The 56989-nt window shown below is 64.3% G+C and carries 53 protein-coding genes (2 of these 53 only partly in view); 20 read left to right on the plus strand and 33 right to left on the minus strand.

The genetic code is table 11. The features are described from left to right. The 9 genes from yjfF to ACM42_RS01325 form a co-directional block, all read right to left on the minus strand. A protein-coding gene (gene yjfF / locus ACM42_RS01285; RefSeq protein ID WP_271526317.1) for a galactofuranose ABC transporter, permease protein YjfF crosses the window boundary here: on the minus strand, positions 1–963 show its 5' portion. 18 nt of this gene lie to the left of the window's left edge; 963 of the gene's 981 nt are visible here — the first part of the coding sequence; it begins with the start codon at positions 961–963; the stop codon falls past the left edge of the window. Continuing rightward, the gene (locus tag ACM42_RS01290) at positions 960–1952 is read right to left on the minus strand and encodes an ABC transporter permease (RefSeq protein ID WP_271526318.1); all 993 of its coding nucleotides are present in this window, start codon (positions 1950–1952) and stop codon (positions 960–962) included. The genes yjfF and ACM42_RS01290 overlap by 4 nt, the downstream gene beginning before the upstream one ends. After that, the gene (locus tag ACM42_RS01295; protein WP_271526319.1) at positions 1949–3493 is read right to left on the minus strand and encodes a sugar ABC transporter ATP-binding protein; all 1545 of its coding nucleotides are present in this window, start codon (positions 3491–3493) and stop codon (positions 1949–1951) included. The genes ACM42_RS01290 and ACM42_RS01295 overlap by 4 nt, the downstream gene beginning before the upstream one ends. Before the next feature lie 121 nt (positions 3494–3614). Beyond that, complete coding sequence (gene ytfQ / locus ACM42_RS01300; protein WP_271526320.1) at positions 3615–4580, minus strand: galactofuranose ABC transporter, galactofuranose-binding protein YtfQ; 966 nt, start codon at positions 4578–4580, stop codon at positions 3615–3617. Positions 4581–4983: 403 nt separating this feature from the next. Continuing rightward, positions 4984–6156 (minus strand): fumarylacetoacetate hydrolase family protein, encoded by a 1173-nt coding sequence (locus ACM42_RS01305; protein ID WP_271526321.1) that lies wholly within the window; start codon positions 6154–6156, stop codon positions 4984–4986. Positions 6157–6266: 110 nt separating this feature from the next. After that, the gene (locus tag ACM42_RS01310; RefSeq protein ID WP_271526322.1) at positions 6267–7244 is read right to left on the minus strand and encodes a HEAT repeat domain-containing protein; all 978 of its coding nucleotides are present in this window, start codon (positions 7242–7244) and stop codon (positions 6267–6269) included. A gap of 2 nt (positions 7245–7246) precedes the next feature. Next, positions 7247–7480, minus strand: a complete 234-nt coding sequence (locus ACM42_RS01315) for a 4Fe-4S dicluster domain-containing protein (RefSeq protein ID WP_007593252.1) — start codon at positions 7478–7480, stop codon at positions 7247–7249. A 28-nt stretch (positions 7481–7508) separates the two neighbouring features. Continuing rightward, on the minus strand, positions 7509–9251 hold the full coding sequence (locus ACM42_RS01320; RefSeq protein WP_271526323.1) for a fumarate reductase/succinate dehydrogenase flavoprotein subunit: 1743 nt from the start codon (positions 9249–9251) through the stop codon (positions 7509–7511). Positions 9252–9353: 102 nt separating this feature from the next. After that, a complete protein-coding gene (locus ACM42_RS01325) occupies positions 9354–10127 on the minus strand; it encodes a ferredoxin--NADP reductase (protein ID WP_271526324.1) in 774 nt (257 codons plus the stop codon). Positions 10128–10332: 205 nt separating this feature from the next. Here ACM42_RS01325 and ACM42_RS01330 point away from each other — a divergent pair, with 205 nt between their 5' ends. The 5 genes from ACM42_RS01330 (at position 10333) to ACM42_RS01350 (ending at position 15006) form a co-directional block, all read left to right on the plus strand. Beyond that, on the plus strand, positions 10333–10629 hold the full coding sequence (locus tag ACM42_RS01330) for a gamma-butyrobetaine hydroxylase-like domain-containing protein (protein WP_271526388.1): 297 nt from the start codon (positions 10333–10335) through the stop codon (positions 10627–10629). 223 nt (positions 10630–10852) lie between these two features. Then, on the plus strand, positions 10853–11629 hold the full coding sequence (locus tag ACM42_RS01335; RefSeq protein ID WP_271526325.1) for a Crp/Fnr family transcriptional regulator: 777 nt from the start codon (positions 10853–10855) through the stop codon (positions 11627–11629). Positions 11630–11810: 181 nt separating this feature from the next. After that, entirely contained in the window at positions 11811–13232 is a 1422-nt protein-coding gene (locus ACM42_RS01340; protein ID WP_271526326.1) for an ABC transporter substrate-binding protein, read from the plus strand. Beyond that, complete coding sequence (locus tag ACM42_RS01345) at positions 13229–14137, plus strand: ABC transporter permease (protein WP_271526327.1); 909 nt, start codon at positions 13229–13231, stop codon at positions 14135–14137. The genes ACM42_RS01340 and ACM42_RS01345 overlap by 4 nt, the downstream gene beginning before the upstream one ends. Further along, positions 14134–15006: an ABC transporter ATP-binding protein gene (locus ACM42_RS01350; protein ID WP_271526328.1), complete on the plus strand. Its 873-nt coding sequence runs from the start codon at positions 14134–14136 to the stop codon at positions 15004–15006. Before ACM42_RS01345 ends, ACM42_RS01350 begins: the two co-directional genes overlap by 4 nt. A 131-nt stretch (positions 15007–15137) precedes the next feature. Here ACM42_RS01350 and ACM42_RS01355 read toward each other — a convergent pair whose 3' ends face one another. The 7 genes from ACM42_RS01355 to ACM42_RS01385 all read right to left on the minus strand — a co-directional run bounded on the left by ACM42_RS01355 (position 15138) and on the right by ACM42_RS01385 (position 21425). After that, a complete protein-coding gene (locus ACM42_RS01355; protein ID WP_271526329.1) occupies positions 15138–16196 on the minus strand; it encodes a YeiH family protein in 1059 nt (352 codons plus the stop codon). Between the two features lie 110 nt (positions 16197–16306). Next, positions 16307–16525, minus strand: coding sequence for a hypothetical protein (locus ACM42_RS01360; RefSeq protein WP_194388310.1), 219 nt, complete (start codon positions 16523–16525; stop codon positions 16307–16309). A 166-nt stretch (positions 16526–16691) separates the two neighbouring features. Then, entirely contained in the window at positions 16692–17405 is a 714-nt protein-coding gene (locus ACM42_RS01365) for an ABC transporter ATP-binding protein (RefSeq protein ID WP_271526330.1), read from the minus strand. Then, positions 17402–18157: an ABC transporter ATP-binding protein gene (locus ACM42_RS01370; RefSeq protein ID WP_271526331.1), complete on the minus strand. Its 756-nt coding sequence runs from the start codon at positions 18155–18157 to the stop codon at positions 17402–17404. Before ACM42_RS01370 ends, ACM42_RS01365 begins: the two co-directional genes overlap by 4 nt. Positions 18158–18159: 2 nt before the next feature. Next, complete coding sequence (locus ACM42_RS01375) at positions 18160–19179, minus strand: branched-chain amino acid ABC transporter permease (protein WP_271526332.1); 1020 nt, start codon at positions 19177–19179, stop codon at positions 18160–18162. After that, positions 19176–20078 carry a branched-chain amino acid ABC transporter permease gene (locus ACM42_RS01380; protein ID WP_061883279.1) on the minus strand — a complete coding sequence of 301 codons (903 nt, stop codon included), beginning with the start codon at positions 20076–20078 and terminating at the stop codon, positions 19176–19178. The genes ACM42_RS01375 and ACM42_RS01380 overlap by 4 nt, the downstream gene beginning before the upstream one ends. Positions 20079–20165: 87 nt before the next feature. Next, complete coding sequence (locus tag ACM42_RS01385) at positions 20166–21425, minus strand: ABC transporter substrate-binding protein (protein ID WP_271526333.1); 1260 nt, start codon at positions 21423–21425, stop codon at positions 20166–20168. A 173-nt stretch (positions 21426–21598) separates the two neighbouring features. Between ACM42_RS01385 and ACM42_RS01390 the strand changes: the two genes are divergently transcribed. Genes ACM42_RS01390 through ACM42_RS01400 form a run of 3 tightly spaced genes read left to right on the plus strand, consistent with a single transcriptional unit; the run spans position 21599 to position 25637 of the window. Further along, positions 21599–23092, plus strand: coding sequence for an AMP-binding protein (locus tag ACM42_RS01390; protein WP_271526334.1), 1494 nt, complete (start codon positions 21599–21601; stop codon positions 23090–23092). Beyond that, entirely contained in the window at positions 23089–23730 is a 642-nt protein-coding gene (locus ACM42_RS01395; protein ID WP_271526335.1) for a TetR/AcrR family transcriptional regulator, read from the plus strand. The genes ACM42_RS01390 and ACM42_RS01395 overlap by 4 nt, the downstream gene beginning before the upstream one ends. Next, a complete protein-coding gene (locus tag ACM42_RS01400; RefSeq protein WP_271526336.1) occupies positions 23727–25637 on the plus strand; it encodes a flavin-containing monooxygenase in 1911 nt (636 codons plus the stop codon). Before ACM42_RS01395 ends, ACM42_RS01400 begins: the two co-directional genes overlap by 4 nt. 74 nt (positions 25638–25711) lie before the next feature. On the opposite strand, the gene ald is transcribed toward ACM42_RS01400, so the two are convergent. After that, positions 25712–26827 carry an alanine dehydrogenase gene (ald, locus tag ACM42_RS01405; protein ID WP_271526337.1) on the minus strand — a complete coding sequence of 372 codons (1116 nt, stop codon included), beginning with the start codon at positions 26825–26827 and terminating at the stop codon, positions 25712–25714. 144 nt (positions 26828–26971) lie between these two features. On the opposite strand from ald, the gene ACM42_RS01410 reads away from it, so the two are divergent. The 4 genes from ACM42_RS01410 (at position 26972) to ACM42_RS01430 (ending at position 31127) form a co-directional block, all read left to right on the plus strand. Further along, the gene (locus ACM42_RS01410; protein WP_271526338.1) at positions 26972–27451 is read left to right on the plus strand and encodes an Lrp/AsnC family transcriptional regulator; all 480 of its coding nucleotides are present in this window, start codon (positions 26972–26974) and stop codon (positions 27449–27451) included. 139 nt (positions 27452–27590) lie between these two features. Further along, positions 27591–28088, plus strand: a complete 498-nt coding sequence (locus ACM42_RS38565) for a 2Fe-2S iron-sulfur cluster-binding protein (RefSeq protein ID WP_442868879.1) — start codon at positions 27591–27593, stop codon at positions 28086–28088. A gap of 100 nt (positions 28089–28188) precedes the next feature. Then, positions 28189–30546 carry an Orn/Lys/Arg decarboxylase N-terminal domain-containing protein gene (locus ACM42_RS01425; RefSeq protein ID WP_271526339.1) on the plus strand — a complete coding sequence of 786 codons (2358 nt, stop codon included), beginning with the start codon at positions 28189–28191 and terminating at the stop codon, positions 30544–30546. Between the two features lie 5 nt (positions 30547–30551). Then, positions 30552–31127 (plus strand): GNAT family N-acetyltransferase, encoded by a 576-nt coding sequence (locus ACM42_RS01430; RefSeq protein ID WP_271526340.1) that lies wholly within the window; start codon positions 30552–30554, stop codon positions 31125–31127. A gap of 3 nt (positions 31128–31130) precedes the next feature. On the opposite strand, the gene ACM42_RS01435 is transcribed toward ACM42_RS01430, so the two are convergent. Then, positions 31131–31343 carry a hypothetical protein gene (locus tag ACM42_RS01435; protein WP_271526341.1) on the minus strand — a complete coding sequence of 71 codons (213 nt, stop codon included), beginning with the start codon at positions 31341–31343 and terminating at the stop codon, positions 31131–31133. Positions 31344–31498: 155 nt separating this feature from the next. Here ACM42_RS01435 and ACM42_RS01440 point away from each other — a divergent pair, with 155 nt between their 5' ends. Then, positions 31499–32440: an ornithine cyclodeaminase family protein gene (locus tag ACM42_RS01440; protein ID WP_271526342.1), complete on the plus strand. Its 942-nt coding sequence runs from the start codon at positions 31499–31501 to the stop codon at positions 32438–32440. Between the two features lie 71 nt (positions 32441–32511). Here the strand turns inward: ACM42_RS01440 and ACM42_RS01445 are convergent, their stop codons facing one another. Both ACM42_RS01445 and ACM42_RS01450 read right to left on the minus strand, forming a co-directional pair. Continuing rightward, positions 32512–32961, minus strand: coding sequence for a flagellar basal body rod protein FlgC (locus tag ACM42_RS01445; protein ID WP_271526343.1), 450 nt, complete (start codon positions 32959–32961; stop codon positions 32512–32514). Positions 32962–33084: 123 nt separating this feature from the next. Next, entirely contained in the window at positions 33085–34134 is a 1050-nt protein-coding gene (locus ACM42_RS01450; RefSeq protein ID WP_271526344.1) for a hydroxyacid dehydrogenase, read from the minus strand. 244 nt (positions 34135–34378) lie between these two features. Between ACM42_RS01450 and ACM42_RS01455 the strand changes: the two genes are divergently transcribed. From ACM42_RS01455 to ACM42_RS01465, 3 genes are all read left to right on the plus strand, one after another. After that, a complete protein-coding gene (locus tag ACM42_RS01455; RefSeq protein ID WP_271526345.1) occupies positions 34379–34945 on the plus strand; it encodes a thiamine pyrophosphate-binding protein in 567 nt (188 codons plus the stop codon). An 8-nt stretch (positions 34946–34953) separates the two neighbouring features. Further along, positions 34954–35550, plus strand: a complete 597-nt coding sequence (locus tag ACM42_RS01460; RefSeq protein WP_271526346.1) for a thiamine pyrophosphate-dependent enzyme — start codon at positions 34954–34956, stop codon at positions 35548–35550. A gap of 76 nt (positions 35551–35626) precedes the next feature. Next, positions 35627–36004: a VanZ family protein gene (locus ACM42_RS01465; RefSeq protein ID WP_271526347.1), complete on the plus strand. Its 378-nt coding sequence runs from the start codon at positions 35627–35629 to the stop codon at positions 36002–36004. 41 nt (positions 36005–36045) lie between these two features. Here ACM42_RS01465 and ACM42_RS01470 read toward each other — a convergent pair whose 3' ends face one another. The 11 genes from ACM42_RS01470 to ACM42_RS01520 form a co-directional block, all read right to left on the minus strand. Then, positions 36046–36429: a DUF1236 domain-containing protein gene (locus tag ACM42_RS01470; RefSeq protein WP_028177189.1), complete on the minus strand. Its 384-nt coding sequence runs from the start codon at positions 36427–36429 to the stop codon at positions 36046–36048. A 114-nt stretch (positions 36430–36543) separates the two neighbouring features. Further along, complete coding sequence (locus ACM42_RS01475; RefSeq protein ID WP_271526348.1) at positions 36544–37431, minus strand: 2-hydroxy-3-oxopropionate reductase; 888 nt, start codon at positions 37429–37431, stop codon at positions 36544–36546. 211 nt (positions 37432–37642) lie between these two features. Next, positions 37643–38428, minus strand: a complete 786-nt coding sequence (hyi, locus tag ACM42_RS01480) for a hydroxypyruvate isomerase (protein ID WP_271526349.1) — start codon at positions 38426–38428, stop codon at positions 37643–37645. An 11-nt stretch (positions 38429–38439) separates the two neighbouring features. Beyond that, positions 38440–40230 carry a glyoxylate carboligase gene (gene gcl / locus ACM42_RS01485; protein WP_271526350.1) on the minus strand — a complete coding sequence of 597 codons (1791 nt, stop codon included), beginning with the start codon at positions 40228–40230 and terminating at the stop codon, positions 38440–38442. A gap of 152 nt (positions 40231–40382) precedes the next feature. Further along, positions 40383–42185: an adenine deaminase C-terminal domain-containing protein gene (locus tag ACM42_RS01490; RefSeq protein ID WP_271526351.1), complete on the minus strand. Its 1803-nt coding sequence runs from the start codon at positions 42183–42185 to the stop codon at positions 40383–40385. An 84-nt stretch (positions 42186–42269) separates the two neighbouring features. Next, the gene (locus ACM42_RS01495; protein ID WP_271526352.1) at positions 42270–43070 is read right to left on the minus strand and encodes an NYN domain-containing protein; all 801 of its coding nucleotides are present in this window, start codon (positions 43068–43070) and stop codon (positions 42270–42272) included. Positions 43071–43123: 53 nt separating this feature from the next. Beyond that, positions 43124–44623, minus strand: coding sequence for a tripartite tricarboxylate transporter permease (locus ACM42_RS01500; protein ID WP_271526353.1), 1500 nt, complete (start codon positions 44621–44623; stop codon positions 43124–43126). Further along, positions 44623–45108, minus strand: coding sequence for a tripartite tricarboxylate transporter TctB family protein (locus tag ACM42_RS01505; RefSeq protein WP_271526354.1), 486 nt, complete (start codon positions 45106–45108; stop codon positions 44623–44625). The genes ACM42_RS01500 and ACM42_RS01505 overlap by 1 nt, the downstream gene beginning before the upstream one ends. Further along, positions 45105–46073: a Bug family tripartite tricarboxylate transporter substrate binding protein gene (locus ACM42_RS01510; RefSeq protein ID WP_271526355.1), complete on the minus strand. Its 969-nt coding sequence runs from the start codon at positions 46071–46073 to the stop codon at positions 45105–45107. The genes ACM42_RS01505 and ACM42_RS01510 overlap by 4 nt, the downstream gene beginning before the upstream one ends. A 108-nt stretch (positions 46074–46181) precedes the next feature. Beyond that, positions 46182–47024 carry an IclR family transcriptional regulator gene (locus tag ACM42_RS01515; protein ID WP_271526390.1) on the minus strand — a complete coding sequence of 281 codons (843 nt, stop codon included), beginning with the start codon at positions 47022–47024 and terminating at the stop codon, positions 46182–46184. A 193-nt stretch (positions 47025–47217) separates the two neighbouring features. Further along, positions 47218–49347 (minus strand): acetate--CoA ligase family protein, encoded by a 2130-nt coding sequence (locus ACM42_RS01520; RefSeq protein ID WP_271526356.1) that lies wholly within the window; start codon positions 49345–49347, stop codon positions 47218–47220. A 351-nt stretch (positions 49348–49698) separates the two neighbouring features. Here ACM42_RS01520 and ACM42_RS01525 point away from each other — a divergent pair, with 351 nt between their 5' ends. From ACM42_RS01525 to frc, 3 genes are all read left to right on the plus strand, one after another. After that, positions 49699–50394 (plus strand): GntR family transcriptional regulator, encoded by a 696-nt coding sequence (locus ACM42_RS01525; RefSeq protein ID WP_162250091.1) that lies wholly within the window; start codon positions 49699–49701, stop codon positions 50392–50394. A gap of 73 nt (positions 50395–50467) precedes the next feature. Beyond that, complete coding sequence (oxc, locus tag ACM42_RS01530) at positions 50468–52201, plus strand: oxalyl-CoA decarboxylase (RefSeq protein WP_271526357.1); 1734 nt, start codon at positions 50468–50470, stop codon at positions 52199–52201. A gap of 65 nt (positions 52202–52266) precedes the next feature. After that, complete coding sequence (frc, locus tag ACM42_RS01535; protein ID WP_271526358.1) at positions 52267–53544, plus strand: formyl-CoA transferase; 1278 nt, start codon at positions 52267–52269, stop codon at positions 53542–53544. A 309-nt stretch (positions 53545–53853) separates the two neighbouring features. Here the strand turns inward: frc and ACM42_RS01540 are convergent, their stop codons facing one another. Then, positions 53854–54816, minus strand: a complete 963-nt coding sequence (locus ACM42_RS01540; RefSeq protein WP_271526359.1) for an alpha/beta hydrolase family protein — start codon at positions 54814–54816, stop codon at positions 53854–53856. Positions 54817–54947: 131 nt separating this feature from the next. On the opposite strand from ACM42_RS01540, the gene ACM42_RS01545 reads away from it, so the two are divergent. Continuing rightward, on the plus strand, positions 54948–55637 hold the full coding sequence (locus ACM42_RS01545; RefSeq protein ID WP_271526360.1) for a hypothetical protein: 690 nt from the start codon (positions 54948–54950) through the stop codon (positions 55635–55637). Positions 55638–55709: 72 nt separating this feature from the next. Here the strand turns inward: ACM42_RS01545 and ACM42_RS01550 are convergent, their stop codons facing one another. Then, a protein-coding gene (locus ACM42_RS01550; RefSeq protein ID WP_271526361.1) for a multiheme c-type cytochrome crosses the window boundary here: on the minus strand, positions 55710–56989 show its 3' portion. 1126 nt of this gene lie beyond the right edge of the window; 1280 of the gene's 2406 nt are visible here — the last part of the coding sequence; the start codon falls outside the window, past its right edge; its stop codon occupies positions 55710–55712.

Below are 56989 nucleotides of genomic sequence, written 5' to 3' on the forward strand. Positions count from 1 at the left end.
GCTCTTGACCACCGGCCGGCGCGCCAGCGCGACCAGTCCCTGCTGCAAGGCGATGAACACGAACAGTAGCACGCCGGTCGCGATCTTGGTCCACCAGCTCGACAAGGTGCCATCGAAATTGATGTAGGTCTGGATCAGGCCCTGGATCAGCACGCCGAGGAAGGTGCCGATCACCGAGCCCTGGCCGCCCGTGAGCAGCGTGCCGCCGATCACGACGGCGGCGATGGTGTCGAGCTCGACACCGACGGCGGAGAGCGAATAGCCGGCGCTGGTGTAGAAGGAGAAGACGATGCCGGCGATGCCAGCGAGCAGGCTCGACAGCATGTAGATCTTGATCGTCATCTTGCCGACGGCAACGCCCATCAGGCTCGCGGTGGTCCGGTTGCCGCCGAGTGCATAGACGTTGGCCCCGAACCGGGTGAGATGCAGAAGCAAGGCGCCGCCGATCACGATCACGAGCATGATGATCGCGATCGCGGTCAGTCGTCCCCCGCCGGGCATCCGCAGCGCGAAGTCCGACACGGTAGAATAAACCGGCGCAGTGATCGGCACCGATTCGGTCGAGAGCAGGAAGCTCGCGCCGCGCGCCAGGAACATGCCGGCCAGCGTGACGATGAAGGGCGGCAGGTCGAAGACATGAATCACGGCGCCCATCGCCGCGCCAAAGGCTGCCGAGAGCGCCAGAATCGCGACGAAGGCGACCAGCGGCGGCGCGCCCCAGCGCTCGATCGCCAGCGCAACGAACACGGTGGTGAAGCCGATTACCGATCCGACCGAAAGATCTATGCCGCCGGAGATGATCACAAGGGTCATGCCCGTCGCGACGATGCCGAGGAAGGCGTTGTCGGTGAGGAGGTTTCCGATCACGCGCGTCGAGGCGATATTCGGAAACTGCACCGCGCAGAGCGCGAAGCCCGCAACGAGCACGATGGCCGTGATGAGGACGGGCGGCAGGCCTTTCATGCTTTGGTCCTCCGCAGCCGCATGGCAATGCCGGCGAGCCCCGTCAGTTTCGGCGATTGCAGCAGCAACACCGCGAGCACCACCACCGCCTTGACCAGCAGATTGAACTCCGGCGGATAGCCCGACAGCAAGATGCCGGTGTTCATGGTCTGGATGATGAGCGCCCCCAACACGGCGAGCACGAGGCTGAAGCGGCCACCGAACAGCGAGGTGCCACCGATCACGACCGCGAGGATGGCATCGAGCTCGAGCCAGAGTCCGGCATTGTTGGCATCGGCGCCCATGATGTCGGCCGCGGCGATCACGCCGGCGAGCGCGGCGCAGATGCCGCACCAGACATAGACCGCCAAAATCATTGCGCGGGTGCCGACGCCGGCAAGCTCGCTCGCCCGCGCGTTGCCGCCGGTCGCCTCGATCAGGAGGCCGAGCGCCGAGCCGCGCACCACTGCGGCGGTGAGGATCAGCATGCCCAAGGCAATCACGACCGGCACCGGCAGGCCGAGTACCGAGCCATTACCGAGCCAGACCAGGTCCGGTGAGGAAAAGGTGACGATGCGCCCCTCGGTGATCAGCTGGGCGACGCCGCGTCCCGCCACCATCAGGATCAGCGTCGCCACGATCGGCTGCATGCCCAGCACGGCGACGAGGAAGCCGTTCCAGAGACCGCAGACGAGGCCGGCGCCAAGCGCGGCCGCCAGCACGACCGGGAGACCGTGACTGTCAGCGAGGCTCGCTGCGATTGCGCCCGAGATCGCCATCACCGCGCCGACGGAGAGATCGATGCCGCGTGTCGCGATCACCAGCACCATGCCGAGCGAAAGCAGCGCCACAGGCGTGCCCCGATTGAGCACGTCGATCAGGCTGCCGAAGAGACGGCCATCCTGAAGCCGCAGGTCGAAGAATTGCGGGGATACCATGCGATCGACCGCGAGAACGACGATCAGCGCGAGGATCTGGGCAAGGCCGCGGCGCGGCAACAGCGCGGTCATGCCCGGCCCTCATGCGCGGTCGCGGCGCCATCGGCGGCGATCGCCGCGAGAATGTTGCCAACGTCGATCGCCTCTCCAGCGAGCTCCTCGACATGGGCGCGGTCACGTAGCACCACCACGCGATCCGAATAGGTCACGATCTCATCGAGCTCGGAGGAGATCACCAGCAGCGCCAGGCCGTCGTCGCAGAGTTCGCGGATCAGGCGGATGATCTCGGCATGCGCGCCGACGTCAATGCCGCGGGTCGGCTCGTCCAGCACGAGGAGCCGCGGCGAGGTCGCGAGCCAGCGCGCCAGCAAGACTTTCTGCTGATTGCCGCCGGACAGCAGACCGACGGGCCGCTCGGGATCGGCCGGGCGGATGTCCAGCATCTTGACGTAGCGGCGCGCGATCTCGTCCTGCTCGCGCCGCGACAGCGGCAGATAGAGGCCGCGCTTGGCCTGGAGCGCGAGCACGATGTTCTCGCGCACGCTGAGCTCGGCAATAATGCCGTCGGTCTTTCGCTCCTCCGGGCAATAGCCAAAACCGTGGCGCACGCCGTCGCGCGGCGACTGCAGCCGCACCGGCGCGCCTTCCACCCTCGCCTGCCCGCGATCGGCGCGCTCGGCGCCGAACACCAGCCGTGCCGTCTCGGTCCGGCCCGAGCCGAGCAGTCCGGCAAGGCCGACGACCTCGCCATGGCGCAGCTCGAGATTGAACGGCGCGACGTAACCGGCCTTGCCGTAACCTTCGAAGCTCGCGCAGATCTCGCGTGCCTTATGCTCGGTGGCAGAAGCCCGCGCGCTGGTGGTCTCCGCAAGCTCGCGACCGAGCATCATGCGGATCAGCTCGAGGCGCGGCAGCGAGGCGGTCTCACGCTCGCCGACCAGGCGGCCGTTGCGCAGCACGGTGATGCGGTCGGAGATTTCGTAGACCTGGTCGAGGAAGTGGCTGACGAAGATGATGCCGATGCCACGTCGCGCGAGCTGACGCATGATGCCGAAGAGAATCTCGACCTCATGGCGGTCGAGGCTGGCGGTCGGCTCGTCCAGGATCAGCACGCGCGCGGAGAGATCGACGGCGCGCGCGATCGCGGTGACGTGCTGGATGGCCACCGAATAGTTGCCGAGAGGCGCGGCGACATCGATATCGAGACCGAAATCTGCAAGCAGCGCCTTGGCGCGGCGGCGCATCTCGCCATCGCGCACGATGCCGAAGCGCATCGGCTGGCGATCGAGAAACAGGTTCTGCGCCACCGACAGGTTCGGCAGCAGGTTGACCTCCTGGTAGACGGTGGCGATGCCGGCCCCAAGCGCGGCCTTGGCCGAGCGTGGCGCGACCTCTTCACCACTGATCCTGACAATGCCGGCATCTCGCGGAAAAACGCCGGTGACGACCTTGATCAGCGTGGACTTGCCGGCGCCGTTCTCGCCGAGCAGCGCATGGATCTCGCCGGCGCGCAGCGTGAAGTCGACCTCCTGCAGGGCACGCACGGCGCCGAAACTCTTGCTGATCCCGCGCACCTCAAGGAGCGGCGGAGCAGGATCGGGGCTGTTTTCCATCGCAACGTCACTCCCGCCGGCGTCCGCTTATGATGCGGATGCCCAGCCTATTCGTTCGCGCAGCGGTTTCGAAAGGGGGGACCGCCAGGCCGCAAGAAGCAGCCCGGCGAGGCGCGCCACCTCAGTAACCGAGGCCCTTCTTGCTGTCGTAGATCTTCTGCGGATCGTCCGCCGCGGTATAGAGCTTGGACTCGGTCTGGATCCATTTCGGCGGAACGGTGCCCTTCTCCTTGAAGGCCGCGATGGCATCGAGCGCGGGGCCGGCCATGTTCGGCGTCAGCTCGACCGTGGCATTGGCCTCGCCCGCGGCCATCGCCTTGAAGATATCGGGCACGGCGTCGATCGAGACCGTGAGGATATCCTTGCCGGGCTTGAGGCCGGCTTCCTTCATGGCCTGGATCGCGCCGACCATCATATCGTCGTTGTGGGCATAGACCGCGCAGATCGACTTGCCGCCGCCTTCGGCCTTGATGAAGCTTTCCATCACTTCCTTGCCCTTGGCACGGGTAAAGTCGCCGGTCTGGCTGCGCACCACCTTCAGGTTTGCGTGCTTGGCGATGGCGGTGTCAAAACCCTTCTTGCGATTGGCTGCGACGCTGGCGCCGACCGTGCCCTGCAACTCGACGATGTTGCAGGCCTTCGTGCCGACGGTCTTGGCGAGCCAGTCGCCGGCGACGGCGCCTTCATGCACGCTGTCGGATGTCACGGCGGTGAGATAGAGGTCCTTGCCTGAGGGGTCGATGTCGCGGTCGAGCAGCACGACCGGAATCTTCGCCTCCTTGGCTTCCTTCAGCACCGAATCCCAGCCGGTCGAGACGACGGGCGCGAGGAAGATCGCATCAACGTTCTGCGCGATGAAGGAGCGGATCGCCTTGATCTGGTTCTCTTGCTTCTGCTGCGCGTCGGCGATCTTGAGATTGACCTTCCGCTTGGCAGCTTCCTGCTTGGAGACCGAGGTCTCGGCCGCGCGCCAGCCGGATTCCGATCCGATCTGCGAGAAGCCGATGGTGAGCTGGCCGGCACTGGCGGGCGCCGTGAGCAGCAAGGCGGCCATGGCGCTGGCCGCAAGGAGGGCTTTAGGGGTCATCAGGCGTGTCTCCCAAGATGTTATCCGGGGGCACCGATTGGTAGCATGGCACCCGCAGGCCGGCCTTTGAGGCGGCGGAAGGCACTATTTCACGGAAGCTTGGTTCCGACTAGTCATATTATTTTACTATTTAGCGGAGAACGCGGCTTGGCGAAGCGGCCCGTTTATGACACGCGCAGAGCGATTTTGTTCCGCAGACACAACGCAGGGATGAAAGAGATTATGGGAGCTGCTGCGACAGCCACGGTCGCTGCCCCGCCCCGTTCTTAAGGGCCGCGACGAGCTTCGCTCGCGCTGAAAGGGGTAGGCTCAGGGGCTCTCTCCACGCAAACGGTGAAAGACACCCCACACCTCTCGTCCGCACCGTGGTCCCCTCACCCGCATGCGGGGAGAGGCGCAGAAACTAGATCAGATTCCGTTGCGCCAGGTTCTTCATCAGCGCGCCGATGCCAAACGTCCACGGCTCGCACTCGTCGCTGGTGCGCATACGGTTGACGAGCTTGCCGAGCTGGGGCGCGGAGATCGTGACGATGTCGTCGCGCTTGTGGGTGAACCCCTGCCCCGGCGCATCGCGATCCTTGACCGGTGCGAACATCGTTCCCAGAAACAGCACGAACCCATCAGGGTATTGATGGATCTTGCCGATGGTCTGCGCGACCAGATCGGTCGGATCGCGGCTGATCTTGCTGATCGAGGAATGACCGTCGAGGACGAAGCCGTCCGTGCCCGTGACATTCAGTCTGATGTCCAGCCTGCGCGCGTCGTCGAGCGTAAAACTGTCGTCGAACAGGCGCAGCAGCGGACCGATTGCGCAGGACGCGTTGTTGTCCTTGGCCTTCGACAGCAGCAGCGCCGAACGGCCCTCGAAATCGCGCAGATTCACGTCGTTGCCGAGCGCCCCGCCGACGATCTTGCCACGGCTGGAGACGAACAGCACCAGTTCGGGCTCCGGATTGTTCCAGGTCGATTTCGGATGCAGGCCGGCATCCATGCCGGTGCCGACCGACGACAGCGTCGGCGCCTTGGTGAAGACTTCGGCGTCGGGGCCGATGCCGACCTCGAGATACTGGCTCCAGGCGTTCTGATCGATCAGCACCTGCTTCAAGTGCATCGCCTGGTCCGAGCCCGGCTTGAGCTTGGACAGATCGTCGCCGATCAGCCGTGTGACTTCTTTGCGGATCGCTTCTGCCGAAGCCGGATTGCCCTTGGCCCGCTCCTCGATGACGCGTTCGAGCATCGAGATGGCGAAGGTGACGCCCGCAGCCTTCAATGTCTGGAGATCGACCGGTGCAAGCAACCACGGCTTTTTCGGGTCACGCCCGTCGGGTGCCGTGTTGGCGACAATTGCTTCGAGATCGCCGATGCGTTCACCCTTGGCCGCCGCAAGCGCCTGGGCGGGATTGTCTTCTTCGCAGAGCGCGCTGATGGTCGGGAATCTCGCCGTGACATCGAACACGCCGTCGCCGCGCACGGCGACCACGGCCGGACCATTGACCTGCGGCAGCCAGACGCGGCCGGCCAATGTTCCCCGCGTGCCATCCTCGGGGAGAAGATCCTTCACAGTCAATGTCGTCATGGCCGGCGTCCTCGCTGTTTCTAAGGACCGGCCGCGCTCGAAGACGGCCGATCGCATTGCGAAGACCAATAAACGTCTGGCGGGGGAAGTCCAGAGCGGCAACGAGGCCGCTATGCCCCTGCCCGCGCCTTGCGGGCCGCGATCTGCTGAAGCGCCCAGCGTGCGTTCTTACGGACATCGGGATCGGGATCGTCGGCGATCACGGCCAGGAACGCCTCGCCGTCGGGATGGGCGATCTCGCCGAGCGCGGCGGCCGCCTCCTTGCGCAAGTTCGCCTGGTCATGGTTGACGCAATTGCCAATCGGGCGCACCGCGCGCTCGACCTTCATCTTGCCGAGGCTGCGAATGGCCTTGAGCCGCACCTGCCAGAATTCGTCGGCGAGCGAGCTGACGAGTTGATCGGCCGCGAGCGAACCGTTGGCGTTGAGACCCAGCGTTTCCGCAGCCATCTCGCGGACCATCCAGTCCGAGTCCTTCAGCGCGCGCGTGATCGTCTCCGCCGCAGGCTTCATCTGCGAGAAAGCCAACGCGCTGACCGCGGCGCGGCGGACATGTGCGTCGGGATCGTTGATCAGCGCGGTCAGCGCCGGGATCGATTCTTCCAGCTTGAGGAAGCCGATCACGCCGATCGCCTGCACGCGCACGGCGGCATCGGCATCCTGGAGTGCTTCCAACGCCGGCTTCAGCGTGTCTTTGCAGCGCAATTCCTTCAGCGCACGCAGCGCGCCCATTCGGACGAAAGCATGGGCATGCTTCACCAGCGGCAGGACGATTTCGGCGCAGGCCGTATCCTTGAACTCGGCCATGCTGTCGGCCGCCGCCGCCGCGACGATTCTCTCGGGGTCGACCAGCAGCTTCACCAGCGCGCTCGCGGCTTCCGGCCCGTCGAACTCGCCGAGCGCCATCGCGACCTGCTGGCGCACGCCGCCGTCGGGATCGGCGACCATCTTGGCGAGATGCGCGACCGCGGCGGGATCGCCGGAATGGCCGAGCGCGATGATCGCGACGCGGCGCTCGGCGGGATCGGCCGCCTGCAGCCGCTCGTCGGCGTCTTCGAGGTCGTCATAGGACTCGAACGGGCTCGACATGATCACCTCAACAAATAAGGAATGTTGACGGTGACGGCGCCGGTCGGGCAATCGGCTTCGCAGGGCATGCAGTACCAACACTCGTCATAGGCCATGTACGCCTTGTTGGTCATGTCGCTGATGCGCAGGACGTCGAGCGGGCACACGTCGACGCAGACGGTGCACCCCTTGTCGGCGATGCATTTGGCGTCGTCGACGACCACCGGAACCGATGTCTGATAGGATGCGAGAGGCATTTGATGTCTCCTGTTGTGTTCTGGTGCGTCAGGCCGAGGCGCGGATGCGTTGCTTGTCGTAGAGATCCTTCTCGTCGTCTGCGATCGGCACGACATAGGGCTCGACGGCGCGCTTCTCGCTGGTCATCTTGCCGTCGCGCTTCGACAGCAGCGTGTGGCAGAACCAGTTCTCGTTGTCCTTCTCCGGGAAATCCGTGCGCCAATGATAGAGGCCCCAGCGGCTCTCCTCGCGATAGAGCGAGGCGTGCGCGGCCATATCGGCGCAGTCCATGATCGACTGCACTTCGAGGGCGCGGAGCAGCTCGTGCGCGTTGCGCGCGATCATGCGCTCCTGCATGTCCTCCCGCGCCTCGGCGAGGCGGCGCATGCCGAGCTCATATTTGCGCGTGACCTTCGGCGGCTGGAGATAGTCGTTGACCAGGCGCCGGGTCTTGTACTCGATCTGGTTCGGCGGAATGCCGTCCTCGCGCTTGGTCGGCGCCATCACGCGCTCGCGCTCCGTCGCGACGTCGGCAGCGTCGAACTCTGCAAAATCGTGATTGTCGGCAAACTCCATGGCGTCAATTCCGGCGACCGACCCGTTGGTGAAGGCGCCGAGCATGTAATTATGCGGCACGCTCGCCATATCGCCGGCGGCATACAGACCCGGCACGGTGGTGCGCGCATTGTCGTCGACGAACACGCCGGAGGCGCTGTGGCCGGAGCAGAAGCCGATCTCCGAGATGTGCATCTCGATGGATTCGCTGCGGTAGTCGACACCCCGCCCCTGCTGGAACAGCCCGCGCGTAGGACGCTCAACCTTGTGCAGCGTGGATTCGATCTCGGAGATAGTATCGGAGTGAAGATGCTTGAGCTGGAGGAACACCGGCCCCTTGCCGGACAAGAGCTCGTTGTAGAACTCCAGCATCATCTGGCCGGACCAATAGTCGCATTCGATGAAGCGCGAGCCTTCGTTGTTCGCCGTATATGCGCCGAAAGGGCCGGCGACATAGGCGCAGGCCGGGCCGTTGTAGTCCTTGATCAGCGGGTTGATCTGGAAGCATTCGAGATTCGCGAGCGCGGCGCCGGCGTGATAGGCCATGGCGTAACCGTCGCCGGAATTGGCCGCATTCTCGTAGGTGCCGAACATGTAGCCCGACGTTGGCAAACCAAGGCGTCCTGCAGCGCCCATACAAAGGATCACGGCCTTGGCCTTGATCACCAGCATCTCGGCCGTGCGGGTATTGACGCTGACGGCACCGGCGATGCGGCCATCTGCAGATTTGAGCAACCGCGTCGCCATGTAGCGGTTGGAGATCAGGATGCGGGCGCGGCGGAGCTGGCGGTACAGCGCCTTCTTCACGGTCTCGCCGTTCGGCATCGGCAGCACGTAGGTGCCGATGTGGTGCACCTTCTTGACGGCGTAATCGCCGTTCTCGTTCTTCAGGAAGCGGATGCCAAAGCTGTCCAGCTCCTCGATGATTTTGTAGCAGCTCTGCGCGTATTTATAGACCGCCTTCTGGTCGACGATGCCGTCGTTGGCGATGGTGATTTCCTTGGTGTACTGCTCCGGCGTCGCGTAACCGGGAATGACGGCGTTGTTCAGCCCGTCCATGCCCATCGAGATCGCCCCTGAGCGCTTGACGTTGGCTTTTTCGAGCAGAACGACATTGGCCTTCGGGTTCTTCAGCTTCGCCTTCAGCGCCGCCATCGGGCCGGCGGTGCCGCCGCCGATCACCAGCACATCGCAGGAAACCTCCGAAAGTCCGTCGACGATCTGATCTAGTGCCATCACTTGCTCCTGGTTCGCCGATAGTCGGCGCCTTTGCGTCAGATTTGTTCAGGGGACGTCCGGGCGATAGCAATTAGTTGTCGCCGGGATGCGATTTGCGCCTCAGCGCTCGACGAAGGCCTTTTCGATGACGAAATGGCCGGGCTCGCTATGATTGCCCTCCACGAAGCCGCGCGCGGAGAACATTTCGTGCAACTCCTCCAGCATCGCGGGGCTGCCACACAGCATGATGCGGTCGGTCTCGATATCGAGGCCCGATTGCCCGATGTCGTCGAACAGCTGGTTGGAGGCAATCAGATCGGTGATGCGGCCGCGGTTCCGGAACGGCTCGCGCGTCACCGTGGGATAGTAGACCAGCTTGTCGCGGATCAGCGGGCCGAAGAACTCGTGATTGCGCAGGCCCTCGACGACGTGTTCGCCATAAGCGAGTTCCGAAACCTGGCGGCAGCCATGGGCGAGCACGATGGTCGCGTAGTTCTCGTAGACATCGGGGTCCTTGATCAGGCTGGCGAACGGCGCCAGGCCCGTTCCGGTCGAGAGCAGCAGCAGACGTTTTCCCGGAAGCAGATTGCCGGTGATCAGCGTACCCGTCGCCTTGCCGCCGACCAGGATGACGTCGCCTTCACTGATCTTCTGGAGGCGAGAGGTCAGCGGGCCGTCCTGCACCTTGATCGAGAAGAATTCGAGCGCCTCCTCATGGTTGGCACTGGCCATGCTGTAGGCCCGCATCAACGGCTTGCCCCCGACCTCCAGCCCGATCATCGCGAACTGGCCGTTCTGGAAACGAAAACCGGGATCGCGGGTTGCGGTGAAGCTGAACAGGGACTCGGTCCAGTGCCTGACCGACAGAACCGTTTCCTTCTGAAATGCGCTCATGCTTTCTCCTTCGCGATCGATGGCGCAGAAGGTTCCGGAGAGCGGCGAGTCCGGCAATGTGGAAGTGGAGTTCCTAGTCGATTAGTTTCACATTTCGCGAGCGATGACTGAAGAGACGGCACGCGATCACGCCTGCGCCGGCAATTAGTTGCTATTCGTGCGCGCCCGCGCCGACATAGAAAGAAGTCGGAGGTTCGTCATGACCATGACCTTGGTGGCACCGACCATCGCCGACTATGAAGCCAGCGCTGATCTCGCCGCGCTGCTGGTCCGCACCACACAGGACGACGCGCTCAGCGTTTCTGCCGAAACACTCCGCCTCTCCTGCAAATGCGCCCACTGCACCCGTGCCCGCTTCGACGATCGCTTCCCCGACCGGTTTCCCGGCATCGCCATTACCGAGATCGGCGATCTCGGCTACGGGCTGAACATCTCGTTTTCGGATGGGCATAACCGGGGGATTTACCCGAAGCCCTATCTGCTGAGCTTGGCGGGGCACTAGGTCAACGCTGCCTTGAGGACGGTTCGACAGCGGCCGCAAATTCCACAGTCATTCCCCGCGCAAGCGGGGAATCCAGTGCGCCGCGGCATCTCCGTATCCCATTGACGCGTCTGGAATACTGGATCGCCCGCCTTCGCCGGCGATGACACCGGTGTAAGCGGCCTCACCCCATCTGGCACGGACATTGCTCCTCTTTAGAACGATTTGAACGTTCCGGAGGCAGATGATGTTGCAGGCCGCCAATGTGGTTCGTGGGCCCATTCCCCCGACAGTCCGGCCTGCCGGCAGCTCCTCGCTACTGCTGACCGAGAACCAGCAATGGATCGGCGGGCCGCCGCCGCTGATGGACAAGCTCTCTCCACGCGAGCGGGAGCTGGTGCTCAAGCAGGGCCGCCGCAAGGTGCTCAACCGCGGCCAGACGCTGTTCAGCCAGGGCGGCAAGCATGACGGCATCTGGCTGATCGAGAGCGGCCGCATCCGCGTGTTCTACACCTCGCCGCTCGGGCGCGAGATCACGCTCGCTTATTGGCACGTCGGCAATTTCGTCGGCGGGCCGGAAGTGTTCGAGGGCACTGTGCATCAATGGTCCGGCGTCGCGTCCAGCAATTGCAGCGTGGTGCACCTGCCCGGAAAGGAGTTGCGATCGCTTGCCGCAGAGATCCCGAACCTCGCGATCGGTCTCATTGAAGGCCTCACCTTCAAGGGCAAGTGCTATTCGGCGCTGGCGCAGATGCTGGGAACGCGCTCGATCACGCAGCGGCTTGCGCACCTGTTGCTGCACCTCGTCGAGCTCTATGGCGTCGACGACGCCGACGGCACTGTGATCGCCGCAGCCTTCACCCACGCCGACATCGCCCACATGGTTGGCGCCACGAGGCAATGGGTCACGATCAGCCTGAAGCGCATGCAGGAGAAGGGAATCGTGCTGACCAAGCGGTCGCAGATCGTGATCTGCCGGACCGACGTGCTGGAGGAGATGCGCGGTCACGCAGCTGACTAGACGAATTTGCGGCCAAGGCCGATGCACAGGCAAGCGGCTTTATAGTGCAGGACTGCCCAAGGAGTATGCAATCAGCTTTTCCCGGCAACTAATCGACTGCGACAGCCACTCCGGATTTGCCCTGTCCACGCCCTCACCCAATCATGGCAACCACAGCACATCCAACCGAATGAGGATGAGAATGGTCCGCCATCTTCCCACGCTCTCGATCGCGATGTCGGTGACGTCGCTGGCGCTACTCGTCACGCAGCCGGCCTCGGCGGAAACCGTCACGCTCGGCATCGGAACGCAGGACACCACGACCAACACGGTGACCGCCGGCGTCGTCATCCGCCAGTTGCGTCTCCTCGAGAAATACCTGCCGAAGGACGGAAAATACGCCAACATCAAGTTCGAGCTGGAGTGGCAGAATTTCACCTCTGGTCCACCCGTCACCAATGCGATGATGGCGAACAAGCTGCAGATCGGCATGATGGGCGATTATCCGCTGATCGTGAACGGCTTCACCTTCGAGAGCAATCCGGAGAGCAAGAGCCGGCTGATCGGCATTGCCGCCTATAGCCTCTCCGGCTCCGGCAATGGCCTCGTCGTCCACAAGGACTCGCCCTACTACGAGCTCGCCGATCTCAAGGGCAAGCTCGTCAGCGTCCCCTTCGGCTCCGCCGCGCACGGCATGGTTCTGAAGGCGATGCAGGATCGTGGCTACGCATCCGATTTCTTCCAGCTCGTCAGCCAGAGCCCGGAGGTCGGCTCGACCAATCTCCAGGAGAAGAAGATCGATGCTCACGCCGACTTCGTCCCCTTCGCCGAGCTGCTGCCCTTCCGCGGCTTCGCCCGAAAGATCTTTGACGGCGTCGAGACGAATTTGCCGACCTTCCACGGCATCGTCGTCCGCACCGACTTCGCCGAGAAATATCCCGAGGTCGTCGTCGCCTACTTCAAGGCGCTGATCGCCGCCAACCAGTGGCTGCGCGAGGACCCGAAGCTTGCCGCGGAAAAGATCCAGGAGTGGACCGGCATCAACAAGGAAGTCGTCTACATCTTCCTCGGCCCCGGCGGCAACATGACCACCGATCCCTCGATCAAGCCGGCGCTGATCGATGCCGCGACCGCCGACGTCAAGGTGCTGCAGAACCTCGGTCGCATGAAGGAATTCGATCCGAAGAAGTGGGTCGACGACAGCTACATCCGCAAGGCCTATGCCGAGATGAAGCTCGACTATGACGCGCAGCTTGCGAGCACCAGGAATTACGAGGTCTCCGGCGAAGACGCCTTCTGCAAGAAGCCGATCGCCGACCCGCGTAAGGCCGGCGAGGTCTGGGTCGACGATGCCGGAATCATGCCCTTCTCGTCAGCCAGTTGCACACTCGGCGCCTATGCCGACTACAAGGCCAAAGGCAAGAAGATCAACGTCGCCTACGTCTTCGATACCACCCGGGGTATCAAGCTGTTCGCCGACCAGGCCTTCTTCGCCGTCGGCAATGGCGATGTCGCACCGTTCCTGCTGAAGAAGGACGCCGAAGCATACGCGGCCAAGATCAGCGGCAAGGTGCTCGGCTTCGATGACGCGGTGAAAGCGGCGGTCGGCGGGGGCAAGACGTGAGCAGTCCCGCCCTCGTCAGACATCCCGAGGATAGCATGCCGGCAACAGCCATTGCAGAGGCGGGCCCGGCGCCCGCCGCGACGCCGCCCGCAACCCCCGCCTCCTTCGGTACGCTCGCGCTGCGCTGGTACCGGCTCAACCAGGGCCGGCTGCGCGCCACCGCGATCGGCATCGCCTCGCTGATCGCTTTTCTCCTGGTCTGGCATCTGCTCACGACCTATCGCGTCGTGTTCTTCGTGCGCTTCACCAACGTGCCCTCGCCGCTCGCGGTCTATGCGAGCTTCACCAAGGCGATCCACGACCCCAAATTCCTGATGCATATCCTGCTGAGCTGCCGGCGCATCTTCATCGGCTTCTCACTCGCAGCCATCGTCGGCGTGCCGCTCGGCCTGATCATGGGGCGATTCAAGCTGGTGCACGAGGTGATCTTCCCGGTCGCCGAAGTGCTGCGGCCGATCCCGGCGATCGCCTGGGTGCCGATGGCCATCATGCTGTGGCCGACCAACGAGCAGAGCATCGTATTCATCACCTTCCTCGGCTCGTTCTTCCCGATCCTGGTCAACACGCTGCACGGCATGTCGCTGGTCGATCCCGTTCTGGTCCGCGCCGCGCAATGTCTCGGTGCGCGCGAGCGGTCGATCTTCCGCGAGGTGTATTTTCCGGCCTCGCTGCCGCACATCTTCACCGGCCTTACCGTCGGCATGGGCGTCGCATGGGTGTCGCTGATCGCCGCCGAGATGATCTCCGGTCAGTACGGTATCGGCTACTTCACCTGGGAAGCCTATTCGCTGGTCCAGTATGCCGACATCGCGCTCGGCATGATAGCAATCGGCGTGCTCGGTCTCGGATCGAGCCTGCTCATCAGGGGCGCGGGACAATTGGTGATGCCGTGGAGGTCGACATGAGCGAAGCGCTTGCGAACACGTCGAAGGGCCACATCGAGGTCAGGAACTTCTCCCTCGCCTACGAGACGATCGAGGGACCCGTTCAGGCCGTCACCAATACGCAGATCCATGTGAAGCCCGGCGAGTTCGTCTCGATCGTCGGCCCCTCCGGCTGCGGAAAATCGACGCTGCTCAACGCGGTCGCAGGCTTCCTCAAGCCGACAACGGGCATCGTCACCGTCGATGGCGAACGCGTCAACGGCCCCAGCGCCGAACGCGGCATGGTGTTCCAGCAATATTCGCTGTTCCCCTGGAAGACGGTGCGGGAGAACGTCGAGTTTGGCCTGAAGATGCGCGGCATGCCGCGCTCGCAGCGCGAACGCGCCGCGCGCACGCTGCTGGGGCTCGCGGGGCTCGAGGCGTTCGAAAAGCACTATCCGGAAAAGCTGTCCGGCGGCATGAAGCAGCGCGTCGGCATCGTCCGCGCGCTCGCGACGGGACCGAAGGTGTTGCTGCTGGATGAGCCCTTCGGCGCGCTCGACGCGCAGACCCGCGTCATCATGCAGCAGATCCTCACCAACATGTGGCAGCGGCTGAAGATCTCGGTGCTGTTCGTCACCCACGATATCGACGAGGCGATCTTCCTCTCCGACCGCGTCTACTGCATGACCGCGCGGCCCGGCTCGATCAAGGCGGAGATCCCGATCCCGCTGGAGCGGCCGCGGCAGCAATCGATGATGATGTCGTCGGAATTCCTGGCGCTTCGCCGCGGGCTGATGTCGCTGATCCGCGAGGAGAGCCTGAAGGCGATGGGCGGCGAGATCAACGACATGGGGATGCAGGGTCTGAACATCGAGCTGCATGGCCATTCGCTCGCGGATGTTATCTAGGCGTCGCCGACACACTTGATTTCGCAGGGCAGGCGAAGCGAAGCGTGCCTACCATCCTCACCATAAATGTGGATCCACGCTGGGCACGACTCATTCGCGCCTTTGCCCACCGTAGGGCTGTCTTGTTCCAATCACTTAAACCAATGCACCAGCGCGATGCTGATGCCGAGCAGCAGCAGCAGCGAGAGCGTGACGGCTGCCGTCACCCTGCCTCCGACATTGGCGAGCACACGGACGTCGACACCTAGGCCGAGTGCGGCCATCGACACCACGGTGAGAAAACCAGTGATCTTCGTCACAGGACCGACCACCGTCGCCGGCACGATCTCCAGCGAACGCAGGGTCGCGAGCGCGAGAAAGCCGAGGATGAACCACGGGACCAGGCGGAAGAAGCCGACATTGGTCTTCTTGGCATCGCTCTGCCAGCGCGAGGCAATGAGGGAAAGGCCGACGACGACGGGCCCGAGCATCAGGACGCGCATCAATTTCACCAGCGTGCCGATCTGGGTCGAGACGAGACCGGCCGGCACCGTTGCGGCCAGCACCTGCGGCACCGCATAGACCGTGAGGCCCGCAAGGATGCCGTATTGCGTGGCCGACAATTGCAGCAGCGGGATCAGGAGCGGCAGGCCAAGCACCATCATCACGCCGAGGATGGCGGTGAAGGAGATAGAGGATGCGATCTCCTCGTTGTTGGCGCCGATGATCGGCGCCACGGCAGCAATCGCCGAATTGCCGCAAATCGAGTTGCCGCAGGCGATCAGGATCGACAGGCGCGTCGACAGACCCAATAGACGGCTGAGGCCGAAGGAGACACATAGCGCGATCACGACGACGGCCGCGATCGAGAGGAGGAGCGCGATGCCCGAGGCGGCGATCGCAGCGAAGCTGATCGAGGCTCCCAGCAGCATGACCGCGACCTCGAGGAGTTGTTTTGCGCTGAAAGCGATCCCGGTCTGCCACCGGGGCGCCGGCTTCCAGAAGCTGCGGAGCGCCATGCCGAGCAGGATCGCCATGACGAGCGCTTCGACATAGGGATGCTCGAACATACCCAGTTCGGCGCGCTCCAGCAGGGCGGAGACGCCGGCGACCAGAACGCAAAGGAGAATGCCGGGAATCAGCGCCGCAATGCGGCTCGCGGCTGTGGCCGGCTTGGCGTCGGCCGGGCTGGATGCTTGATTCTGCGACACAAATTTCTCCCTGAGGAGAAAGATTTATACGCAGCGCGGCCCGGGAGGGAAATAAGTTTTCGACATATCAGGCCCGAGGGGAGTTCTATCCTCAGCCCGGACAACCAGCCTCAGAAGATCAGGCTCTTGGCGAGCGAAGCGACGCGGCTGAAGCCATCATAGACGCCGGGCTCGAAGAAGGCGGCGCGGGCAAGCACGATACCCGCAACCAGCGACCAGAACAGTCCGGTGCCGGCACGCAGCAAGAGCTTCGACGTACGCGACCGCGGCTGGGTGTCCGTCGCGGACACCAATTGCTCGCCGAAGGGTTCAAATCCGGTACGTTCCATGGCTCTGGCCAATCCATCAAATTCTGATGGGAATGTCGTCGTTTCGGCCCCAAACGGCAATGGAAGCGATTGGCGTTTTTGCCCTCTCGAAGGAAAACTCCTTCCGTTCGATAACCTCAGGACAATAGTTTTCTTCTTCCGGCCTATTTGGACACCGGCACCCGACTTACAGGGCCAGATAGCGGCGCCGGATCCCCTCATTGGCCTTCAGTTCGTCGATTCCGGCGGCATAGACGATCTGGCCCTTGTCGATCACGGTGGCATGGCTCGCCAGCCCGAGGCAGAAATGCATGTTCTGCTCGGCGATCAGCACGGTCGATCCGAGCTGCCGGAGTTGCCGCAACAGTTCGCCGATCCGCTGCACGATGATCGGCGCGAGGCCCTCGCTCGGCTCGTCCAGCAGCAGCAGCGCCGGATTGCCCATCAACGTGCGCGCGATCGCCAGCATCTGCTGCTCGCCGCCCGAGAGACGCCCGGCAATACGATGACGCAGCGGCTCCAGCAGCGGAAAGACGTCGTAGATGCGCTTGATCGGCCATTCGTCCTGGCCGTCCGGTCCCTTCTTCTTCCCGATGACGAGATTGTCTTCGACCGTGTGCTCCGGAAAGATCTGGCGGTCCTCCGGCACGAAGCCGAGGCCGGCGCGCGCGATGGTGTGCGGCTTGAGGCCGGAGATCACGCTCCCGCGCAGGCTCACCCTGCCCCGCCGCGGCGGCGCCAGCCCCATGATCGCCTTCATCGTCGTCGACTTGCCGGCGCCATTGCGGCCGAGCAGCGCCATCGTCTCGCCCTGCCGCACAGAGAGACCAACGCCGAACAGGATCTGGCTGGTGCCGTAGTAGACATCGAGATCAGCGACTTCGATGACGGCAGTGCTCATGCCACCGCTCCCGCATGCTCGGTGCCGAGATAGGCGTCGATCACGGCGCTGTTGTTGCGGATCTCGTCGGGCGTGCCGGTCGCGAGGATTCGGCCGTAGCACAGCACGACGATCTTGGGCGCGATCTTGAACACGATGTCCATGTCGTGCTCGATGAAGACGACCGTGATCTTCTGGGTCTCCCAGAGCTCGCGCACCTTGTCGATCATGCGCCAGCGCTCCTCCGGTCCCATCCCGGCGGTCGGCTCGTCCAGCAGCAGCACCTTCGGTTCGAGCACGAGCGCCAGGGCGATGTCGAGCAGCTTCTGATCACCGTGCGACAGGGTCGCGGCCGTGCGATGGCATTTGCTCGCCAAACCCAAGAGCTCCATCACGTGCTCGGCGCGGTCGCGCGTCTCGGGCAGGGGAAAGCGCTTGTGCAGCACCGCGGAGGTGCGCTGGTCGGCGCTGACGGCCGCGAGCATGGTTTCCTGCACCGTCAGCGACTTGAAAATGCTGGCGACCTGGAAGGCGCGGCCGATACCGTGGCGCACGATCTCCGGCGGCGAGCGGCCGGCGAGATCGATGCCGTCGAGCAGAACCTGGCCGGAATCCGGCCTCAAAGCGCCGGTGATCAGGTTGAAGAAGGTGCTCTTGCCTGCGCCATTCGGGCCGATCACGGCCGTGAGCGAGCCGTCGGGGAAGTCGAGCGAGACGTCGTTGGTCGCCTTCACGCCGCCAAACGACTTCGCGAGGTTGCGGATCTCGAGCATCGTTAGCGCCCCTTGCCTGCATCGCGCCGGTGCGAAAACCATTCGGCGACGAAATCCAGGAGGCCCTTGCGCAAACCGAGCGCGAAAAACAGGATGACGACCCCAAGCACGATGCCGTGGTATTCGGTGAACCGCGTGACGGTATCGTTGAGCAGCAGAAACAGCACGGTGCCGACCATCGGACCAAGAAAGGTGGAGACGCCGCCGAGCATGTTGATGAAGATGCCCTCCCCCGAGATCGTCCAATAGGCGAACTCCGGATAGGCGCCCGACACGAACAGCGCCATCACCATGCCGCCCATCGACGCGAACAGCGCGGCCAGCACGAACACGGTGAGCTTGGCGCGCCAGACGTCGATGCCGAGAAAGCTCGCGCGCGTGGCATTGTCGCGGATCATGCGCAAGGTGTAGCCGAAGGGCGATTGTGCGATCTGGCGCATCGCAAGCAGGCCGAGGATGAGCAGCGCGCAGCTCGTGACATAGAGATGGACATGATTGGACAGATCGATGCCGAGAAAGATGGGCCGCGGGATGCCGCCGCGCAGGCCCTGATCGCCGCCAGTGAACGAGGCCCAGGACAGGATGGTCGAGTGGATCAGCATCTGGAAGGCGAGCGTGACGAAGGCGAAATAGATCTCCTTCAGCCGCACGCAGATCGCACCGATGACCGCCGCGAAGACCGCCGTGACGGCCAGCGTCGCGACGAAAGCCACCGGAATCGGCACGCCGAGCTTCTGCATGATCAGGCCGAAGCTGTAGGCACCAAGGCCAAAGAACATGCCGTGCCCGAACGAGGTCAGACCGGTATAGCCGACCAGGAGGTTAAGCGAGGTCGCGAACAGACCATAGGCCGAGCAGCGGATGACGAAATCGAGCAGCGCCTTGCTGCCGGTGAACAATGGCAGGCTCGCCAGCACGGCAAAAGCGATCAGCGCGATCAGCACGTCGCGGTAGCGTTGCAGCACGGCACCGCTGCGCACCGGCACCAGGGTTTGCGCGCGTCCGGCCTCCAGCTCGGTCATGCCGCCTCCTTGCCGAACAGGCCGGTGGGCTTTGAGACCAGCACGATCACCATGAACAGATACATCAGGCCTTCCGTGAACAGGGGAAACCCGAGCGAGCCGAAGGAACGGATCAGGCCGAGCAGGAGCGCGCCGATCAGCGCGCCCAGGATCGAGCCCATGCCGCCGATCACCGTGACGATGAAAGACTCGATCAACACCGAGAAGCCCATGCCGGGAGTCAGCGAGCGCACCGGCGCTGCGAGCGCCCCGGCAAGGCCCGCCAGCATGCCGCCAAGCGCAAACACGCCGCCATAGATCAGGCCGGTGTTGATGCCGAGCGCGGACACCATGCCGGGGTTATGTGCGGCTGCGCGGATCACCTTGCCGATGCGGCTGCGCGACAGGCCGATGCCGAGCACGATGGCAGCGAGAAGCGCGACACCGATCAGCAGCAGATAGTAAGGCGGCACCACGCCGCCGGCGATGAACAGCGGCATCACCTGGAAGGCCGCCGGCATGCCCATCGCCTTGAACTCGGGCCCCCAGATGATGCGCACGACGTCGTCGAAGATCAGCACGAAGGCGTAGCAGACGAGGAGCTGCATCAAGACGTCGGCGCCATAGACGCGGCTCATGAAGACACGCTCGAAGATCAGGCCGAGAACCGCGGTGCCGGCCGCGCCTGCAAGCATCGCCAGCGCAAAACTGCCGGTGAGCTGATAGGCCGTCATCGCGAAATAGGCGCCGAACATGTAGAAGGCGCCGTGGCTGAAGTTGACCACCTTGAGCACGCCGAAGATCAGCGTCAGCCCGACGGCGACGAGGAACAGCAGCATGCCGATGATGAGGCCGCTGGTGGTTTGCGTCACCAGGCACGCGGAACTGGAGAGACAGCCGGCAAGCGCATCGAGATCCACGGGAGCACTTTCATTGCGACGCGCCTGACGCGGCGCGGAAAACGAAACGACGGCGGAGACGGTCGCCCGTCCCCGCCGCTTGCGCGATCAGGTATAGCCCTTGCTCTTCTTCCACTCGGCTTCCAGCTCGAAGATGGTCTTCCAGTCCCCAGCCTTGACTTCGGGCACGTAGGGCTCCTGTGGGATCGTCGTGCCCCAGCCGATGGCGTAGCCGACGAGGGTGTGATCGTCGCCGCGCATGGTCACGGTGCCGTCGGCACCGAACGGGCACTTGATCGTGAGGCCCTTCAACACCTCTGCGATCTTCTTGCCGTCGGCCGAGTTCGCCTTCTTCGCAGCTTCCGCCATCAGCATGATTGCGGTGGCATTCTCCCACGACCAGTTGGTCGGATATTCATTGAACTTTGCCTTGTAGGCATCGCCCCAGGCAGCATTCTCCGGCGTGGTCGGGAAGGTCTTGATGTAACGGTTGCCGGAGTGGATGCCCTTGGGCAGGTTCTTCACCACGGTGAGCGCAGTGTAGTCAGCCATATTGACCGCGAACACTTCCATCTGGCCGAACATCGCGTAGATGTTGGCCTGGTCGATATAGGAGGTGAGATCGCCGCCCCACAGGCAGGAATAGAGCGCCTGGGGTTTGGCTTGCAGGATCTTCGTCACCACCTCGGTGTAGTCAGGCTGGAACAGCTTCGGCCAGGACTCGCTGATGATCTCGACCTCGGGCGCGAAGCGCTTCAGGTACAGCGTGAACTCCGCCGTGGTGTCGCGGCCATAGGCATAATCCGGCGAGCAGGTCGCCCATTTCTTCAAGCCCTTCGCCTTGGCGATCGCCGCGGCATAGCTGCCGCCGACGATGGAATCGTGCACGCCCTGTCGCGCGGTACGGAACGCGTTGGGAATGTGCTGCTTGGGATCGGCGGTCAGAGCCGAGGTCTCCGAATTGGTGTGAATGCAGAAGACGCCGAGATCGCGCGCGACCTCGTGCACCGCGAAGGCGCCGGAGGAGGCTTCGGCATCGATCATGAGCTCGCAGCCATCGGTGTTGACGAGCTCGCGCGCGACGCGGGCGGCTTCCTGCGGCTGGCCCTTGGAGTCGCGGATCACCATCTCGATCTGCCGGCCGGCGAGCCCGCCGGCGGCGTTGACCTTTTCGACCTCGAGCATCACCGCATTGCGCGACGACGTGCCGAGCTGCGCGACGCGGCCCGACAGGATCGTCGGCATTCCGATCTTGATGGTCTTGGCTTGCGCACGCGCCACCCAGGGCGCGGCAACACTCATCGCACCGGCACCCATCAGCGCCAGTGTTGAACGGCGGCTGATGCCCGGCGTGCGGGTCCTCGTCATTTTCCCCTCCCTCTTTCGGGTCGGCGTTTCCTGATCCCTGTCGGAGATCGTCTCGTCTCCGTGTCTCGAAGGATTTCAGAGGTAGGGGGGTGACGTCAAGCCAAAGATGAATTACGAGTCAGAATTCATCAGGGAAGGAAACGAGGCCAGGAATTGGCCTAAAACCAGCGCAAATGATCAATCTGTCGAGCTTCATCGCCTTTCATGCCCGACGCACGCCGGAGCGGCCCGCGCTGAAATATCGCGGCGAGGAGATCTCCTACGCGGCCCTGGATGCACGCGTCCGCGAGGCCGCGGGCTGGCTGGCGGCACAGGGGATCGGACCCGGCGATGTCGTCGCCGTATTGATGAAGAACAGCGCGGCATTCCTGGAGCTGGTGTTTGCCACCAGTCATCTCGGCGCAGTCTTCTTGCCAATCAACTTCCGCCTCTCGCGCGATGAGGTCGGCTACATCGTCAGCAATGCCGGCGCGCGCCTGCTGATCGTCGATGAAGAGTTGGCAGCGAATGCCGCGGGCGCGAAGACTGTCGTGCTCGATGAAGCCGCGCAGCACAGCATCATGCGTCTCGCGAGCAGCGCTGCACCCGCGCCGATGCATCCGCTCCAGCCATCGGACCTGATGCGGCTGATGTACACCTCGGGCACCACCGATCGTCCCAAGGGCGTGATGCTCTCTTACGATAATTTCTACTGGAAGTCCGCCGACCAGACGATTGCGCTCGGCCTCAGTGCCGAGACGCGGCTTCTCGTCGTCGGCCCGCTCTATCACGTCGGTGCACTCGACCTGCCGGGCATCGCTGTGCTCTGGCATGGCGGCTTCATCCGCATCGAACGCAATTTCGAACCGGAGACGGCGCTTGCGGCGATCGCCGAGGACAGGCTCAACGCCGCCTGGTTCGCGCCGGTCATGACCACGGCGATGCTCACCTGCCCGACGCGCGATCGCTACGACGTTTCCAGCCTGACATGGGCGATCGGCGGCGGCGAGAAGACGCCGGAATTGCGCATCCGCGCCTTCTCCGAGTACTTCCGCAACGCGCGCTATATCGACGCCTATGGCCTCACCGAGACCGTCGGCGGCGACACCTTCATGGAAGCCGGCCGCGAGATCGAGAAGATCGGCTCCACCGGCCGCGCCATTGCCCATGTCGAGATCGAGATCCGCGATGAGGACGGCAAGGTCCTGCCACCGAACGTCAATGGCGAGATCTGCCTGCGGGGGCCGAAGATCACGCGCGGCTATTGGAAGGATCCGGAGAAGACGGCTTCGGCCTTCTTCGGCGACTGGTTCCGCAGCGGCGACGTCGGCTATCTCGACGACGAGGGCTTTCTGTACCTGACCGACCGCAAGAAGGACATGATCATCTCCGGCGGCGAGAACATCGCCTCCTCCGAGGTCGAACGCGTCATCTACGATCTGCCCGAGGTGCGCGAGGTCGCCGTGATCGGCCTGCGCGATGCGCGCTGGGGCGAACGGCCGGTCGCCATCGTCGTGCTCGCCGAAGGCGCACACCTCGAGTTGCCTGACCTCATCGAGCACTGCCGAGCGCGGCTGGCGAGCTTCAAGGTGCCGAAACAGCTCGTCGTCCGCGACAGCCTGCCGCGCAATCCAAGTGGAAAGATCCTCAAGCGCGTGCTGCGCGCCGAGCTGGAGACGTCTGAATGACGCAAGTGAACGCCAAGGTGACGAAGCTCAACCGCGTCGAGCGCAACGCCTGGACCAAGCAGAAGATCTTCGAGGCCGCCACCAAGGTCGTGGGCAGATACGGCTATGCCGAAGCCTCGGTCGCCCGCATCACCGAACAGGCCGGCGTCGCGCAGGGCACCTTCTACAATCATTTCGAGAACCGCCAGGAATTGCTCGACCAGCTCCTGCCCAAGATCGGCCTCGACATGGTCGAATTCATCCGCGCTCGCACCGGCACGGCGGATGCGGCACGGCAGGAGATCGCGCGGTTCTCCGCCTTCTTCGACTTCATCCGCGAGGTGCCGGAATTTCTGCGCATCCTCAACGAGGCCGAGTTCTTCGCACCGATCGGGTACCAGAAGCATCTCGACAATATTTCGGTCGCCTATGTCCGCATCCTGCGCCGGGCTCGTCTTGCAGGCGCGATCGAGGATTACAGCGATGAGGAATTCGAGGCGATCGTCCACATGCTGATGGGCGCGCGCGGCTATCTCAGCCGCCGCTATTCCTATTCGGAAGGCGGCGTCTCCACCGTTCCCGATCACGTCATCTCCGCCTATCGCAAGCTGATGACGCGCGGCCTCTTCACTGCCTTCGGAGATCAGGACACGCCATGAACATCGAATCTCCGCACAAGCCGCTCGACTTCGCCTCGGCGATCGCCGAGGGCGATATCCGTTGCCTGCTGATGGTGCTGGTGCACATGACCGGCGACGAGAAGTGGCTGGAACCGCCATACCTGCCCAAGCGCGATATCCGCCTCATCCCCGATCCCGAGGCCGGGGTGCCGCACGACATCCAGGACGAGATCCGCGCCGCCGTGGTCAAGCTCTTCGCCGACGGCACGCCAAAGCCCGTCATCACCGACCCCGGCGAGGAATTGCTGCTGAGGATGATGCGCGCCTGCCTCGGCGAGAACGTCGCGCCGGAATATGCGCCCTTGATGCGCGAAGAGATGGGCTTTGTGGCGCGCGAGGCACGCTGGACGGCGCGCCCTTCCGACGAGAAGCTTGCGGACCAGCACGTGCTGATCGTCGGCGCCGGCGTCTGTGCCATCGCGCTCGGCGTGTCGCTCGGCCATCTCGGCATCCCCTACACCATCGTCGAGAGGAACGAAGAACTCGGCGGCACCTGGTGGATCAACCGCTATCCCGGCTGCGGCGTCGACACGCCGAACCACTCCTATTCGTATTCTTTCGGATCGCGCAATGCCTGGACGCGCTACTTCTGCCAGCGCGAGGAGCTGCTCGGCTATTTGCTGAAGGTCGCCGACGAATACGGCATCCGCAAGCATCTGCGCGTCAACACCGAGCTGACCTCGTCGCGCTGGGACGAAGGCAGGCGGCGCTGGATCTCCACGCTGAAAACGAAGAATGGCGACGAGACCTTCGAATCGACAGCGCTTGTCTCGGCCATCGGCCAGCTCAACGATCCCTCACGCGCCCGCTTCGAAGGCGAGGACAGCTTCAAGGGAACGATCCTGCATTCAGCATTGTGGTCCGATGACATCAACGTCGAGGGCAAGCACGTCGCCGTCATCGGCACCGGCGCCACCGCGATGCAGCTCGTGCCCGCGATCGCCGGCCGCGCTGCCTCGGTCACGGTCTACCAGCGTAACGCGCAATGGGCACGCCCGGTGAAGGGCTATGCCGCCCCGATCAGCGAGGGCGCGCGCTGGCTGCTGGCGCATCTGCCGTTCTATGTGCAGTGGTACCGCTTCAACATGTTCTGGCGCTACGGCGATGGCCTCCTGCCCTTCCTGCGCAAGGACCCGGCCTGGCCGCATCCCGAGCGCGCCGTGAACAAGGGCAATGACCGGCACCGCCAGGAGCTGACGGACTTCATCCTGTCGGAACTGCAGGGACGCCCCGACCTGATCGAGAAATGCGTGCCGACCTATCCGCCCTATGGCAAGCGCATCCTGCTCGACAACAACTGGTTCAAGACTTTGAGGCGAGACAACGTCGAGCTCGTCACCGAGGCGATCGGCCGTTTTGACGAAAGCGGCATCGTCACCGCCGACGGCAGGCAGCGCCCGGCCGACATCATCGTCGTCGCCACCGGCTTCAAGGTGACGGAGATGGCTGCGCGCCTCAATATCAGCGGACGCGGTGGCACGAATCTGCGCGAGGCCTGGACGAACGACAATCCGACCGCGTTCCTCGGCCTCACCGTGCCGGGCTTTCCAAACTTCTTCTGCATGCTCGGTCCCAATTCAGGGCCGGCCCATGGCGGCAGCGTCATATTCCAGTCGGAATGCCAGAGCCGCTACATCTCGGCATGTCTCCTCGACATGATCGAACGGGACATCGCCGCGATCGATGTCCGTCAGGACGTGCTCGACGAGTACGTCCGCAAGGTCGATGCCGAGCACGAGGCGATGATCTGGACCCATCCGGGCATGAGCACCTACTACCGCAACAGCAGTGGCCGCGTGTTCTCGGCGATGCCGTGGCGTTTCGTCGATTATTGGCGCATGACGCATGACCCCGATTTGGGGCAGTACAAGCTGACGAAGGCGTGAAGCAATCTGTCAGCACTGACTGTGGCCGACGCTCAGGTTGCGCTCGACCCACATCGTCATTGCGAGGGCGGCCTTTACGCCGCCAGCTCGCTCCCAACGGGGGCGAATTCCATCCCGAGGCTCTCTGCCACCGCCTTGTTCGTAATCCGGCCGCGATGCACGTTCAGGCCGTTGCGCAAATGCGGGTTCTCAAGCACCGCCGCAAACCCCTTGTTTGCGAGCATCAGTCCGAACGGCAGCGTCGCATTGTTCAGCGCCTGACTCGAGGTCACCGGCACTGCGCCCGGCATGTTCGCAACGCAATAATGCACGACTCCGTCGACCTCGTAGGTCGGCTCGGCGTGCGTGGTCGGATGAGAGGTCTCGAAGCAACCGCCCTGGTCGATCGCAACGTCGACCAGCACCGCCCCCGGCCGCATCGATTTCAGCATGGCGCGCGTGACAAGCTTCGGCGCACTGGCGCCCGGCACCAGCACTGCACCGATCACGACGTCGGCGGCGAATACCTCGTCCTCGACCGACTCGATGGTCGAGAAACGCGTGCGCACGCGTCCGGCAAAGAGATCGTCCAGTTCGCGCAAGCGCGGAATCGAGCGGTCGATCACGGTGACTTCGGCACCGAGGCCGGCGGCCATGCGCGCAGCCTGCGTTCCGACCACGCCGCCGCCGAGCACGACGACGCGCGCCGGCTGCACGCCCGGCACGCCGCCCAGGAGCAAGCCGCGGCCGCCGGCCGAGCGCTTGAGCGCGGCGCCGGCGGCCTCGATGGCGAGGCGGCCGGCGACTTCGCTCATCGGGGCGAGCAGCGGGAGGTGACCGCTCGCATCGGTGACGGTCTCATAGGCGATCGCGGTGCAGCCGGAGTCGATCAGGCCCTTGGCCTGCTCCGGATCCGGCGCAAGATGAAGATAAGTAAACAGGATCTGGCTCTCGCGGAGCTGGACCCATTCGCTCTTTTGCGGCTCCTTGACCTTCACGATCATCTCGGACCTGGCAAAGATCTCGCGGGCGGTCTCGGCAATGGACGCCCCTGCCCGCCGATACGTCTCATCGGGCGCGCCGATGCCACTGCCGGCGCCGGTCTCGACCGTCACCTGGTGCCCGGCGGCGACATACTCGCGGACGGCGCCCGGGGTGAGCCCGACGCGATATTCCTGCACCTTGATTTCCTTGGGCACACCGACACGCATCCCGGGCTCCCTTGCCAACGCACTGATTCCACTCATTCATCGTAGCGACGGCGCCCGTTTGGTTTCGTGCAAATATCCGCTAGGTTCGGCACGCGCGCGCCGGTTTCCGGCGCAAAAGTGCCCTTTAACGCTGGAAACGAAACCTTGGCCCTCGACCGGAAAGACCTCGCGATCCTCGCGGAACTCACGACCAATGCGCGGGCCAGCCACACCGAGCTTGCCAACAAGATCGGCCTGTCGAGCACGGCACTGGCGCGGCGGCAGAAGGCGCTGGAGGACGACGGCTACATCCAGGGCTACCAGGCCGCGCTCGACCTCGCCCGGTTCGGCCTCACCACCACCGTGCTGGTTCGCATCGCGCTGGAGAGCCAGAGCGACGATGCGCTGAAGGCATTCGAGGCGGAGGTGGTGAAATGCCCCTCCGTCGTGCGCTGCTTCCTGATGTCGGGCACCGACGACTACATCCTGATCGTGCTCGCGCGCGACATCCAGGACTTCGAGCGGATCCACCGCACCGAGCTGTCCCGCCTGCCCCGCGTCGCGCGTGTGCAATCGAGCTTCGCGCTGCGCGAGATCGTCAACCGCGCGGTACCGACCGTGGTGTTCGGGGAGACGAAGCGCTGACCTCGTTCGTCCCAACCGGAGAACCGGTCGGGAACCAAGCAGCCCGTCATCCGTTGGGCGCTATTGGCCAGCGGCGGCAATGCATCCTCGCGTCACATCCACAATCTGCCCAGCTCGGCCTTTCCGCAGGGAACAGACCATGGCCGACATCACGGATCAGATCCCCGAACGCATTCCGATCAACCTCGTCGTCAATGGCGCAAGGCGCACACCCGAGGTCGTGCCGTGGACCACGTTTCTGGATGCCCTGCGTGACCGCCTGGAGTTGACCGGCACCAAGAAGGGCTGCGATCACGGCCAATGCGGCGCCTGTACCGCGCTGATCGACGGAAGACGGGTCAACTCCTGCCTGACCCTCGCCGTCATGAAGGATGGCGCTGAGATCACGACGATTGAAGGCCTTGCCAAGGACGGCGCGTTGCATCTCCTGCAACAGGCCTTCATCGACTCGCCTGCTCGCCGCCGATCCAGGCGCGAAGCTGATTGCCGGCGGCACCAACCTGATCGACCTGATGAAAGAGAACGTCGAACGGCCCTCCCGGCTGATCGACATCTCCCGCCTGCGAACGCCGTCTATCATGCCACCGGCAAGCGCATTCGGCGCTTCCCGATCACGCTGGACAAGCTGATGGACTGAAGCCGCAGGTACTCGAACCTTCCCGCGGTTCTCGGCTCCTGTCATCCAGCTGTCATCGAATGTGCCGAGAGCTGTGTCTCCGCCACACTCGGGAGCCGACATGGACTATTTCAAGCGCTTCAATTTCCTGTTCGCCGCACCCATGTTCGATAGCGACGACCTCGAAGGCGTTCGCTTCAACCAGATCATCGAGGAGATCCAGCGCTCCGGATTCGAGGTGGTCCGGGCCCGCAAGCTGGAGGATGCCGAGATGGCGGTGCAGACCGATGCGGCGATCGGCTGCATGGTGGTGGACTGGGGCAAGAAGGGCCTCGAAGGCAAGACCTCGGCGCTGATCAATCTGATGCGCCGCCGGGGCCTCGACTTCCCCATCATCCTCCTGATCCGTCGCAAGCGGTTCGAGGATCTGCCGGTCGAGGTGCTCGATTTCATCGACGGCTATGTCTTTCTGTCCGAGGAGACGCCGCCCTTCATTGCCAAGAACCTGATCAGCCGCCTCAAGCAATATGCCGAGACGCTGAAGACCCCATTCTTCGGCGCGCTGGTCGACTATGCCGAGGAAGGCAACCAGCTCTGGACCTGTCCAGGCCACAACGGCGGCGTGTTCTACAACCGCAGCCCGATCGGACGCGTGTTCGTCGAGCATCTCGGCGAATCCGTGTTCCGTGACGACCTCGATAATTCCGTGCTCGATCTCGGCGACCTCCTCACCCATGAAGGCCCGGCGCTGAAGGCGCAGAAGGAAGCGGCCCAGATCTTCGGCGCCGAAAAGACCTATTTCGTGCTCAACGGCACCTCGACGTCGAACAAGGTCGCGCTCGGCGCCCTCGTCACCGACGGTGACCTCGTGCTGTTCGACCGCAACAACCACAAGGCCGCCCATCACGGCGCTCTGATGATCAGTGGCGGCGTCCCCATCTACGTCCCGACCGTCCGCAATGCCTGGGGCCTGATCGGCCCGATGCGCTGGGACATGCTCGACGAGAAGGCCTTGCGCGAGGCCATCCGCAACCATCCCCTGGTCGGGGACCGCGACGCCTGGCGCAAGGAGCGTCCGTTCCGCGTCGCCGTGGTCGAGCAGTGCACCTATGACGGCTCGATCCACAGCGCCGAGATGATCCTGAAGCGCATCGGCCATCTCTGCGAATACATCCTGTTCGACGAGGCCTGGGCCGGCTTCATGAAATTCCATCCGCTCTATGCCGGCCGCTTCGCCATGGGGCTGGCCAATCTTCCTCCCGAGGCCCCCGGCATCATCGCGACCCAGTCGACCCACAAGCAGCTGGCGAGCTTCTCGCAGGCCTCGCAGATCCACATCAAGGATCGTCACATCCGTGGCCAGAAGCGCCGCGTCGAGCATCGCCGCTTCAACGAAAGCTTCATGCAGCACGCATCGACGTCCCCCTTCTATCCGCTGTTCGCCTCGCTCGACGTCGGTGCGCAGATGATGAAGGGTCGCTCCGGCGAAGTGCTGTGGGACGACACGATCCGGCTCGGCATCGAGCTGCGCAAGAAGATCCGGGCGATGCGCCGGGAGTTCGAGGAGAAGGAGCAAAATCCGGAGCGGCGCTGGTTCTTCGAGCCCTTCGTTCCCGATCGGGTCGCCATTCCCGATGTCAGCCGCCCCGGCGCCGTCCACAACGTCGCCTGGGAGACGCTCTCCACCGACGAGCTCGCGACCAATCCCGCGCTGTGGCAGCTCTCTCCGGACACCAACTGGCACGGCTTTCCCGATCTCGCGGAAGGCTTTGCCATGACCGATCCGAACAAGCTGACCTTGCTCACCCCCGGATTCGATCGTGCGACCGGCGCCTATGCCGAGCACGGCATCCCCGCACCTGTCGTCGCGCAATACTTGCGCGAAAACCGCATCGTCCCCGAGAAGAACGACCTCAACTCCCTGCTCTTCCTGCTCACGCCCGGCGTCGAGGCGAGCAAGGCCGGCACGCTGATCTCCGGCCTCGTCGCGTTCAAGAGGCTGCATGACGACAATGCGCTGCTGGCCGACGCGATCCCGGAATTCCATCAGCGGCGACGGACGCGCTACGCAGGCGTGCGTCTGCGCGATCTCTGCGGCGAGATGCACCGCTTCTTCCGCGCCGCCGACGTCAGTGCGCTCCAAGCTCGGCAGTTCATGCCCGAGCACATGCCCGAGATCGCGATGTCGCCCCGCGATGCCGCGCGCTATCTGTTCCGCAACGATGTCGACTATTTGCCGATCGAGGCGATCGCCGGCCGCATCGCCACCACACCCTTCGTGGTCTATCCGCCCGGCATCGCCACCATCGTGCCCGGCGAGCGGCTGACGGAGCGGGCCAAACCCATGATCGATTATCTCAAGATGTTCGAGACCTGCTTCAACACGTTCCCGGGCTTCGACGTCGAGATCCAGGGGGTCTACAAGGAGGTCGATGCGAACGGGCGCATCGGGCTCTACACCTATGTCGTTGCCGAGTAGTGCCGATGAACGAAACAGCTGCGCGCGCGAGTGACGAGCCCGTTCTGGTCAGGCCGTCACGCGAAAGCGATGTCGAAGCGATGCTGGCGATCTATCGCCATCACGTTCGCAACGGTGTGCCGCGCGATGTCGAGGGAACCGGTGCGCCGGAGCCGGATGATTTGCGGGAGCGGCGCAAGAACCTGAAGCAGACCCGCCTGCCGCATCTGGTCGCGACCTATCGCGGCGAGGTCGTCGGCTATGCCTATGCCGTGCTGTTCCGCAAGCGTCCCGCCTATCGGTACACGGCCAAGCACTCGATCTACGTCCATCACGCGCATCTCGGCCGCGGAGTCGGACGGCTATTGCTCCAGGAATTGATCGATGCCTGTGCGGCGGCCGGCTTCCGCCAGATGATCGGCTATATCGATGCCGACAACGCGCCCTCGCTGACACTGCACGAAAAATTCGGCTTCGCGCGCGCCGGCCTGCTTTGCGGCGTTGCCTATCGCCACGGCCGCTGGTCCGACACCGTGATGGTGCAGCGATCGCTCGGCGCCGGGACGACAACACCTCCGCCCATCATGACGCCGGGCCGGTAGGCCTTACGACGGAAAGTCAGCCGGCCTCACCTGGATGCGGTCGGCATGCAGCGACCAGTGATGCAATGCCTGGTCCTTGCAGAATCTCGCTTTCGCCCGCTCTTTGGCCTCATTCTCGTCGGCGGCATCGACCTCGAGTGTACCCTGACAAACCTCGCTCTGTCGGCCGTATTCGCCGAGCACGTTCTTCATGAACCTGACGACATAAGTAGCCATGGGACCTCCTGCTGCCCTCGCAGCACTCTAATCCCATTTAGGGCGGAGCGGTGAAGGAGATTTTGACGCGGATCAAGGCGGAACGGACAATCCATTGCGGAACCTGCCGGCCGGGGATAAGGCGGAATACCGGCCGCCCCCATGAGGATCTTGCCTTGCACTTTGTCTCCGACACCGAAGTCACGAGAGTTCTGACGTTTCCGATCCTTATTACCGCGCTGGAGGAGGCCCATCGCCGGCCGAAGATGGAAGTCCTGGACGCCTTTCTCGGCGGCGAGGGGGCGCAATACGTCGTCCGCAGTGCCGTCGATCCCGGCCGCTACATGGCGAGCAAGATGTTCACCAGCTTCCCGGCCAATCTGGCGCGGGGCAGGATGCCGGCCGTGCAGGCGGTGTGCGTGCTGTTCGACGGCACCAACGGAAAGCCGCTGGCGGCGATGGACGGAACCGAGATCACGCACTGGCGTACCGCTGCCGACTCCGCGCTGGGCACGAAGCTGCTCGCCCCGCCCAGTCCCGAGACGCTGCTTTGCGCCGGTGCCGGGGAGATGTCCGAGTGGCTGATCCGGGGGCATCGTACCGTGCGACCGTCGCTCGAGCGCGTGCTGATCTGGAATCGGAGCCCGGAACGGGCCGCTGATCTCGCTCGGCGTTTGGCGAAGGACGGCGTCAAGGCCGAGACGATCACGGATATCGACGCGGCGACGCGAGAGGCTGACGTGATCACCACCTGCACCCGCGCGCATCAACCGCTGATCAAGGGCCGGAACTTGCGGCCGGGCACGCATCTGGACCTGGTCGGCGGCTACACGCCGCAAACGCGCGAGGCTGACGACGATGCCGCCAGGTTGTCGCGCGTCTTCGTGGACCGGCGGGAATCGGCCTTCCATGGCGTCGGCGACATCCTGCAGCCGATCGCCAGCGGTGCGATCAGCGAGACCGATGTCCTCGGCGATCTCTATGATCTCGCCAGCGGCAGCGCGCAGGGACGCATCTCACCGTCCGACATCACCTTCTTCAAGAACGCGGGCGGCGGCCATCTCGACCTCATGACCTGCGAGGCCGTGTTCAAGCAGCTCGGCACCAAGTTCGGGTAGACGCCCTGCCCCTGGCATCTCGCCGGTGGAGGCGGACGAGCGAGGGCAGGCGGACAGAGCCGAATCAGCCATCACGTCGTGATGTCGAGCAGCGACTCCGTCGTTTCCGAGTAGGCCTGAATGACCTTCGCATTGGCGACGAAGCTGTACTTTGCGGCCGCCTGCTCAACGAATTCACGGGCGATATCGACATTCGGCGCCGCGACCAGCCCGTCCTGGTTTGCGAAGGGGGCGCCCGGGTCGGATTGTGCGATATAGCTCGGCGAGACCGTCGACACGGCCGCGATCGTACCGCCTGGCATCGAGCCATTCGATTGGTCGACCTGATCGACGCGCAACGGCACATAAGCCGCGGGATAAGTCGAGCTCGTGCTCAAGCTGGCTGCATCGGCCGACGTGTCCGATCCGCCTGATGCTGGCAGCGGCCCGGTCGTGCGGACGTTGGCGATATTGCTCGCGGCCACGTTTACGCGCAAACTTGCCGCAGAAAGTCCGGATGTCGCGATCGAAAAGATGCTCATGGACCTTCAACTACAGGACAAGTGATACGCGTTCACTTACCCGATCGATAAGATGCGGCGCTTTGGCTTTTCATCGTGGTAACCAATGATCGGAGCGCAATCCAACCTAGCGCGGCCGGCCCCTTACCCGGGCATCACACCAAAAGCCTGCTTGAAGCGCTCCGCATAGCGCGGCCAGACTTCGGGATTGATCATGCGCGGCGGGCGCTTGCCGTCGAGCACATCCAGCACCTGCTCGGCGGCGATGCGGCCCATGTTCTGGCGCGCCTCGGTGGTGACCCCTGCCGTGTGCGGGCTCGCCAGCACGTTGTCGAACTGGAGCAGCGGATGCTCCGGCGGCGGCGGCTCCTTGGACCAGACGTCGAGGCCGGCACCCGCAATGCGCTTGTCGCGCAGCGCCTGAAGCAACGCGTCCTCATCGTGGATGAAACCGCGAGCCGTGGTGATGAAATAGGCATGCGGCTGCATCAGCGCGAATTCACGCACGCTGATCATGTTCCGGCTACCCTTGTTCAGCGGGCAGGAGATCGAGACGAAATCGGCGCGGCGCAGGAGCTCGTCGAGCTCGACCTTCTCACCGCCCCGCTCCGCCATCACCTCGGCCGACAAATACGGGTCGTAGGCCAGTACCGTCATGCCGAGCAGGCCCTTGCACAGGGCGGCGATGCGCCGGCCGACATTGCCGAGGCCGATGATGCCGACGGTCTTGCCCTCGACCTCGTTGCCGACGAGTTCGTTGCGGTTGACGTCGCGCTCGCGGCGCAGGCGGCGATCCGACTGGATGATGCGCTTGGACAACGTCAACATCATCGCCAGCGCATGCTCGGCAACCGAATGGGCGTTGCCGCCGGACTGGTTGACGACCAGCACCCCCGCGTCCGTGCAAGCCTCGACGTCAACAGGGTCGAAGCCCGCGCCATTGCTGGAGACCAGCAGCAATTTCGGCGTCCGCTTCAGAAAGGCGGCATCGACGTGGAAATGCGGCGCCAGTTCGTCGCGCGCCGCGCCGATCTGGTAGACATGGGCCGCACTCAGGATCGGCGCATAGAAATCTTCAGGGCTCTCGTTCTCGATGCGATCGAGCCGGACGTCGGGCCGCGCCTTCAGAATGTCGATGTAGATCGGATTGGCGAGGTACTTGACGTAGAAGACGCGCTTGTTGTTGACGGACATCAGGACCCTTCCGGCTCGCTCGCGAGGGAGCTCGGCAAGGTCGGCGCGACGCGCTGCCTCCGGTGCTTCCTCCCGTTTCTTCATTGCCGCACTTATGACATGGCGGAGCCGGCCACGGCAGGCCTTCTGGCGCAGATCACGGTGCCGGCCGGGACATGTTGACAATCCCATTGCCTGCGTCAAGTTCGGCGGACCGCCGCGACCGCCAGAACCAAGAAGCATGCGCGGCTGAAGGGAGAACGCAATGGCGATTGCGGAACAACAGACCTCGCCCCAGGCGGCTCAAGGCTCCGGCGAAGGAAGCTGGCACGGCATCGTCCTGCAAACGTTGAAGCGGAACGAGATCAGCCTCATCCCCTACGTGCCCGACCGCGTGCTGACGCCGCTGATCAAGAACCTGCACGCCGATCCCTTCTTCACCGCCTTTGCCACCGCCCGCGAGGAGGAAGCGGTTGGCATCGTCTCCGGCGCCTGGATGGGCGGACGGCGCGGCGCGGTGCTGATGCAGACCTCCGGCTTTGCCACGCTGGCCAACGTGCTGGCCTCGCTCGCGGTGCCCTACCAGATTCCGCTGATCATGTTCGTGTCCGAGCGCGGCACGCTCGGCGAGTTCAATTACGGCCAGTCGCTGGTCTGCCGGACCATGCGTCCGGTGCTCGATTCACTGGCGCTGGAGCACCACACCATCACCCGGCTCGACGAGCTCGAATTCATCACGGACCGCTCGATCAAGCAGGCCGTCACCACGCAGGCGCCGGTGGCGTTGATCCTCAACCCGCTGCTCACGGGTGGCAAGGTCTTTGACAAGTGAGGCCGGTCATGAACACGCGCAACACCAAGGTCATGAACCGCTTCGACGTCACCTCGCGCCTCATCGCGAAGCTCAAGCACGAGGAAGCCGTGATCGGCGGCATCGGCAACACCAATTTCGATCTGTGGGCGGCCGGCCACCGCCCGCAGAATTTCTACATGCTGGGCAGCATGGGGCTCGCCTTTCCGATCGCGCTCGGCGTGGCGCTGGCGCAGCCCGGCCGCCGCGTCTTCGCACTCGAAGGCGACGGCTCGCTGCTGATGCAGCTCGGCGCGCTGTCGACGATCGCAGCCCTGAAGCCAACAAACCTCACGATGATCGTGATGGACAACGGCATCTACCAAATCACTGGCGCGCAGCCGACACCGGCAGCGAACGTCGCCGACATCGTCGCCATCGCCATCGGCTCCGGCCTCGCCAACAGCGCCTGGGCCGCGGACGAGGAGGATTTCGAGCGGCTGGTCGACGATGCGATGGCTGCCACCGAGCCGGGCTTGATCGCGGTCCGGATCGACGACAAACCGGGCGTGGGCACCACCCGCCGCGACCCCGTGCAGATCCGGGAACGCTTCATGCACGGACTCGGCGTGCGCGAGCCACTTTAACATTTTGTCATTAACTACACGGCGATCTGATACCGACCTCGCGACAACCCCGCCAGATCCGTGCTAAGCGGTCGGAATGTCCTTTTTCATGCGTACCATTGCCTGGCTGCTCGCGGCCGCCGTCACTTTCGCCACTCTCGGTCCCCCCGGCCTGAGGCCCCATTCCGATCTCGGCCAGGACGGCGAACATGCGCTCGCCTTCATTCTGGTGGGACTGGCGTTCGGCCTCGCCTATGGGCGACGACGTCTGCTGATCGCAGGGGCCGCAGTCGTGCTGATTGGCGTGCTCGAGCTGATGCAATTTTGGGCACCCGGCCGCCATGCGCGGCTGGAGGATTTTCTGGTCGATGCCGCCACCGCCTGCCTCGGCTTTGCGCTCGCCGCCGCGGCCGATTGGCTGCTCACGCGCTTTCGCACCAGCACTGCCCTGACAAGCGAAGGCCCCGCGGAGTGAGACTCCGCAGGGCCTGTCTGTCAGCGCCTGGATTGCCGCGATCAGTCGATGATCTTGACGACGCGTCGGGTGCGCGGTTCGACGATCACGCGGCGATCGTTCACGACCGCGTAGCGATACTCGGTGTAATTCGGCACGGGGCGGAGCACAACGGTGGGCGGCAGCGGCTCGCCGACGACAACGCGCTCCTCCACGACGACCGAATCGCTTCGCGGGATTCCGCCCAGCACGGCGTTCGGAATTTCGAGGCCGGCGCCGACGGCCGCGCCGACAGTGCCACCGACCATCGCGCCGATCGGGCCGCCGATGTCGCCACCCGCGCGCGCGCCGTCCGCGGCGCCCTGGGCGGTCGTTGACTGGGCGAAGGCTGCGCTCGACGCCAGAAGCGAGGCGGCAGCGAACGTGATCGCAAGACGGGTTTTCATGTGCTTGTGTCTCCAGTGATTGTCCTGCGCCTTCAACAGCGGGGCGGAGGCATTGTTCCGGTTCCCTCCGGCCAAAGAAGCGACAGAATCTGAAGACTGTTACGCGGTAACACATCAAGCTGCGGCGATCTCGTGCCCCGCCATCAGTTCCAGCGCCCGCACCATCGCCGAATGATCCCACGCCTTGCCGCCATGCGCCGCGCAGGACGAGAACAATTGCTGCGCCACTGCCGTGCTCGGCAGCGACAAGCCGAGTGAGCGAGCGCCTTCGAGCGCGAGGTTGAGATCCTTCTGGTGCAGCTCGATGCGGAAGCCCGGATCGAAATTGCGCTTCACCATGCGCTCGCCATGCACTTCGAGAATCCGCGACGAGGCGAAGCCGCCCATCAGCGCCTTGCGCACCAGCGCTGGGTTCGCGCCGGCCTTGGATGCGAACAGAAGCGCTTCGCTCACGGCCTCGATCGTCAGCGCGACGATAATCTGGTTGGCGACCTTCGTCGTCTGGCCGTCGCCATTGGCGCCGACATGCGTGACATTCTTGCCCATCTTGTCGAAGATCGGCTTCATGGTGCCAAAAGCCCGCTCCGGCCCGCCGACCATGATGGTGAGGCTCGCAGCTTTCGCTCCGACCTCCCCGCCCGACACCGGCGCGTCGAGATAGTCCGCCCCGAGCGCCTCGATCCTCTTCGCAAACTCCTTCGTCGCCAGCGGCGAGATCGAGCTCATGTCGACCACGATCTTGCCCCTGGAAATGCCGCTCGCGACCCCGTCCTTGCCGAACAGCACGGCTTCGACATGCGGCGTATCCGGCACCATGATGATGACCGCATCCGCCTCCTCCGCCACCTGCTTGCCGGAGTTGCAGGAAATGCCGCCGGCCGCAATCAGCTCGGGGGCAACAGGCGCGACGTCATGCAGGAGAACGCGATGGCCCGCGGCCAGGAGATGGCGGGCCATCGGCCGTCCCATGGTGCCAAGTCCGATGAAGCCGATGTTGGTCATGTCTTCATTTCCTCTGCGAAAGTTTCTGGTAAGTCTATCCACGTGCCCAGTGCACCTCTCCCGCTTGCGGGAGAGGTCGGCACGCAGTGCCGGGTGAGGGTTCTGTCCGCGTTGGGATTCTCTCCGCAAGAACCCCACCGCGGAGATACCCTCTCCCCAACCCTCTCCCGCAAGCGGGAGAGGGAGCCCCACCGTCGGCTTGGCTACAGTCTCAAGTCTCGAACGTCTGTGCCGCGTGCCAGGACAGGCCTTCTAGCGTCGTGGTGCGGGGCTTGTATTCGCAGCCGATCCAGCCGCGATAGCCGATCGCGTCGAGATGGCGGAACAGGAAAGGATAGTTGATCTCGCCGGTGCCGGGCTCGTGGCGGCCGGGATTGTCGGCGAGCTGGATGTGGGCGATCTCAGGCAGGTATTCCTGCATGGTGCGAGCGAGGTCGCCTTCCATGATCTGCATGTGATAGATGTCGTACTGGATGAAGAGGTTATTCGACCGCACTTCCGAGATCAGCTGCACCGCCTGCTCGGTCCCGTTGAGATAGAAGCCGGGAATGTCGAGCGTGTTGATCGGCTCGACCAACAGCTTGATGTTCTCCCGCGCCAGCGTCGAGGCGGCAAAGCGCAAATTTCCGACCAGGGTCTCGTTCAGCTGGCGCGGGTCCGCATCGACAGGCGCGATGCCGACGAGGCAGTTGAGCTGCTCGCAATCGAGCGCCTTGGCGTAGTCGATGGCGCGGAATACGCCGTCGCGGAATTCACTAACGCGATCGGGCAGGATGGCAATGCCGCGCTCGCCCGCCGCCCAATTGCCGGCCGGCAGATTGTGCAGCACCTGGGTCAGCCCGTGGGCCTCCAACTGCTCGCGCAGCTGCGCCTTGTCGAAATCATAGGGAAAGAGATATTCGACGCCGGCGAAACCCGCCGCCTTCGCAGCGGCAAAGCGGTCGAGGAAGGGCATCTCGTTGAAGAGCATGGTGAGGTTGGCGGCAAACTTCGGCATGATGCTCTCTTCTATTCCGCCGGCTGCAGCACGCCCGGGCGCGCCCGCTCGACCTCGTCGAGCGGAAGGTCCAGCACCTCCTCGAACTCGACGATGTTGTCGATCTCGGTGCCCATCGCGATGTTGGTGACGCGCTCGAGGATGAACTCGACCACCACGGGCACGCGATGCCTGGCCATCAATTCACGCGCGGTGGCAAACGCGGCTTGCGTGTCCTCGGGGCGGGTGACGCGGATCGCCTTGCAGCCGAGGCCTTCGGCAACTGCGACATGGTCGACGCCGTAGACGCCGATCTCGGGTGCGTTGATGTTCTCGAAGGAGAGCTGGACTTGATAGTCCATCTCGAAGCCGCGCTGGGCCTGGCGGATCAGGCCGAGATAGGAATTGTTCACGACGACGTGGATGTAGGGCAGATTGAACTGCGCGCCGACCGCGAGCTCCTCGATCAGGAACTGGAAGTCGTAGTCGCCGGAGAGCGCCACGATGTCGCGATCCGGGCACGCCGCACGCACGCCGAGCGCGGCGGGGAGCGTCCAGCCGAGCGGTCCCGCCTGTCCGGCATTGATCCAGTTGCGCGGCTTGTAGACGCCGAGGAATTGCGCGCCGGCGATCTGCGACAGGCCGATCACGGTGACATAAGTGGTGTCGCGGCCGAACGCCTTGTTCATCTCCTCGTAGACGCGCTGCGGCTTGATCGGCACGTTGTCGAAATGGCTCTTGCGCAGCATCGTCTTCTTGCGATCGCGGCAGGAAGCGGGCCACGCTTGGCGCTCGCGAAGCCTGCCTGACCGGCGCCACTCCCTGGCGACGGCGACGAACAGTTCGAGCGCGGCCTTCGCATCCGAGACGATGCCGAGATCGGGATTGAACACGCGCCCGATCTGCGTCGGCTCGATATCGACATGCACGAAGGTGCGGCCCTTGGTGTAGGTCTCGACCGAGCCGGTGTGGCGGTTGGCCCAGCGGTTGCCGATACCGAGCACGAAATCGGATTCCAGCAGCGTGGCGTTGCCGTAGCGGTGGCTGGTCTGAAGCCCCACCATGCCGGCCATCAGCACATGGTCGTCGGGGATCGCGCCCCATCCCATCAGCGTCGGGACGACGGGCACGTTGGTGATCTCGGCAAACTCGACCAGCAGATCCGAGGCATCGGCATTGATGATGCCTCCGCCGGCGACGATCAGCGGCCGCTCGGCCGCGTTGAGCATCTCCAGCGCCTTCTCGACCTGCTTGCGCGTGGCAGTGGGCTTGTAGACCGGCAGCGGTTCATAAGTCTCCTCGTCAAACTCGATCTCGGCGAGTTGCACGTCGAGCGGCATGTCGATCAACACCGGTCCTGGCCTGCCCGAGCGCATCACGTGAAAAGCCTGGCTGAACACGCGCGGCACCAGCGCGGGTTCGCGCACCGTCACCGCCCATTTGGTCACGGGCTTTGCGATCGACTCGATATCGACCGCCTGGAAGTCCTCCTTGTAGAGACGCGCCCGCGGCGCCTGCCCGGTGATGCAGAGGATCGGGATGGAATCGGCGATCGCGGAATAGAGCCCGGTGATCATGTCGGTGCCGGCCGGCCCCGAGGTGCCGATGCAGACGCCGATATTGCCGGCCTTGGCCCGCGTATATCCTTCCGCCATGTGCGAGGCTCCCTCGACATGCCGCGCCAGGATGTGGCGGATCGAACCACGCTTCCTGAGCGCCGAGTAAAGCGGATTGATCGCGGCCCCGGGGACCCCGAAGGCAGTCGAGATGCCTTCCTTCTCCAGGACACGCACGGCTGCATCGACGGCTCGCATCTTCGCCATATCGGACCTCGCTCAAGTTGAGTCAGTGAACGAGATCATCGGTTGCACAAGATGCAATCTCAACGAGATCGGTTTTATTTTCCACGATGCGGCAACCGCGGAAAAATCGCGGCGGTCTCAATCGGTTACATCGAGGATTGCGTGAAAGCGGATCACTCGAACAGCGGTGCCAGCTCCATCTGCGGCACCAGCACGAGACCCTTGTCGGTGATGCGAATTTCCGGAATGACCGATAGCGGAATCAAATTGAAGCCCATGTAGGGGATGGTGCAGCCGGCCTCCGCCCATTCCTTCTTCAGCACCTTCACTTCTTCCGCCACTTCGGTGACGCGCTTGTCGGAGAGCAGCCCGGCGATGGGCAGCGGAACCAGCGCCCTCACCTTGCCGTCGGCGACGACGCACACGCCGCCCTGATGCTCCTTGATCGCAGCGATCGCCACCTGCATGTCCGGCTCGTTGGTGCCGGCGACGATGATGTTGTGGCTGTCGTGGCCGACGCTGGAGGCGACCGCGCCGCGCTTCAGGCCGAAATCCTTGAGAAGGCCATGGGCGACATTGCCGGCCGACTTGCCGTGGCGCTCGACGACCGTGACGAAGCAAAGTCCGTAGCGGGCGAACAGGGATGGCCAATCCTTTGCAGGTTCGATCGCGACCTTCTCATGGATCAGCATGATGCCGGGCAACGCGGTCTTGATCGCGTTGACGGTGCAGGCCTTCGCCGGCAGCTCCGGCGTCAGCTTCAGCTTCTCCGGAAGCTTCACCGTGGCGTAGGCGGCCCTCGGATATTGATAGCGTTGCGACAAGGCCTGATCGAGAAGCCCGGTGATCTTGCGGTTCTCGACCACGAGCTCGCCGCCATACCAGGTGCATTGCGGCTTGAGCTGGTCGTCCATCAGCACGAGATCGGCGCGGCGGCCGCCGCCGAGCCCGCCGATATCGCCATCCATGCCGAAACGTGTCGCGCCATGAAGCGAGCCCATCGACCAGGCCTGCTCCGGCGATATCCCCGCCTTCACCGCCTCGCGCACCACCCAGTCGAGACCGAACAGCAGCAGATCGTCGGCATCGCGATCATCTGTGCAGACCGCCGTGCGCTTGTGCGAGGCCCCGAGCTCGGTCACGGTGCGGATCGCCTGCGGCAGCGAATGCCATGGCGTCGTCGGCGGGCCGCCGCGCAGGAACACCCAGACGCCGGCGTCGAGCAGATCGTCAGCGATGTCGCGGTCGATCGCCTCATGCGTATCGGTGACGCCGCTCGCCGCATAGGCGGCGACGAACTCGCGGCCATAGACATGACCGGACACCGGACGCCCGCGCTTCAGGGCCGCGGCGAGGATGGCATGGCTGCGCTCGTCGCCCATGGTGACTGGCACGAAATCCATCTTCTCGCCGAGTGCGACCGCCTCAGGCCAGCGATCGAACAGGCCCGCGATCTTGTCCGGCGTGAGGTCGCCGCCGGCGGTTTCCAGTTCCGCGGACGTAGCTGGCACCGTGCTGGGCACCGTCAAGAAGATCGAGAGCGGCGCCTCGCGTGCGTCCTCCAGCATCGCCTCGACGCCGGCGACGTCCATGACGTTGCCGATCTCGTGGCTGTCGCAGAAGATCGTGGTGGTTCCGTTGAGCAGCGCAGCTTCCGCGTAGGCACAGGCCGTCACCATCGAGGATTCGATGTGGATGTGCGGATCGACCAGCCCCGGCGCGATGATGCCGCCGGCCGCATCATAGAGCGGCACGCCGCTCCAAACCTTCTTCGCCGTGCCGGCCGGCTTCACCGCAGCGATGCGGCCGCCAGCAATCCAGATTTCGCGGTTCGCGTGGATGCGCTCCGAATAGGTCGAGAGCACCCGGGCGCCCGTGACGACGAAATCGGGCGCAACGCGCGCCGAGGCGACGTCGGCGAGGCGCCGCGTCATGCTGTGCAGCGGCGCAACGGAGAAACGGGTGAGTCTGGTCATCTGGGCTCTCGGTGACGTTACGGCCGAGCGATGGTTACGCCCGGCCCCACCCCGGGCAAGCTCAAATATAGCGGCAGGACCTGCTTACGTCTTCGGCGCCGAAGCACCTGCTGCTCCCACGCCCGAAGCCCTGCGCGGGTTCCGCCTTCGCCTCGGCGGTGCGGCAGTGGGCTTGACCCGAATGCGCATCGACCGGCCTTTTTGCTCATCGATCTCGAACGCATTCGTCTTTCGCACGAGGTCGCTCAACTTGCGAAAGCCGAACGTCCTCGGATCGAAATCAGAAGCCAGATTGGCGAGCTGCCGTCCGACTTCACCAAGGGCGACCCAGCCGTCCTCGCTCTCCATCTGGGTGATCACCTTCTTGATGATGGGCGTGGCGGCATCGGGCGGCTGAAGCGGCGCCGACCTCGTGGCGGCATCCTGGGTGTTCGCCGGGCCAGCAAGCAGGTTCTCGGTATAGACGAATCTCCGGCAGGCCTGCCTGAAGCTTTCCGGCGTCTTCTGCTCGCCGAACCCGAAGACGTCGACGCCCTGCTCCCGGATGCGGGCGGCGAGACGGGTAAAGTCGCTGTCGGAAGACACCAGACAGAAGCCGTCGAACCGGCCGCTGTGAAGCAGGTCCATCGCGTCGATGACCAGGGTTATGTCGGACGCATTCTTTCCCGTCGTATAAGCGAACTGCTGTTGCGGGATGATGGCGTGCTTCGACAGAATGTCGGCCCAGCCCCTGGAACGCGCATTGGAGAAGTCGCCGTAGATGCGTCGGACGCTGGCCTCGCCGATCTTGGCAATCTCCTCGAAAAGTCCATCCGCGATCTTTGCAGAGGCATTGTCGGCGTCGATCAGGACGGCCAGACGGGGCGAGCGAAGTTCCGACGGCATGGCATTTCTCCACGGGATGGGCGCAGCATTAGCACATGCGTGCGTCTTAACGGCTAATCCTCGTTCGCCTTGAATCGCCCGAGCCCCTTCAGCACGAAGGGCGCCAGTAGCGCGATCAACGCCACCGCCAGCAGCGTCGCCGAGATCGGGCTTTGGACCAGTGTCATGGGATCGCCGAGGCTGATCGCGAGTGCGCGACGCAACTGGCTTTCGGCGATCGGGCCGAGGATCAGGCCGACGACCACGGGAGCGATCGGAAAATCGAACCGGCGCATCAAGAAGCCGAGCACGCCGAAGCCGGCCAGCATCGATAGTTCCACCACCGACGGCTTGGCAGCGATGGTGCCCATGGTCGCGAAAACGAGGATGCCGGCATAGAGCCAGGGCTGCGGAATCGCGAGCAGGCGCACCCACAGTCCAACCAGCGGCAGGTTGAGCACCAGCAGCATGCAGTTGGCGATGAAGAGGCTCGCGATCAGACCCCACACCAGATCGGGCCGCTCGGCGAACAGCAGCGGCCCTGGATTGAGGCCGTATTGCTGGAAACCCGCCAGCATCATCGCGGCGGTCGCCGAGGTCGGCAGCCCGAGCGTGAGCAGCGGCACCAGCGTGCCGGCGGCGGAGGCGTTGTTGGCCGCTTCCGGGCCCGCCACCCCTTCGATCGCACCCTTGCCGAATTCTTCGGGGTGTTTGGTCAGGCGCTTCTCGGTCGAATAGGACAGGAAGGTCGGGATCTCGGCGCCCCCCGCAGGCAGGGCGCCGATCGGAAAGCCGAACATGGTGCCGCGCAGCCACGGTTTCCACGATCGCTTCCAGTCTTCTTTTGTCATCCACAGCGAGCCGCGCACCGGCTCGAGCTTCTCCTCGGTGTGGTGGCGGCGCGATGCGACATAGAGCGCCTCGCCCACCGCGAACAGGCCGACCGCGAGCGTCGTCACCTCGACGCCGTCGAGCAGCTCGGGGATGCCGAACGCAAGCCGCGCCTGGCCGGTCAACTTGTCGATGCCGACGAGGCCCAGCGTCAGGCCGACGAACAGGCTGGTCAGACCACGAACCGGCGAATCTCCGAAGGTCGCCGACACCGTGACGAAGGCAACGCACATCAGCGCGAAGTAATCCTCTGGGCCGAAGCGCACGGCGAAATCGACCAGCCACGGCGCAAGGAAGGCGAGTCCGATGGTGGCGATGGTGCCGGCAACGAAAGAGCCGATCGCGGAGGTCGCAAGCGCCGGCCCGCCACGGCCGGCCTTGGCCATCTTGTTGCCTTCGAGCGCGGTCGCCATCGAGGCGCTCTCGCCGGGCGTGTTGATCAGGATCGCGGTGGTCGATCCGCCATACATGCCGCCATAGTAGATGCCGGCGAACATGATCAGCGAGCCGCCGGGATCGAGCTTGTAGGTCACCGGCAGCAGCAGCGCGACCGTCAGCGCCGGGCCGATGCCGGGCAGCACGCCGACGGCCGTGCCGAGGAACACGCCGATCAGCGCATAAAGCAGGTTCATCGGCTGGACGGCGACCGCCATGCCGTGGGCGAGCGCGGCAAAAGTGTCCATCACAGCAGTCGCTCCAGGGGCCCGGCCGGAAGGCTCAGCGTCAACAGGCGGTCGAATGCGAGATAGATGACGGTCGACATCACGAGGGCGATGATGCTGTCGATCAGGATGGCACGGCGCCCAAACGCCGCCGACGTGGTCACGAACAGCGCGGACGTCGCCAGGATGAAGCCGCCGCCGAAGCCGATGATCGCGATCAGCAGCGCCAAGCCGACCAGGATCAGAATCACCGGAACGGGATCGGCACTCTCGCGCGCCGGCAGGTTGCCACGTAGCGCGTCGATGAAATTGCCGATCGCGAGCAAGGCCAGGCCGGAGGCGACCACAACCGGCATCGCCTCGGGCCCCATCCCGTACATCGCGGCGGATTGCAGGCCGCGCGCATCCCAGACCAGCACCGCGGCGAGCCCTGCGAGCAACGCGGCGATAGCGAGGCCGGCGCGGTCGACGCGCCGCGGCGGCTGCGCAGGATCGCCTGAGGTCATGACTTGACGAGGCCCACCGATTTCAGCACATCGGTGACGCGCACCGTTTCCTTCTTCAGGAAGTCAGCGAAAGCGTCGCCGCCGAGATACGCATCCTCCCAGCCTTTCTGCTTGAGTATCTCCTTCCAGGCGTCGGACTTCACCATCTTCTCGACCGCATCGCTCAAGGTCTTGCGCTGCTCCGGCGTGATGCCGGGAGGCGCGACCACCGAGCGCCAGTTGGCAATCACGAGGTCGATGCCCTGCTCCTTGAAGGTCGGGATGTCACTGCCGGCAATGCGCTTCTCCGAGGTCACGCCGATCGCGCGCAGCTTGCCGGACTTGATCTGCCCTTCATATTCGCTCAGGCCCGAAATGCCCGCGGTGACCTTGCCGCCGAGGATCGCCGCCAGCGACTCGCCGCCGCCGGAGAACGGGATGTAGTTGATCTTCTTCGCGTCTGCGCCGACGGCGCCGGCGAACAGGGCTGCCATCACATGGTCGACACCGCCGGCAGAGCCGCCGGCGAAGGTGACCCTGGCGATATCGGCCTTCACCGCGGCGGCGAGATCCTGCGCATTCTTGATCGGCGAATTCGCGGGAACCACGATCACCTGGATCTCCTCGGTGAGGCGGGCAATCGGCGTCACCTGCTCCAGCGTCACCGGCGACTTGTTCATGGCGAGCGCGCCCACCATGACGAAGCCGTTGACCATCATCTGGTTGCCGTCGCCCTTGGCGCCATTGACGAACTGCGCGATGCCGACGCTGCCGCCGGCACCGGGAACGTTGGTGACCTGCACGCTGCGCGCGACGCCTGAAGCCACCAGCGCCTGCTGCATCGAGCGCGCGGTCTGGTCCCAGCCCCCGCCCGGAGCTGCCGGCGCCATCAGCTTGAGCTCGAGTTGCTGGGCAAAGGCCGGATTGGCTGCCGCCAGGGTCAGCGCGACGGCTGCGCCGACAAGGCGCGGGGGAAATCGAAACATGGGGGCATCTCCAGGCTCATGCGGACGTTTGCCGCATTGTGTCGTTTGGTCGCATATCAGCCAAAACGGCCGATACTGTCCAGTGACATCCCCCAGGGCTTTTTTTGGTCAGCGAGGCGCCGGGATCACCCCGCCGAGCGCGGCCGTCAGTTCGGCAGCGACATCCCGGACGATTTGCCCGATCTCCGGCAACCGCTGATCGGTCAGCCGGCCCGTCATGCCGGAGACTGAAATCGCCGCGAGCGGCTCGGCGCAGTCGTTGTAGACGACCGCCGCAACGCAGCGCAGGCCCATGCAGGCCTCTTCATCGTCGAGGGCGTAGCCCTGCTTGCGGATCTTTTCGAGTTCCTTGAACAGGTCGCTCGGCCGAACGATCGACTTCTCGGTCAGGCGAGGCATGCCGTGATGGCGGATGACGGCGCCAACGTCCTCGTCCGAATAGGTTGCCAGCACGGCCTTGCCGACGCCGGAGGTTACCATGGGAACGCGGCCGCCCACCTTGGTCAGTGAGCGCATGATCTCGCGGCTTTCCATGCGGGTCAGCACGATGATGAACTCGTCGTCGACCACGGCGAGATTGGCCGTCTCGCGGGTGAGATCGCGCAGCTTGCGGAGGTATGGAATCGCCTGCGCAGAGAAATTGCGCCGCCGCGCGAAGCTGGCGCCGACGGTGAAGCTGCGCACGCCGACATGCCATTTGGATTCGGCACGGTCGAACTGCACGAAACGGCGGTTTTCGAGGGTTGCGAGCAGCCGGTGCACGGTGGACGCCGACAGGCCGGTGCGGATCGCGAGATCGCTGAGGCGATAACCTTCGTCGTCCTCGGCCAGCGTCTCGATGATCGAAAGCGCACGATCAACGGACTGCACGCCGCCGTCGCGGCCCTCGTGATCGGCTTCCGCGACCGATTTGGGCTCGAGCGATTTGCGGCGGATCACGTTCTTGCTCATCGCGACCTGCATTCATTCTTCTCCTCTCCCCGCCTGCGGGGCGGCGACGAGCTTCGCTCGCGCTCAGAGGGTCAGAGTGAGGGGAGTCTCCGCGAGGACGGGGGCAGTCAGACTCGTGGAGGGTCCCCCTCACCCGGAATCTGCTGCGCAAATTCCGGCCTCTCCCCGCGGGCGGGGAGAGGCGAACGACAGCTCAGAGCAGCCCTGCCCCGCGCGCCCACTTGTACTTGGCGCCGAGCACCTCGACCGGCAGCTCGGTCGAGTAGGCGTAGGCCGGAATGCCGTTCTGGTAGAGATATTCGGCGGCTTCCTCGACCTCGACGTCGCCGGCCAGAGACGCGACCATCGGCTTCACAAAACCCTTGGCCTCCATCTCCTTCTTCACCTCGACCATGTTGCGGGCGAACACCATCGGCGGGGTGACGATGGTGTGCCAGTAGCCGAGGATCAGCGCGTGGATGCGCTCGTCCGAGAGGCCGAGCTTCACGGTGTTGACGTAGGTGATCGGCGGCTCGCCGCCGGTGATATCCACAGGATTTCCGGCCGCACCGAACGGCGGGATGAACTTGCGGAAGGCCGCATCGAGATCCGGCGGCATCGACATCAGCGACAGGCCGTTGTCGACGCAGGAGTCCGAGAGCAGCACGCCCGAGCCGCCGGCGCCGGTGATGATCAGCACGTTCTCACCTTTCGGCGTCGGCAGCACCGGCACGCCACGGGCGAATTCGAGCAGCTGCCGCAAGGAGCGAGCGCGGATCACGCCGGACTGCTTGAACACGTCCTCGTAGATGCGGTCGTTACCGGCGAGCGCGCCGGTGTGCGAGGACGCAGCCTTGGCACCGGCCGAGGTGCGGCCGGCCTTGAGCACGACCACCGGCTTCTTCTTGGAAACGCGTTTTGCCGCTTCCGCAAAGGCGCGACCATCCTTGAGGTCTTCGCAGTGTTGCGCGATCAGGTTGGTGTTCGGATCCTGCTCGAAGAAGGCGAGCAGATCGTCCTCGTCGATGTCGGACTTGTTGCCGAGACCGACGATCGCCGAGACGCCCATTTTCGCTGAGCGCGAGAAGCCGATGATGGCCATGCCGATGCCGCCCGACTGCGACGACAGCGCCGCATGGCCCTTGACGTCGTAAGCAGTACAGAAAGTCGCGCAGAGATTGGCGGGCGTATAGTAGAAGCCGTAGATGTTCGGCCCCATCAGGCGGATGTCGTATTTCTTGCCGACCTCGACGATCTCGGCCTGCAGCTCCGGCGCGCCGGCTTCGGCGAAGCCCGACGGGATCAGCACCGCGCCCGGGATTTTCTTCTCGCCGCACTCGGTGAGCGCCGCAGCCACGAACTTGGCGGGGATCGCGAACACCGCGACGTCGATCACGCCGGGCACGTCCTTGACGCTCTTGTAGGCCTTGTAGCCGAGGATCTCGGTGGCCTTGGGATGGATCGGATAGATCTCGCCCTTGTAGCCGCCGTTGATGAGGTTCTTCATCACGGAATTGCCGATCTTGCCATCCTCGGCGGAGGCGCCGACCACGGCGACCGCCTTCGGCTGCATGATGCGGTTCATCGCGGTGACGATCTCTTCGGTCGGGCGCGGCTTCGGCTTCGGCTTGAAGGCGAAGTCGACGACGATGCGGACGTCGGCTGCCGTCGCGCCCTTCGCCGTCGCGAACACCGGGTTGAGGTCGAGTTCGACGATCTCGGGAAAATCAGTGACGAGCTGCGACACCTTGACGATGACGTCGGCGAGGGCGTTGCGATTCACCGGCTCGCTGCCGCGCACGCCCTTCAAGATCTCATGCGCCTGGATGCCGTCGAGCATCGAGAGTGCGTCTTCCTTGGTCGCGGGCGCGAGGCGGAAGGTGATGTCCTTCAACACCTCGACCAGCACGCCGCCGAGGCCGAAGGCAACGAGCTTGCCGAACGAGCCGTCGGTGATCGAACCGACGATGACCTCGGTGCCGCCGGCCAGCATCTGCTGCACCTGGACGCCCTCGATCTTGGCATCGGACTTATATTTCTTGGCGTTGGAAAGAATGGTCTCGTAGGCCTTCTCGGCCTCTTCGGTGGTCTTGAGACCGACGATGACGCCGCCGGCTTCGGTCTTGTGGAGAATGTCCGGCGAGACGATCTTCATCACGACCGGGAAGCCCATGGACGAAGCCATCTTGCCGGCCTCGCCTGCCGACTTTGCCACGCCCTCCTTCGGCACCGGAATGCCGTAGGCGTCGCAGACCAGCTTGCCCTCCGGCGCCGTCAGGCTGGTGCGGTTGTCCGCCTTGACCTGGTCAAGCACCTTGCGGACGGCATCTTTGGAATTGGACATCTGGCTTCTCCCTTGACCTGAGTTCGTTCTTTTCAAAGCGCGCGCGTGGTTAGCGGCTGCCCGTGATGCTTGCCATTGGCCGCGCTCTGTTCCATGCGGCAGAACGGAGTGGCATAAAGCCCGAGACTACTCCGCCGGAATGGATCAAAAATGGCTGGCGATGGCATTTGGTATGCCAGAAGCCAACTTGTCAAGCTGGAGCATGCCTTGGAACGCCGCAAAAAATCGTCAGCTTGACATTCTGGCATGTGGTATGCCAAAAACTTTCCCGTTAATATTCCTGTAAAAGACGACTCCCACTGGAGGAGATTCGTCGTGTCACTACGCAAACCAACCAAGGCGTTGCCGAACATGGCCGAGGCAGACATCGCAATCGTTCGTATTGCCCCGGAGAGCAGCTTCAAGAACAAGGCGTATGACGCCTTGAAGGAAGCCATCCTCAAGATGGACATCTACTCGACGCCCGAGCCGGTGATGCTCGACGAGCGCGCATTGTCCGAGAGGCTTGGCGTCAGCCGCACGCCGATCCGCGAAGCGATCGCGATGCTCGAGCAGGACGGTTTTGTGAAGACGGTGCCGCGCCGCGGCATCATGGTGGTGCGAAGGACCAAGAGCGAGATCGTCGACATGATCCGCGCCTGGGCGGCGCTGGAGAGCATGGCCGCGCGCCTCATCACCACGACCGCGCGCAAGAAGGACATCACCGCGCTGCGCGACTTCTTCAAGGATTTCGGCAAGGACCGCCTGCCCGAGGATCACGTCGAGGAATATTCCCGCGCCAACATCGCCTTCCATCAGGCGCTGATCTCGCTGTCGGAATCGCCGGTGCTGGTCGATCTCACCAACGACCTCCTGCTGCACGTGCGCGGCTATCGCCAGCTGACCATCGGACGCAAGGACCGCACCGCGACGTCGCTGCCCGAGCACCTCGGCATCATCGAAGCGCTGGAAGCGCGCGACACCGAGCTCGCGGAGAAGCGCGCCCGCGATCACACCCTCGGCCTCGCCGCTTACGTCGAAGCGCACGGCCAGGAACTGTTCACGTAGCTCTTGACCTAGCAAACGTTCACCAGAAGGGCGAAGCACTCGCCCCAGTACTGAGACCAGGGAGACAAGGCCCATGCTGAATACCGCGACCAAGTCCGAAGCACCGGGCACCGAGCAGGAACTGACGGATGGTTTTCATCTCGTCATCGACGCGCTCAAGCTGAACGGCATCAATACCATCTATAATGTGCCGGGCATCCCGATCACGGATTTGGGCCGCATGGCGCAAGCCGCCGGTATTCGCGTGATCTCCTTCCGCCACGAGCAGAACGCCGGCTACGCCGCAGGCATTGCCGGCTACCTCACCAAGAAGCCCGGCGTCTGCCTGACCGTCTCGGCGCCCGGCTTCCTCAACGGTCTCACCGCGCTCGCGCATGCCACCACCAACTGCTACCCGATGATTCTGGTCTCGGGCTCCTCCGAGCGCGAGATCGTCGACCTCCAGCAGGGCGACTACGAGGAGATGGATCAGCTCGCGATCGCGAAGCCGCTGTGCAAGGCGGCCTATCGCGTGCTGCACGCCCAGGACATCGGCATCGGCTTTGCCCGCGCCATCCGCGCCGCGGTCTCGGGCCGCCCCGGCGGCGTCTATCTCGACCTGCCGGCAAAGCTGTTCGGCCAGGTGATGAATGCCGAGGCCGGCCGGAAGTCGCTGGTCAAGGTGATTGACGCTGCGCCCGCGCAGGTCCCCTCGCCGGCTTCGGTGAAGCGCGCGCTCGACGTGCTCAAGAGCGCGAAGCGCCCGCTCATCATCCTCGGCAAGGGCGCGGCCTACGCGCAGGCCGACGAGGAGATCAAGAGCTTCGTCGAGAAGAGCGGCGTTCCCTTCCTGCCCATGAGCATGGCCAAGGGCCTCCTCCCCGACACCCATCCGCAGTGCGCCGGCGCGGCCCGCTCGACGGTGCTGAAGGACTCCGACGTCGTCATGCTGATCGGCGCGCGGCTGAACTGGCTGCTCTCGCACGGCAAGGGCAAGAGCTGGGGCGAAGCGCCGAAGAAGTTCATCCAGGTCGACATCGAGCCGAAGGAGATGGACTCCAACGTCGAGATCGTCGCGCCCGTCGTCGGCGACATCGGCTCGGTCGTCTCCGCGTTCAACCAGGCGCTTGCGTCGGGCTGGACCGTCGCGCCCGCCGAATGGACCAAGGCCGTCTCGGCCAAGCGCGAAGAGAACGTCGCCAAGATGGCGCCGAAGCTCATGAACAACAAATCGCCGATGGACTATCACGGTGCGCTCGGCGTGCTGAAGAACGTCATCAAGGAGAACCCCGAGGCGATCCTCGTCAACGAAGGCGCCAACACGCTCGACCTCGCCCGCGGCGTCATCGACATGTACCGCCCGCGCAAGCGTCTCGACGTCGGCACCTGGGGCGTGATGGGCATCGGCATGGGCCAGGCGATCGCAGCCGCGCTCGAGACCGGCCATCCCGTGCTCGCAGTGGAAGGCGACTCGGCGTTCGGCTTCTCCGGCATGGAGGTCGAGACCATCTGCCGCTACAACCTTCCGATCTGCGTCGTCATCTTCAACAATGACGGCATCTATCGCGGCACGGATGTGAACAGCGCCAACGCCGACCCGGCGACCACGGTGTTCGTCAAGGGCGCGCGCTACGACAAGATGATGGAAGCCTTCGGCGGCGTCGGCGTCAACGCGACCTCGCCGGACGAGCTCAAGCGCGCCGTGAACGAGGCGATGACGTCCGGCAAGCCGACGCTCATCAACGCGGTGATCGATCCGGCCGCAGGCTCGGAGAGCGGCCGCATCGGCAACCTCAATCCCCAGAGCGTTCTGCAGAAGAAGAAGTAAGTCCACCCCTCAACCCTTTACTCCCTGCCGGGTGCAGGGGCAGACAAAGAGTACGGAGCAACACGATGACCAAAGCGCTCACGGGCGTTCGCATTCTCGACTTCACCCACGTCCAGTCCGGGCCAACCTGCACGCAGCTGCTGGCCTGGTTCGGCGCCGACGTGATCAAGGTGGAGCGTCCGGGCGTGGGTGACATCACCCGCGGCCAGCTGCAGGACATCCCGAACGTGGACAGCCTGTATTTCACCATGCTCAACCACAACAAGCGCTCGATCACGCTCGACACCAAGAACCCCAAGGGCAAGGAAGTCCTCACCGAGCTGATCAAGCAGTGCGACGTTCTGGTCGAGAATTTCGGCCCCGGCGTGCTCGACCGCATGGGCTTCCCCTGGGAGAAGATTCAAGCGATCAACCCGAAGATGATCGTCGCCTCGATCAAGGGTTTCGGTCCCGGACCGTACGAAGACTGCAAGGTCTATGAGAACGTCGCGCAGTGCACCGGCGGCGCCGCCTCCACCACCGGCTTCCGCGACGGCGTGCCGCTCGTCACCGGCGCGCAGATCGGCGATTCCGGCACCGGCCTGCATCTGGCGCTCGGCATCGTCACCGCGCTCTATCAGCGCACCCACACCGGCAAGGGCCAGCGCGTCACCGCCGCGATGCAGGACGGCGTGCTCAACCTCTGCCGCGTCAAGCTGCGCGACCAGCAGCGCCTCGCCCACGGGCCGCTCAGGGAATACAGCCAGTTCGGTGAAGGCGTGCCGTTCGGCGATGCCGTGCCGCGCGCCGGCAACGATTCCGGCGGCGGTCAGCCCGGCCGCATCCTGAAGTGCAAGGGCTGGGAGACCGATCCCAACGCCTACATCTACTTCATCACCCAGGCTCCGGTCTGGGAGAAGATCTGTGACGTGATCGGTGAGCCCTCGTGGAAGACCGATCCGAACTACGCCAAGCCAGCGGCGCGCCTGCCGCGTCTCAACGAGATCTTCGCCCGCATCGAGCAGTGGACGATGAGCAAGACCAAGTTCGAGGCGATGGAGATCCTCAACAAGGACGACATCCCCTGCGGCCCGATCCTGTCGATGAAGGAGATCGCCGAGGACCAGTCGCTGCGCGCGACCGGCACCGTGGTCGAGGTCGACCACCCCACCCGCGGCAAGTACATCTCGGTCGGCAACCCGATCAAGCTGTCGGACTCTCCGAGCGATGTGCAGCGCTCCCCGCTGCTCGGCGAGCACACCGACGAGATCCTGCGTTCGGTGCTGGGCTTCAGCGACCACCAGGTCGCCGAGATCCACAAGTCCGGCGCGCTCGACCCGCCGCAGAAGCAGGCCGCGGAGTAAGCCAAGCCGCCTCGAGTATGACGAAAGGGCCGCCCGAAGGGGCGGCCCTTTTTGCTTGCGAGCGCCGTGCCATCACAGGCATCAACTCAAAAACTGAAAAACAACCCCATGCACAGTAGCCAACCCTTTGACCCAGAACAGATTTCGTATTTCGCGAAGTCAGTTTGACGCGTCGGGCAAAACAGGGGTATTATGCCATTGTTGGGAGCAGCAAACGTCCTGCCCGACGACCAGCATTTCGCGGCACCGGGCGTTGTCCGTCACCGAGCTTGAGAGGCGTCGATGTCCCTCCCCTCGATCGCGAGAAGCTTAGCGCCCTCCGAGCTGCTCGTGAAGGAACCTCACCACTGCTGCGTCGAACTCGCGGTGAAAGGCCGCCCTATCAAAGCCCTCGGGATCGGTGCAAACCTGTGGTCTCAGTGCGGCAAGCTCGGGCGTGCAGGGTGGCAGAAACGCGTAGTGACCGGCTCGTACGACGTGAATATCAGGCTTGCCCGGCAGGCTGCGGGTGACGTATGCGACGCCTGCCGCGTTGACGCCCCCGCCTCCCAGTTCGGATCGCCAGACCTGCAGCGGGATGCCAATGTTCGCCAGATTTTCAGGCGTGAAGGAAAAACTCACTGCAGGATCGACAATCACCGCGGCCTTAATGCGGGCATCGTGCGGCGGTTCGGGAGGAATCTCACCGGCACGCAGCTGCTCGCAGGCCGCTGACTTGTTGTCCTGTTTACAATCGAGCCTGCGAAAATCAGGCTGAGCGCCGACCAGAACCAGTCCGGTAAAACCGCCCAGAGAGAAGCCGAAGAAACCCACCTTGGCGGGATCGATCGCGTCCCTGTCTTTCCATTCGTGCAGCATGAAATCGAGCAGGCGGACCATATGCGCTGGACGCGACGCCCAAACAGGCATCCCACGCGCCGACATATCGTTGGTATTGTTGCCGGGATGGTTGATCGCCGCGACGATAAAGCCGGCGTTCGCCAGCGCTTCGATGATGTCGAGGTGAAGTGCGAAATAACCGCTATTTCCATGGGAGACGACGACCAGTGGTAGCTTGGCCCCGCTGACGGGACAGTCCTTCGCTCCCTCCAGCCGATCGACCGTGGGCACCGAAAGACGGCCAAGCGCCACATGCGTCGGCTCCGCCGCGCAAGGATACCAGATCGCACCTGACAGCGACGGATCGGCGTCGAGCAGTTGAATGCCCGCAGCCTCGGCCGGCGAACCAAGACAGCAGAGCGTGATGGCAAAAGCCCAGAGCGTGCTGCGCAACGGAAGCCCCCGATCTCCCGCAGGAGTTGAACGCGGAACGGTAGCGGAATTGTGGCTTCGCTTGTCAAGCGGGCACACCTTGCCGCCGCTGTTGGCGTTGAGGCAAACTGTCCGCAAAAAGGGAGGTCAGCATGTCACTGCTCGGCAAGGTCGCCGTTGCGATGTGGTGGAGCGTTCGCCCGGAGCAGCGCAGCGAGTTCGGCGACTGGCACTCGCAGGAGCATTTTCCGGAGCGGATGAGCATTCCCGGCTTCCGGCGGGGATCGCGCTGGAGCAGCACGACGGATGCCGAGGGCTTCTTCGTGCTCTACGAGCTGGAACGATATGAGGTGCTCACGTCGCAGGGATATCTCGACCGGCTCAACGCGCCGACGCCGTGGTCGAGGAAAATGATGCCGCATCATCTCGGGATGGTCCGCAGTCAGTGCCGGATCATCGCGAGCTTTGGCGGTGGCGTCGCAAGCTCGCTTGCGACCATCAGGCTTTCGCCGCAAGCTGGACGCGCTGCAGAGCTGCAGGCGCACCTCCTTGATACGCTCGGCGCCCTTGCGTCGAAACCGGGACTGACGGGCGCGCACCTCCTCCTGACCGATACACCGAAGACGAGTTCGCCCACCACGGAACAGCAGATCCGGGGAAAGGACGGCGCCGCCGACTGGATCGTGCTGCTGTCGGGTTACGACGCCGATGCCGTCGAGCGTGCCGTGATCGCGCAGTTGGCGTCATCGGTGCTTCATGCGGCGGGCGCTCAGAATCATCCGACGGAGGGCCGCTACCGGCTGGCGTTCACTATGACGCCACAGGACGTGGCGGCGATTTGACATCGAAGTAAGCCCGGCCGCCGCCTGCCTTCGGCGAAAGCCCACGAGCGCAGGCGGCTCTTCCTGGCGCAACTAACGCTTGAGCTCTCTGATGAGGTTCGCCAACCGTGGATCGTCAGGCCGGAGGAGCGCCAGTCGCTCGGCATAACCCAGCGCGGCCGCGATGTCTCCCTTCTCCCTGCTGATGTTCAAAGCGGCTGAAAGCAGCTCCATATTGTTCGGATGACCCCGCAGGCTCTGGTTCAGCACAGAAAGTGCATCGTCACGCCGACCGATTCCGTTCAGTCCTACAGCATAGACGTAGGCGTAGCGCATTTGGCCGGGGTCAAGAGAGGCAGCCCGACGCAGCTCGTCGAGGGCCTCCTCGCTGCGCTTCTGGCGCACGAGTGTCAGACCAAGCGCGTGGTGGAGAGATGCGTCCTGCGCCGACGCGGAAAGCGCTTCTCGCAGGATTTTCTCCCCGTCACTGTCGCGTCCGAGTTGCCGGTACAGGTCGGACAAGTTGACGGCGGCCGCCGCAAACGAGGGATCGAGCCTGAGGGCGGCGCGGTATTCGGCTTCCGCCGCGCCGGGATTGGCCTGGCGCAGGAAGAAGTTGGCAAGCGCCGTTCGCGAATCCGGCCGATCAGCATTCAGCTTCTGCGCATCGACGAATTCGGCAGCCGCCCGCGCGAACTGGTCACGATCGGCCGCTGGCTGGCGCGCTGGAGGCACGGCGGCCAGAAGTTCGGCGGCGCGAATGCGCACACCAGGCACGGGATCGCGCAGCTGCGGCGAGACGACCGGCCAGAGCTGATCGGCGGGCGCTCCTTCGAGCCGATCGAGCGCGCCGAGCCTCACGAGCGGATCGGAATCGGAAAGCCCATGCCGGATCAGATCGAGAATCGGTGCCGGAAGCTCCGCCAGCGCGCTGGCCCGGACGATACCGGGAACTTCAGCCGATTCAGCGACTGCGGCAAGTTGCGCTTGCGCGTCGGCAGCTTCGCTCCAGGCAGCATGAAACGCGCGCGCATAGGTCTGGTGGCCCCGCCGCTCCGGCCCGAACCAACCCTCGATCTGATGCGCTGCCCAGGCCGCTGGCTTGTCGCGATGACAGTCGTTGCACGCATTCGGTGCGCCCGTCTGCTCCGAGAGATCGGGACGCGGAACGCGGAAGCCGTGGTCGTGGCGGCGATCGAGGATCATGTAGCGGCGCTCCGGCATATGGCAGGCCGGACAGCCCAGCGGCGGCGAGACATGGGCATGGTGCCGGTGCGCCGCGGATTCATATTTGGCGGGCGTATGGCACTGCGAACAAACGCCGTCTCCGGGCGCCTTCAACGTTACGCTGTGCGGGTCGTGGCAGTCACTGC

It is taken from the genome of Bradyrhizobium sp. CCBAU 25338 (genome assembly GCF_028128965.1).
GTDB lineage: Bacteria > Pseudomonadota > Alphaproteobacteria > Rhizobiales > Xanthobacteraceae > Bradyrhizobium > Bradyrhizobium liaoningense.

Excerpts from the sequence above, each read along its gene's own strand:
- ACM42_RS01290 (WP_271526318.1), bottom strand. The coding sequence starts at position 1,952 with ATGACCGCGCTGTTGCCGCGCCGCGGCCTTGCCCAGATCCTCGCGCTG.
- ACM42_RS01295 (WP_271526319.1), bottom strand. The coding sequence starts at position 3,493 with ATGGAAAACAGCCCCGATCCTGCTCCGCCGCTCCTTGAGGTGCGCGGG.
- ytfQ (WP_271526320.1), bottom strand. The coding sequence starts at position 4,580 with ATGACCCCTAAAGCCCTCCTTGCGGCCAGCGCCATGGCCGCCTTGCTG.
- ACM42_RS01305 (WP_271526321.1), bottom strand. The coding sequence starts at position 6,156 with ATGACGACATTGACTGTGAAGGATCTTCTCCCCGAGGATGGCACGCGG.
- ACM42_RS01310 (WP_271526322.1), bottom strand. The coding sequence starts at position 7,244 with ATGTCGAGCCCGTTCGAGTCCTATGACGACCTCGAAGACGCCGACGAG.
- ACM42_RS01315 (WP_007593252.1), bottom strand. The coding sequence starts at position 7,480 with ATGCCTCTCGCATCCTATCAGACATCGGTTCCGGTGGTCGTCGACGAC.
- ACM42_RS01320 (WP_271526323.1), bottom strand. The coding sequence starts at position 9,251 with ATGGCACTAGATCAGATCGTCGACGGACTTTCGGAGGTTTCCTGCGAT.
- ACM42_RS01325 (WP_271526324.1), bottom strand. The coding sequence starts at position 10,127 with ATGAGCGCATTTCAGAAGGAAACGGTTCTGTCGGTCAGGCACTGGACC.
- ACM42_RS01330 (WP_271526388.1), top strand. The coding sequence starts at position 10,333 with ATGACCTTGGTGGCACCGACCATCGCCGACTATGAAGCCAGCGCTGAT.
- ACM42_RS01335 (WP_271526325.1), top strand. The coding sequence starts at position 10,853 with ATGATGTTGCAGGCCGCCAATGTGGTTCGTGGGCCCATTCCCCCGACA.
- ACM42_RS01340 (WP_271526326.1), top strand. The coding sequence starts at position 11,811 with ATGGTCCGCCATCTTCCCACGCTCTCGATCGCGATGTCGGTGACGTCG.
- ACM42_RS01350 (WP_271526328.1), top strand. The coding sequence starts at position 14,134 with ATGAGCGAAGCGCTTGCGAACACGTCGAAGGGCCACATCGAGGTCAGG.
- ACM42_RS01360 (WP_194388310.1), bottom strand. The coding sequence starts at position 16,525 with ATGGAACGTACCGGATTTGAACCCTTCGGCGAGCAATTGGTGTCCGCG.
- ACM42_RS01365 (WP_271526330.1), bottom strand. The coding sequence starts at position 17,405 with ATGAGCACTGCCGTCATCGAAGTCGCTGATCTCGATGTCTACTACGGC.
- ACM42_RS01370 (WP_271526331.1), bottom strand. The coding sequence starts at position 18,157 with ATGCTCGAGATCCGCAACCTCGCGAAGTCGTTTGGCGGCGTGAAGGCG.
- ACM42_RS01375 (WP_271526332.1), bottom strand. The coding sequence starts at position 19,179 with ATGACCGAGCTGGAGGCCGGACGCGCGCAAACCCTGGTGCCGGTGCGC.
- ACM42_RS01385 (WP_271526333.1), bottom strand. The coding sequence starts at position 21,425 with ATGACGAGGACCCGCACGCCGGGCATCAGCCGCCGTTCAACACTGGCG.
- ACM42_RS01390 (WP_271526334.1), top strand. The coding sequence starts at position 21,599 with ATGATCAATCTGTCGAGCTTCATCGCCTTTCATGCCCGACGCACGCCG.
- ACM42_RS01395 (WP_271526335.1), top strand. The coding sequence starts at position 23,089 with ATGACGCAAGTGAACGCCAAGGTGACGAAGCTCAACCGCGTCGAGCGC.
- ACM42_RS01400 (WP_271526336.1), top strand. The coding sequence starts at position 23,727 with ATGAACATCGAATCTCCGCACAAGCCGCTCGACTTCGCCTCGGCGATC.
- ald (WP_271526337.1), bottom strand. The coding sequence starts at position 26,827 with ATGCGTGTCGGTGTGCCCAAGGAAATCAAGGTGCAGGAATATCGCGTC.
- ACM42_RS38565 (WP_442868879.1), top strand. The coding sequence starts at position 27,591 with ATGGCCGACATCACGGATCAGATCCCCGAACGCATTCCGATCAACCTC.
- ACM42_RS01425 (WP_271526339.1), top strand. The coding sequence starts at position 28,189 with ATGGACTATTTCAAGCGCTTCAATTTCCTGTTCGCCGCACCCATGTTC.
- ACM42_RS01430 (WP_271526340.1), top strand. The coding sequence starts at position 30,552 with ATGAACGAAACAGCTGCGCGCGCGAGTGACGAGCCCGTTCTGGTCAGG.
- ACM42_RS01435 (WP_271526341.1), bottom strand. The coding sequence starts at position 31,343 with ATGGCTACTTATGTCGTCAGGTTCATGAAGAACGTGCTCGGCGAATAC.
- ACM42_RS01445 (WP_271526343.1), bottom strand. The coding sequence starts at position 32,961 with ATGAGCATCTTTTCGATCGCGACATCCGGACTTTCTGCGGCAAGTTTG.
- ACM42_RS01450 (WP_271526344.1), bottom strand. The coding sequence starts at position 34,134 with ATGTCCGTCAACAACAAGCGCGTCTTCTACGTCAAGTACCTCGCCAAT.
- ACM42_RS01455 (WP_271526345.1), top strand. The coding sequence starts at position 34,379 with ATGGCGATTGCGGAACAACAGACCTCGCCCCAGGCGGCTCAAGGCTCC.
- ACM42_RS01460 (WP_271526346.1), top strand. The coding sequence starts at position 34,954 with ATGAACACGCGCAACACCAAGGTCATGAACCGCTTCGACGTCACCTCG.
- ACM42_RS01465 (WP_271526347.1), top strand. The coding sequence starts at position 35,627 with ATGTCCTTTTTCATGCGTACCATTGCCTGGCTGCTCGCGGCCGCCGTC.
- ACM42_RS01470 (WP_028177189.1), bottom strand. The coding sequence starts at position 36,429 with ATGAAAACCCGTCTTGCGATCACGTTCGCTGCCGCCTCGCTTCTGGCG.
- ACM42_RS01475 (WP_271526348.1), bottom strand. The coding sequence starts at position 37,431 with ATGACCAACATCGGCTTCATCGGACTTGGCACCATGGGACGGCCGATG.
- hyi (WP_271526349.1), bottom strand. The coding sequence starts at position 38,428 with ATGCCGAAGTTTGCCGCCAACCTCACCATGCTCTTCAACGAGATGCCC.
- gcl (WP_271526350.1), bottom strand. The coding sequence starts at position 40,230 with ATGGCGAAGATGCGAGCCGTCGATGCAGCCGTGCGTGTCCTGGAGAAG.
- ACM42_RS01490 (WP_271526351.1), bottom strand. The coding sequence starts at position 42,185 with ATGACCAGACTCACCCGTTTCTCCGTTGCGCCGCTGCACAGCATGACG.
- ACM42_RS01495 (WP_271526352.1), bottom strand. The coding sequence starts at position 43,070 with ATGCCGTCGGAACTTCGCTCGCCCCGTCTGGCCGTCCTGATCGACGCC.
- ACM42_RS01500 (WP_271526353.1), bottom strand. The coding sequence starts at position 44,623 with ATGGACACTTTTGCCGCGCTCGCCCACGGCATGGCGGTCGCCGTCCAG.
- ACM42_RS01505 (WP_271526354.1), bottom strand. The coding sequence starts at position 45,108 with ATGACCTCAGGCGATCCTGCGCAGCCGCCGCGGCGCGTCGACCGCGCC.
- ACM42_RS01510 (WP_271526355.1), bottom strand. The coding sequence starts at position 46,073 with ATGTTTCGATTTCCCCCGCGCCTTGTCGGCGCAGCCGTCGCGCTGACC.
- ACM42_RS01515 (WP_271526390.1), bottom strand. The coding sequence starts at position 47,024 with ATGAGCAAGAACGTGATCCGCCGCAAATCGCTCGAGCCCAAATCGGTC.
- ACM42_RS01520 (WP_271526356.1), bottom strand. The coding sequence starts at position 49,347 with ATGTCCAATTCCAAAGATGCCGTCCGCAAGGTGCTTGACCAGGTCAAG.
- ACM42_RS01525 (WP_162250091.1), top strand. The coding sequence starts at position 49,699 with ATGGCCGAGGCAGACATCGCAATCGTTCGTATTGCCCCGGAGAGCAGC.
- oxc (WP_271526357.1), top strand. The coding sequence starts at position 50,468 with ATGCTGAATACCGCGACCAAGTCCGAAGCACCGGGCACCGAGCAGGAA.
- frc (WP_271526358.1), top strand. The coding sequence starts at position 52,267 with ATGACCAAAGCGCTCACGGGCGTTCGCATTCTCGACTTCACCCACGTC.
- ACM42_RS01545 (WP_271526360.1), top strand. The coding sequence starts at position 54,948 with ATGTCACTGCTCGGCAAGGTCGCCGTTGCGATGTGGTGGAGCGTTCGC.